The 55,725-nt window shown below is 62.6% G+C and carries 54 protein-coding genes and 1 pseudogene (2 of these 55 running past the window's edge); 34 read left to right on the forward strand and 21 right to left on the reverse strand.

From position 1 onward, the window contains the following. The 9 genes in view from AC3WLT_RS17760 to AC3WLT_RS17800 are tightly spaced (at most 51 nt apart) and all read left to right on the forward strand, a layout consistent with a single transcriptional unit that may run on beyond the window. Positions 1-409 carry the 3' portion of an aldehyde dehydrogenase family protein gene (locus AC3WLT_RS17760; RefSeq protein ID WP_492593005.1) on the forward strand. The gene continues 1,055 nt to the left of window position 1, outside the view, so the window shows 409 of its 1,464 coding nt (coding positions 1,056-1,464); its start codon lies off the left edge, out of view; the stop codon is at positions 407-409. A gap of 6 nt (positions 410-415) precedes the next feature. Continuing rightward, the gene (locus AC3WLT_RS17765; protein WP_492593006.1) at positions 416-1,480 is read left to right on the forward strand and encodes a maleylacetate reductase; all 1,065 of its coding nucleotides are present in this window, start codon (positions 416-418) and stop codon (positions 1,478-1,480) included. Positions 1,481-1,531: 51 nt separating this feature from the next. Then, positions 1,532-2,833: an ABC transporter substrate-binding protein gene (locus tag AC3WLT_RS17770; RefSeq protein WP_492593007.1), complete on the forward strand. Its 1,302-nt coding sequence runs from the start codon at positions 1,532-1,534 to the stop codon at positions 2,831-2,833. A gap of 20 nt (positions 2,834-2,853) precedes the next feature. Then, positions 2,854-3,576: an ABC transporter ATP-binding protein gene (locus AC3WLT_RS17775; protein ID WP_492593008.1), complete on the forward strand. Its 723-nt coding sequence runs from the start codon at positions 2,854-2,856 to the stop codon at positions 3,574-3,576. A gap of 2 nt (positions 3,577-3,578) precedes the next feature. Continuing rightward, positions 3,579-4,289 carry an ABC transporter ATP-binding protein gene (locus AC3WLT_RS17780; protein WP_492593009.1) on the forward strand — a complete coding sequence of 237 codons (711 nt, stop codon included), beginning with the start codon at positions 3,579-3,581 and terminating at the stop codon, positions 4,287-4,289. Beyond that, the gene (locus tag AC3WLT_RS17785; protein ID WP_492593010.1) at positions 4,286-5,152 is read left to right on the forward strand and encodes a branched-chain amino acid ABC transporter permease; all 867 of its coding nucleotides are present in this window, start codon (positions 4,286-4,288) and stop codon (positions 5,150-5,152) included. The genes AC3WLT_RS17780 and AC3WLT_RS17785 overlap by 4 nt, the downstream gene beginning before the upstream one ends. Before the next feature lie 9 nt (positions 5,153-5,161). Next, positions 5,162-6,256 carry a branched-chain amino acid ABC transporter permease gene (locus tag AC3WLT_RS17790; RefSeq protein ID WP_492593011.1) on the forward strand — a complete coding sequence of 365 codons (1,095 nt, stop codon included), beginning with the start codon at positions 5,162-5,164 and terminating at the stop codon, positions 6,254-6,256. Between the two features lie 17 nt (positions 6,257-6,273). Next, positions 6,274-7,137 (forward strand): intradiol ring-cleavage dioxygenase, encoded by an 864-nt coding sequence (locus AC3WLT_RS17795; RefSeq protein ID WP_492593012.1) that lies wholly within the window; start codon positions 6,274-6,276, stop codon positions 7,135-7,137. Between the two features lie 11 nt (positions 7,138-7,148). After that, complete coding sequence (locus tag AC3WLT_RS17800; RefSeq protein WP_492593013.1) at positions 7,149-7,559, forward strand: Rieske (2Fe-2S) protein; 411 nt, start codon at positions 7,149-7,151, stop codon at positions 7,557-7,559. A 74-nt stretch (positions 7,560-7,633) separates the two neighbouring features. On the opposite strand, the gene AC3WLT_RS17805 is transcribed toward AC3WLT_RS17800, so the two are convergent. The 4 genes from AC3WLT_RS17805 to AC3WLT_RS17820 form a co-directional block, all read right to left on the reverse strand. Continuing rightward, a complete protein-coding gene (locus AC3WLT_RS17805) occupies positions 7,634-8,119 on the reverse strand; it encodes a hypothetical protein (protein ID WP_492593014.1) in 486 nt (161 codons plus the stop codon). A 339-nt stretch (positions 8,120-8,458) separates the two neighbouring features. After that, positions 8,459-9,133: a response regulator gene (locus tag AC3WLT_RS17810; RefSeq protein ID WP_492593015.1), complete on the reverse strand. Its 675-nt coding sequence runs from the start codon at positions 9,131-9,133 to the stop codon at positions 8,459-8,461. 211 nt (positions 9,134-9,344) lie between these two features. Continuing rightward, positions 9,345-10,358 (reverse strand): ABC transporter substrate-binding protein, encoded by a 1,014-nt coding sequence (locus AC3WLT_RS17815; RefSeq protein ID WP_492593016.1) that lies wholly within the window; start codon positions 10,356-10,358, stop codon positions 9,345-9,347. Positions 10,359-10,641: 283 nt separating this feature from the next. Beyond that, complete coding sequence (locus AC3WLT_RS17820) at positions 10,642-11,802, reverse strand: alpha-hydroxy acid oxidase (protein ID WP_492593017.1); 1,161 nt, start codon at positions 11,800-11,802, stop codon at positions 10,642-10,644. A 108-nt stretch (positions 11,803-11,910) separates the two neighbouring features. Here AC3WLT_RS17820 and AC3WLT_RS17825 point away from each other — a divergent pair, with 108 nt between their 5' ends. After that, a complete protein-coding gene (locus AC3WLT_RS17825; RefSeq protein WP_492593018.1) occupies positions 11,911-12,738 on the forward strand; it encodes an IclR family transcriptional regulator in 828 nt (275 codons plus the stop codon). A 31-nt stretch (positions 12,739-12,769) separates the two neighbouring features. On the opposite strand, the gene dapA is transcribed toward AC3WLT_RS17825, so the two are convergent. From dapA to AC3WLT_RS17850, 5 genes are all read right to left on the reverse strand, one after another. Next, positions 12,770-13,678, reverse strand: a complete 909-nt coding sequence (gene dapA / locus AC3WLT_RS17830) for a 4-hydroxy-tetrahydrodipicolinate synthase (RefSeq protein WP_492593019.1) — start codon at positions 13,676-13,678, stop codon at positions 12,770-12,772. A gap of 26 nt (positions 13,679-13,704) precedes the next feature. Next, positions 13,705-15,390: an ABC transporter permease subunit gene (locus AC3WLT_RS17835; protein WP_492593061.1), complete on the reverse strand. Its 1,686-nt coding sequence runs from the start codon at positions 15,388-15,390 to the stop codon at positions 13,705-13,707. Positions 15,391-15,522: 132 nt separating this feature from the next. Further along, positions 15,523-16,620, reverse strand: a complete 1,098-nt coding sequence (locus AC3WLT_RS17840) for an ABC transporter ATP-binding protein (RefSeq protein ID WP_492593020.1) — start codon at positions 16,618-16,620, stop codon at positions 15,523-15,525. 85 nt (positions 16,621-16,705) lie between these two features. Beyond that, positions 16,706-17,803 (reverse strand): ABC transporter substrate-binding protein, encoded by a 1,098-nt coding sequence (locus tag AC3WLT_RS17845; RefSeq protein WP_492593021.1) that lies wholly within the window; start codon positions 17,801-17,803, stop codon positions 16,706-16,708. A gap of 74 nt (positions 17,804-17,877) precedes the next feature. Then, on the reverse strand, positions 17,878-19,305 hold the full coding sequence (locus AC3WLT_RS17850) for an FAD-binding oxidoreductase (RefSeq protein WP_492593022.1): 1,428 nt from the start codon (positions 19,303-19,305) through the stop codon (positions 17,878-17,880). A gap of 326 nt (positions 19,306-19,631) precedes the next feature. Between AC3WLT_RS17850 and AC3WLT_RS17855 the strand changes: the two genes are divergently transcribed. Next, a complete protein-coding gene (locus tag AC3WLT_RS17855; RefSeq protein WP_492593023.1) occupies positions 19,632-20,942 on the forward strand; it encodes an MFS transporter in 1,311 nt (436 codons plus the stop codon). A gap of 16 nt (positions 20,943-20,958) precedes the next feature. Here AC3WLT_RS17855 and AC3WLT_RS17860 read toward each other — a convergent pair whose 3' ends face one another. Next, a complete protein-coding gene (locus AC3WLT_RS17860) occupies positions 20,959-22,005 on the reverse strand; it encodes an AraC family transcriptional regulator (protein WP_492593024.1) in 1,047 nt (348 codons plus the stop codon). 297 nt (positions 22,006-22,302) lie between these two features. On the opposite strand from AC3WLT_RS17860, the gene AC3WLT_RS17865 reads away from it, so the two are divergent. Next, positions 22,303-22,551, forward strand: a complete 249-nt coding sequence (locus tag AC3WLT_RS17865) for a hypothetical protein (RefSeq protein ID WP_492593025.1) — start codon at positions 22,303-22,305, stop codon at positions 22,549-22,551. Positions 22,552-22,870: 319 nt separating this feature from the next. Here the strand turns inward: AC3WLT_RS17865 and AC3WLT_RS17870 are convergent, their stop codons facing one another. After that, a complete protein-coding gene (locus AC3WLT_RS17870; RefSeq protein ID WP_492593026.1) occupies positions 22,871-24,028 on the reverse strand; it encodes an acyltransferase family protein in 1,158 nt (385 codons plus the stop codon). 241 nt (positions 24,029-24,269) lie between these two features. Between AC3WLT_RS17870 and AC3WLT_RS17875 the strand changes: the two genes are divergently transcribed. From AC3WLT_RS17875 to AC3WLT_RS17895, 5 genes are all read left to right on the forward strand, one after another. Then, complete coding sequence (locus tag AC3WLT_RS17875; protein WP_492593027.1) at positions 24,270-24,530, forward strand: hypothetical protein; 261 nt, start codon at positions 24,270-24,272, stop codon at positions 24,528-24,530. A gap of 65 nt (positions 24,531-24,595) precedes the next feature. Continuing rightward, positions 24,596-25,702 carry an OpgC domain-containing protein gene (locus AC3WLT_RS17880; RefSeq protein WP_492593028.1) on the forward strand — a complete coding sequence of 369 codons (1,107 nt, stop codon included), beginning with the start codon at positions 24,596-24,598 and terminating at the stop codon, positions 25,700-25,702. A 17-nt stretch (positions 25,703-25,719) separates the two neighbouring features. Continuing rightward, positions 25,720-27,366, forward strand: a complete 1,647-nt coding sequence (locus AC3WLT_RS17885; RefSeq protein ID WP_492593029.1) for a tannase/feruloyl esterase family alpha/beta hydrolase — start codon at positions 25,720-25,722, stop codon at positions 27,364-27,366. Between the two features lie 146 nt (positions 27,367-27,512). Next, on the forward strand, positions 27,513-28,439 hold the full coding sequence (locus AC3WLT_RS17890) for an ABC transporter ATP-binding protein (protein WP_492593030.1): 927 nt from the start codon (positions 27,513-27,515) through the stop codon (positions 28,437-28,439). Continuing rightward, entirely contained in the window at positions 28,436-29,197 is a 762-nt protein-coding gene (locus tag AC3WLT_RS17895) for an ABC transporter permease (RefSeq protein ID WP_341316213.1), read from the forward strand. The genes AC3WLT_RS17890 and AC3WLT_RS17895 overlap by 4 nt, the downstream gene beginning before the upstream one ends. 77 nt (positions 29,198-29,274) lie before the next feature. Here AC3WLT_RS17895 and AC3WLT_RS17900 read toward each other — a convergent pair whose 3' ends face one another. Next, positions 29,275-30,279, reverse strand: a complete 1,005-nt coding sequence (locus AC3WLT_RS17900; RefSeq protein ID WP_492593031.1) for a helix-turn-helix transcriptional regulator — start codon at positions 30,277-30,279, stop codon at positions 29,275-29,277. A 180-nt stretch (positions 30,280-30,459) separates the two neighbouring features. Here AC3WLT_RS17900 and AC3WLT_RS17905 point away from each other — a divergent pair, with 180 nt between their 5' ends. Then, the gene (locus AC3WLT_RS17905) at positions 30,460-31,374 is read left to right on the forward strand and encodes a helix-turn-helix domain-containing protein (RefSeq protein ID WP_492593032.1); all 915 of its coding nucleotides are present in this window, start codon (positions 30,460-30,462) and stop codon (positions 31,372-31,374) included. A gap of 488 nt (positions 31,375-31,862) precedes the next feature. Then, positions 31,863-32,288, forward strand: a complete 426-nt coding sequence (locus AC3WLT_RS17910) for a DUF3830 family protein (RefSeq protein WP_325042798.1) — start codon at positions 31,863-31,865, stop codon at positions 32,286-32,288. 243 nt (positions 32,289-32,531) lie between these two features. Here AC3WLT_RS17910 and AC3WLT_RS17915 read toward each other — a convergent pair whose 3' ends face one another. The 3 genes from AC3WLT_RS17915 to shiA all read right to left on the reverse strand — a co-directional run bounded on the left by AC3WLT_RS17915 (position 32,532) and on the right by shiA (position 35,821). Further along, positions 32,532-32,660, reverse strand: coding sequence for an MFS transporter small subunit (locus AC3WLT_RS17915; protein ID WP_074288242.1), 129 nt, complete (start codon positions 32,658-32,660; stop codon positions 32,532-32,534). Positions 32,661-32,670: 10 nt separating this feature from the next. Next, positions 32,671-34,074, reverse strand: coding sequence for an L-lactate MFS transporter (locus tag AC3WLT_RS17920; protein WP_492593033.1), 1,404 nt, complete (start codon positions 34,072-34,074; stop codon positions 32,671-32,673). Between the two features lie 427 nt (positions 34,075-34,501). Beyond that, positions 34,502-35,821 carry a shikimate transporter gene (gene shiA, locus AC3WLT_RS17925; RefSeq protein WP_492593034.1) on the reverse strand — a complete coding sequence of 440 codons (1,320 nt, stop codon included), beginning with the start codon at positions 35,819-35,821 and terminating at the stop codon, positions 34,502-34,504. 365 nt (positions 35,822-36,186) lie between these two features. Between shiA and AC3WLT_RS17930 the strand changes: the two genes are divergently transcribed. Together AC3WLT_RS17930 and AC3WLT_RS17935 are read left to right on the forward strand one after the other, a co-directional pair. Further along, a complete protein-coding gene (locus tag AC3WLT_RS17930) occupies positions 36,187-36,411 on the forward strand; it encodes a hypothetical protein (protein WP_492593035.1) in 225 nt (74 codons plus the stop codon). Beyond that, positions 36,389-37,108: a GntR family transcriptional regulator gene (locus tag AC3WLT_RS17935; RefSeq protein WP_492593036.1), complete on the forward strand. Its 720-nt coding sequence runs from the start codon at positions 36,389-36,391 to the stop codon at positions 37,106-37,108. Before AC3WLT_RS17930 ends, AC3WLT_RS17935 begins: the two co-directional genes overlap by 23 nt. An 83-nt stretch (positions 37,109-37,191) precedes the next feature. Here the strand turns inward: AC3WLT_RS17935 and AC3WLT_RS17940 are convergent, their stop codons facing one another. Beyond that, positions 37,192-38,118 carry a LysR family transcriptional regulator gene (locus AC3WLT_RS17940; RefSeq protein ID WP_492593037.1) on the reverse strand — a complete coding sequence of 309 codons (927 nt, stop codon included), beginning with the start codon at positions 38,116-38,118 and terminating at the stop codon, positions 37,192-37,194. Positions 38,119-38,426: 308 nt separating this feature from the next. On the opposite strand from AC3WLT_RS17940, the gene AC3WLT_RS17945 reads away from it, so the two are divergent. The 6 genes from AC3WLT_RS17945 (at position 38,427) to AC3WLT_RS17970 (ending at position 43,949) form a co-directional block, all read left to right on the forward strand. Then, a complete protein-coding gene (locus tag AC3WLT_RS17945; protein WP_492593038.1) occupies positions 38,427-39,368 on the forward strand; it encodes an alpha/beta fold hydrolase in 942 nt (313 codons plus the stop codon). A gap of 281 nt (positions 39,369-39,649) precedes the next feature. Then, positions 39,650-40,174, forward strand: coding sequence for a DUF8737 domain-containing protein (locus AC3WLT_RS17950; protein WP_492593039.1), 525 nt, complete (start codon positions 39,650-39,652; stop codon positions 40,172-40,174). 443 nt (positions 40,175-40,617) lie between these two features. After that, the gene (locus AC3WLT_RS17955) at positions 40,618-40,758 is read left to right on the forward strand and encodes a hypothetical protein (RefSeq protein WP_492593064.1); all 141 of its coding nucleotides are present in this window, start codon (positions 40,618-40,620) and stop codon (positions 40,756-40,758) included. A 24-nt stretch (positions 40,759-40,782) separates the two neighbouring features. Next, positions 40,783-42,030: a formyl-CoA transferase gene (frc, locus tag AC3WLT_RS17960; protein ID WP_492593040.1), complete on the forward strand. Its 1,248-nt coding sequence runs from the start codon at positions 40,783-40,785 to the stop codon at positions 42,028-42,030. A 98-nt stretch (positions 42,031-42,128) separates the two neighbouring features. Then, positions 42,129-42,947: a fumarylacetoacetate hydrolase family protein gene (locus tag AC3WLT_RS17965; protein ID WP_492593041.1), complete on the forward strand. Its 819-nt coding sequence runs from the start codon at positions 42,129-42,131 to the stop codon at positions 42,945-42,947. A gap of 57 nt (positions 42,948-43,004) precedes the next feature. Continuing rightward, a complete protein-coding gene (locus AC3WLT_RS17970; protein ID WP_492593042.1) occupies positions 43,005-43,949 on the forward strand; it encodes an NAD(P)(+) transhydrogenase (Re/Si-specific) subunit beta in 945 nt (314 codons plus the stop codon). Between the two features lie 41 nt (positions 43,950-43,990). Here AC3WLT_RS17970 and AC3WLT_RS17975 read toward each other — a convergent pair whose 3' ends face one another. Beyond that, positions 43,991-44,305, reverse strand: coding sequence for an HAD family hydrolase (locus AC3WLT_RS17975; protein WP_492593043.1), 315 nt, complete (start codon positions 44,303-44,305; stop codon positions 43,991-43,993). A gap of 132 nt (positions 44,306-44,437) precedes the next feature. Beyond that, positions 44,438-45,385, reverse strand: a complete 948-nt coding sequence (locus AC3WLT_RS17980; RefSeq protein WP_492593044.1) for a LysR family transcriptional regulator — start codon at positions 45,383-45,385, stop codon at positions 44,438-44,440. Positions 45,386-45,755: 370 nt separating this feature from the next. Here AC3WLT_RS17980 and oxlT point away from each other — a divergent pair, with 370 nt between their 5' ends. From oxlT to AC3WLT_RS17995, 3 genes are all read left to right on the forward strand, one after another. Continuing rightward, positions 45,756-47,096, forward strand: a complete 1,341-nt coding sequence (gene oxlT / locus AC3WLT_RS17985; protein ID WP_492593045.1) for an oxalate/formate MFS antiporter — start codon at positions 45,756-45,758, stop codon at positions 47,094-47,096. Between the two features lie 30 nt (positions 47,097-47,126). Beyond that, positions 47,127-48,110, forward strand: coding sequence for a LysR family transcriptional regulator (locus AC3WLT_RS17990; RefSeq protein WP_492593046.1), 984 nt, complete (start codon positions 47,127-47,129; stop codon positions 48,108-48,110). A 71-nt stretch (positions 48,111-48,181) separates the two neighbouring features. Continuing rightward, complete coding sequence (locus tag AC3WLT_RS17995) at positions 48,182-49,633, forward strand: aldehyde dehydrogenase family protein (RefSeq protein ID WP_492593062.1); 1,452 nt, start codon at positions 48,182-48,184, stop codon at positions 49,631-49,633. Between the two features lie 125 nt (positions 49,634-49,758). Here AC3WLT_RS17995 and AC3WLT_RS18000 read toward each other — a convergent pair whose 3' ends face one another. Beyond that, entirely contained in the window at positions 49,759-50,736 is a 978-nt protein-coding gene (locus AC3WLT_RS18000) for a 2-dehydropantoate 2-reductase (protein WP_492593047.1), read from the reverse strand. Between the two features lie 418 nt (positions 50,737-51,154). On the opposite strand from AC3WLT_RS18000, the gene AC3WLT_RS18005 reads away from it, so the two are divergent. Then, on the forward strand, positions 51,155-51,889 hold the full coding sequence (locus AC3WLT_RS18005) for a hypothetical protein (protein ID WP_492593048.1): 735 nt from the start codon (positions 51,155-51,157) through the stop codon (positions 51,887-51,889). Here the strand turns inward: AC3WLT_RS18005 and AC3WLT_RS18010 are convergent. Together AC3WLT_RS18010 and AC3WLT_RS18015 are read right to left on the reverse strand one after the other, a co-directional pair. Beyond that, positions 51,876-52,496, reverse strand: a complete 621-nt coding sequence (locus AC3WLT_RS18010; protein WP_492593049.1) for a LysE family translocator — start codon at positions 52,494-52,496, stop codon at positions 51,876-51,878. The genes AC3WLT_RS18005 and AC3WLT_RS18010 overlap by 14 nt on opposite strands. Before the next feature lie 125 nt (positions 52,497-52,621). Further along, on the reverse strand, positions 52,622-53,125 hold the full coding sequence (locus AC3WLT_RS18015) for a hypothetical protein (RefSeq protein WP_492593063.1): 504 nt from the start codon (positions 53,123-53,125) through the stop codon (positions 52,622-52,624). A 619-nt stretch (positions 53,126-53,744) separates the two neighbouring features. Here AC3WLT_RS18015 and AC3WLT_RS18020 point away from each other — a divergent pair. From AC3WLT_RS18020 to AC3WLT_RS18030, 3 genes and pseudogenes are all read left to right on the forward strand, one after another. Beyond that, on the forward strand, positions 53,745-54,794 hold the full coding sequence (locus tag AC3WLT_RS18020; RefSeq protein WP_492593050.1) for a tyrosine-type recombinase/integrase: 1,050 nt from the start codon (positions 53,745-53,747) through the stop codon (positions 54,792-54,794). A gap of 168 nt (positions 54,795-54,962) precedes the next feature. Further along, positions 54,963-55,346: pseudogene (locus tag AC3WLT_RS18025) on the forward strand (preprotein translocase); the annotation flags it as partial. A 292-nt stretch (positions 55,347-55,638) separates the two neighbouring features. Beyond that, positions 55,639-55,725: the beginning of a DNA-binding protein gene (locus tag AC3WLT_RS18030; protein ID WP_492593051.1), read on the forward strand. The gene runs 120 nt beyond the window's last position; 87 of the gene's 207 nt are visible here — the first part of the coding sequence; its start codon is at positions 55,639-55,641; the stop codon falls past the right edge of the window.

The raw sequence follows: 55,725 nt of genomic DNA on the forward strand, positions 1-55,725 counted from the left end.
GCCGGACGACACTGCGCTCGCGAACGGCTGCTATGTCGAACCGACCATCGTCGACGCGAAGCCCGAGCATCGGGTGTCGCAGGAAGAAGTGTTCGGCCCGTTCATGACCGTCACCCGATTCCGCACCGACGAAGAAGCGCTCGCCATCGCGAACGGCACCGAATACGGTCTCGGCGCCGGTCTCTGGACACGCGATTTGCAACGCGCGCATCTGCTCGCTCGCGAGATTCGCGCCGGCATGGTGTGGATCAACTGCTACAAGCGCGTGAGCCCCGCGTCGCCGTTCGGCGGCGTCGGCGCGAGCGGCTATGGCCGCGAGATGGGTTTCGAAGCGATGCGCGAATACACGCAGCCCAAGTCGGTGTGGGTCAACGTGGATGCGCAGATTCCGCCTTACTACCCGCGCTGAACCGCCATGGAACCGTTCATCTACAACGGCTTGCCGTCGCGCGTGATCTTCGGCGCGGGCAGCCTCGACCAGCTCGGTCGCGAGATCGGTTTGCTCGGCGCGACGCGGGCGATCGTGCTGTCCACACCCCAACAGCGTGCACAGGCCGAAGCGCTGGCCGCAAGTCTCGGCGCGCGAGCGGCGGGGGTCTACGCAGAAGCCGTGATGCACGTGCCGGTCGAAACGGCTCGCGCGGCACGCGAGTTTGCCGCACAGGTCGGCGCCGATTGCGCGATCGCGATAGGCGGTGGTTCGACGACGGGTCTCGGCAAGGCGATCGCACTCGAAACCTCACTGCCGATCATCGCGATTCCGACCACCTACGCCGGTTCCGAGATGACGCCGATTTACGGTCTCACCGAGGGCGGCGTCAAGAAGACCGGTCGCGATCTGCGTGTGTTGCCGAAGACGGTGATCTACGACCCCGCGTTGACGACGTCGCTGCCGCCGGGGTTATCGCTCACGAGCGGTATCAACGCGATCGCCCACGCCGCGGAAGGGCTCTATGCGCAGGACGCGAATCCGATCATCAGTCTGATGGCGGAAGAGGGCATCCGCGCGCTCGGCCAGGGTTTGCCCCGCGTGATCGAGCAACCGGGCGATCTCGCCGCGCGTGGCGACTGCCTGTACGGCGCATGGTTGTGCGGCGCGGTGCTCGGCAGCGTCGGCATGGCCTTGCATCACAAGCTGTGTCATATGCTCGGCGGCACCTTCAATCTGCCGCACGCGGAGACGCACACCATCGTGTTGCCGCATGTGCTCGCCTACAACCGCGAGGCCGCGCCTGACGCGATGCAGCGTATCGCTTGCGCCTTGCACGCCGGCGATGCCGCGCAAGCCGTGTTCGACCTCGCTCGCGATCACGGCGCACCGACTGCGCTGAAAGACATCGGTCTCACCGCAACCGATCTCGACGTCGCGCTCGGTCTCGCGTTGAAGAACCCGAACCCTTACTGGAATCCGCGGCCGGTCGAGCATGCGCCGCTGCGGGCGTTACTCGAAGCGGCTTTCGACGGGCGGCGACCGATTTAGCGCGCTCGATCCCGCTCGATCCCATTCATATAAAAAATTCAGGAGACAACCATGGACGCATATTCCTTCGATGCGAGGCGCCGCCGCTTCGTCACACTCGCGGCAGGCGGCGCGTTCGCCGCCACGGCCTCGGCATTCTCGCCGCTGGTATTCGCCGCCGGTCCACGCACGCTGAAAATCGGCTACGTGTCGCCGCAAACCGGACCGCTCGCGCCGTTCGGCGAAGCGGACCGCTTCACGATCCAGCAGATGCAGACGGTGCTGAAAAACGGCATCGCGATCGGCGGCAAGACGTATCCGGTGTCGATCGTCGTCAAGGACAGCCAGTCGAATCCGAATCGTGCCGGCGAGGTCGCCAACGATCTGATCCTGAAGGACAAGGTCGACATCATGCTGGTGTCCGGCACGCCCGAGACCGCGAATCCGGTCAGCGACGCGTGCGAGCTGAACGAGATGCCGTGCGTGTCGACGGTGGTGCCGTGGCAGCCGTGGTTCTTCGGCAGAAAGGGCGATCCGAAGAAGGGTTTTCGCTTTACCTATCATTTCTTCTGGGGACTGGAGGACGTGATCGCCGTCTACACCGGCATGTGGCAATCGGTGCAGACCAACCACAGCGTCGGCGGCCTGTTCCCGAACGATGGCGACGGCAACGCATGGGGCGACGCAAAGCTCGGCTTTCCGCCGGTGCTCGCACAAAAGGGTTTCACGCTGAAGGACCCGGGCCGCTTCCAGAGCATGACGCAGGACTTCTCCGCGCAGATTTCGTCGTTCAAGCAGGCGAATGCGCAGATCGTCACGGGCGTCGTGATCCCGCCGGACGCGAAGAATTTTCTGGTGCAGGCGCGCCAGCAAGGTCTGAAACCCAAGGTCATTTCGATCGGCAAGGCGCTGCTGTTTCCGACCTCTATCGAAGCGCTGGGCGATCTCGGCGAGGGCCTTTCCACTGAGGTGTGGTGGTCGCCGTCGCATCCGTTCAAGTCGTCGTTGACGGGGCAAAGCGCGCGGCAGCTCGCCGACGACTACGAACGCGTCACGTCGAAGCAATGGACTCAACCGATCGGCTTCGCTCATGCGTTGTTCGAAATTGCCGTCGATTCGTTAAAGCGCGCGAAAGACGTCGATTCGAACGAAGCGATTCGCGACGCGGTGGCGTCGACGCAGCTCGATACGCTGGTCGGGCATGTCGCGTGGGGCAGCGGGCCGGTGAAGAATGTCGCGAAGACGCCGCTGGTGGGCGGGCAATGGCGCAGTGCACAAGGATCGGGACAGAAGCATCGCTTCGATCTCGCGATCGTCAACAACCAGCTCGCGCCGAGCGTGCCGCTGTCCGGCCCGCTCAAGCTGATCGCGTGACTCGATAGCGGAGAGGGACGATGAACCCAGTTCTCAGACTGACCGGCGTATCGAAGCGCTACGGCGCGCTACAGGTGACCGACGACATCAGCTTCGCCGTCAAACGCGGCGAAACCTACGGCATCCTCGGCCCGAACGGCGCCGGCAAGACCACGCTGTTCAATCTCGTCAGCGGCGACGTGCGGCCCGATCAGGGCAGCGTCGAATTCGACGGCGCGGATGTGAACCACTTGCCGCCGCATCGGCGTTGCGCCGCCGGAATCGGCCGCTCGTATCAGGTACCGCGGCCGTTCGGCGGCATGACGGTGTTCGAGAACCTGCTGGTCGGCGCGACCTTCGGCGGTGAACTGGCCGAGCACGCCGCCTACGGCGTTTGCATCGACGTGCTCGAACGCACGGGCCTCAAAGCCCGTGCCAACCAGTTGGCCGGCACGCTCGGGCTGCTGGACCGCAAGCGCCTCGAACTGGCCCGCGCGCTCGCGACCCAGCCGCAGCTGCTGCTGCTCGACGAGATCGCCGGCGGCCTGACTGAACCCGAAACGCACGAACTCGTCGACGAGATTCGCCGCGTCAAGGAGCGCGGCGTGACGATCGTGTGGATCGAGCACGTCGTGCATGCGCTGCTCGCGGTGGCCGACCGGCTGCTCGTCATCAACTTCGGCAAACGGTTGGCCGAAGGCGCGCCCGCCGCCGTGATGGACAACCCCGAAGTGCGGCGCGTGTATCTCGGACTGGAGGCATGACCATGTCGGCATTACTGGAGACTCGCGCGCTGAGCGCGTTTTACGGCGACTTCCAGGCGCTGTTCGGCATCGACGTGACGGTCGCGCCGGGCGAGGTGATCGCGCTGATCGGCTCGAACGGCGCGGGCAAATCGACCTTCCTGAAATCGGTGGCGGGTCTGCTGCGCCCGCGTGCCGCCGGGCAGATCCTGTATCGCGGCGAGCCGATCGGCGGCGCGGCTGCGGCGGGCATCGTCGGCAAGGGCATTGCGCTGGTGCCGGAAGGACGGCGCCTGTTCGCGAGCTTGAGTGTCGAAGAAAACCTCCTGCTCGGCGCGTTCTGCAAACGGCCGGGGCGCTGGAACCTGCAAAGCGTCTACGCGCTGTTCCCCGTGTTGCAGGAGCGCCGTCATCACGCAGCCTCCGCGTTGTCGGGCGGCCAGCAGCAGATGGTCGCGATTGGCCGCGCGCTGATGAGCAATCCCGATCTGCTGATGTGCGACGAACTCTCGCTCGGCCTCGCGCCGGTGATCGTGCGCGAGATCTATGCGGCGTTGCCCGCGATCGTCGCGGGTGGCATGAGCGCGATCGTCGTCGAGCAGGACGTGCAACTGGCGCGCCGCGTGTCGTCGCGTTTCTATTGCTTCCAGGAAGGACGTGTGTCGCTGGCGGGCATATCGGCCGAGGTGTCGGACGAGGCGATCACGCAAGCGTACTTTGGAGCGGTGGCATGACTACCTTCTTCAATATCGTCGTGCAAGGCGTGCTGCTCGGCGCGCTGTACGGGCTCTTCGCGATGGGGCAGTCGCTGGTGTTCGGTGTGATGCGGTTGACCAACACCGCGCACGGCGATTTCATCGTGCTGCTGGTGTTCGTGCTGTTCGCGTTGACGAGCTTCGCCCATCTGCCGCTTGCCGCGACACTCGTGCTGCTGCTCGTGATCGCGTTCGGCGCGGGTTATGCGGTGCAGTACGCGATCCTCAACCGGGTCAGCAGCCGCGATCCGCTGCCTTCGCTGATCGTCACGTTCGGTTTGTCGATCGTGATCCAGAACGTGCTGCAGCAGGTGTTCTCCGCCGATCCGCGTTCGGTCGCAACAGGCAGCTTCGAGTCGAAGAGCATCGCGCTCGCGGGGGGCATCACGCTCGGCTATCTGCCGCTCATCACGCTGGCGGCGACGGTTGCGCTCGCCTTCGCGATGCAGTGGCTGTTCGGCCGCACGCCGCTCGGCCGAGCGTTTCGCGCCACCTCGGACGACCGCGAGATCGTGCAACTGATGGGCGTTTCGTATCGCCGCACCTATGCGCTGGCGATGGGCATCGCCTTCGTGCTGATCGCGCTCGCCGCCGCGCTCTATTCGATGCGCACCGCAGTCTCGCCGACCGACGGCCCGGCGTTGCTGCTGTACGCGTTCGAAGCGGTGATCATCGGCGGGATGGGCTCGTTCTGGGGCACCTGCATCGGCGGCATCGCGCTCGGCATCGCGCAGCAGGTGGGCTTTTATTTCGATCCCGGCTGGGGCATCTGGCTCGGCCACGTGGTGTTTCTCGGCGTGCTGGTGGCGCGGCCGCAGGGCTTGCTGCCCAAAACCGCATAGAGGTTCGACATGACCATGCAATTGAACATGCCCGCAGCGGGTTTCGAAGTGCGGCGCGCGACCCGCGCGAGCCGGGTGGCGGCGATCGTGCTCGTGCTCGTCGCGCTGGCGGTGGCGAGCGCGCCGTGGTGGGCCGGGCGCGACGCGATGCGCGATTTCGTGCAGCTCGCGTCGTATCTGGTGTTCGCGCTGATGTGGAACCTGCTGGCGGGTTATGGCGGGATGGTGTCGATCGGGCAGCAGGCGTTCTTCGGAATCGGCGGCTACGGCATGCTAATCCTCGCGAACTATTGCGGCATCTCGCCGTTCGTCGCCGTACCGGTCGCGGCGCTGATTGCGACGATCGTGGCGATTCCCGTATCGCTGGTGGCGTTCCGGCTGGAAGGCGGCTACTTCGCGATCGGCACATGGGTGATCGCGGAGGTGTTCCGGCTGACGGTGGCGAACGTGTCGGTGCTCGGCGGCGGCTCCGGCACGAGCCTGACCGCGCTGCAGGGCGTGCCGCGCGCGCTGCGCGAATCGCTGACGCTTTGGCTCGCGCTGGCCATCGTCGCGGCGGCGCTCGGGTTGCTGTATCTGTTCCTGCGCTCGAAAGCCGGCCTCGCATTGACCGCGATGCGCGACAATGCAGTGGCAGCCAGCAGTCAGGGCGTCGACGTGAAGCGCGTGCGGCTGATCGTGTATCTGGTGTCCGCGTGCGGTACGGCACTAGCCGGCGGCCTGTATTTCGTCGGCAACCTGCGCATTTCGCCCGATGCCGCGTTTTCGGTGAACTGGACCGCGTTCGGTATTTTTATCGTGATGATCGGCGGTCTCGGTACGCTGGAAGGACCGATCGTCGGCGCGCTGATTTTCTTCGTGCTGAACCGGTTCCTGTCCGACTTCGGCACCGGGTATCTGATCGGACTCGGCGTGCTGGCGATCGTCGTGACCCTGTTTTTTCCGCAGGGCCTGTGGGGCTTCGTATCGCGCCGCTATGGCCTGCAATTGTTCCCGGCGCAACGGCGCGTCGTGTTTGTCGATGCCGGTTCATCGCAGCAGATTTCGCATCACGGCGCTTCGGCCGATTCCGTCGACGCGCAGCCGGCTCCCCACCGCGCATGAAGCACATGAGGTCGATCATGAATGACGAAACCATCCATCCGTTGACGCAGAACGTGCTCAAGACGTTTGCCGGTTGCACCGATCCGCGTCTGAAGCAGATCATGACCGCGCTGGTCGAACACCTGCACGCGTTTGCCCGCGAAGTAGAACTGACCGGCGACGAATGGCGCCGCGGCATCGAATTTCTCACCGCCACCGGCGACAAGTGCAGCGGCATCCGCCAGGAGTTCATCCTGCTGTCGGACACGCTCGGCCTGTCGATCATGGTCGATGCGATCAACCACGGGAGCGAGGGCGACACCACCGAGAGCAGCCTGCTCGGCCCGTTCTATCGCGAGGGCGCCAGGAATGAAGCATTCGGCGCCAACATCGCGCGCACCGAAGGCGAACCGGCGCTGTTCCACGGCCGCCTCGTCGACGAGCGCGGCGCGCCGGTGGCCGGCGCGCTGATCGAGGTATGGGAAACGGCGAACAACGGCATGTACGAAGGCCAGGACCCCGATCAGCCCGAGAGCAATCTGCGCGGTAAATTCCGCTCACGGCCGAACGGCGAATACGCGTTCAGAACCATCAAACCGACCAGCTATCCGATTCCGAGCGACGGTCCGGTCGGAAAAATGCTGATGGCGACCGGCCGTCATCCGATGCGGCCCGCGCACGTTCACTTCCTGATCGAGGCGACCGGCTACGAAACGCTGACCACTGCGCTGTATTCCGCCGGCGACCCGTATGTCGAATCCGATGCGGTGTTCGGCGCAAAGCCGTCGCTCGTGATCGACTATGTGCCGAACAGCAGCGCGGCGGCGGCAAAGGAGTGGGACTTGCCGAGCCCGTTCTTCGAAGTGAAGCGCGACTTTGTGCTGTCTTCACGGCGCGCTTGAGGAACCGGGTCATGAACGCGGCGAGTCCCGAACCTCGAGCGGATTTCCTGTGTTCGCTCGACGACATTCCTGACGGCGGCGCGCTCGAGATTGCCGCTGAGCAATCCGGCGCGCCAGGTGTCATCGTGTTGCGCCGCGGCGATCTGGCGTGGGCCTACCGCAACGTGTGCCCGCACTTTTCGATTCCGCTGAACTACGAGCCGAACACGTTCTGGGCCTATGACGCCGAATTGCTGATGTGCGCGCATCACAGCGCGATGTTTCGCTTCGAGGACGGCCTGTGCATCGACGGCCCTTGTCAGGGCGCGGCACTCACGGCCGTCGACATTCGCATCGAGCACGGGCAAGTATTCAGCGACGGCTGTGACGATTCTGCGCAAGCAAGCCGACGGACGCTGGCTGCTAGTGCGCGGCCAACCTGATGACGACGCAGGCATGATGGATGCGCACGCAGCGGTTGCGTTGCGTCGAGCACGCTCGTGCGGCGTCAGCGCGCCTAACGCGTCTCATGCGTCTCATGCGTCGATTGCCCGATCTGATGCTCGTTGCAGACGACTGCCGTGAGTAACATGGGAATGACCTGGTGCACAATCGCGTCGCTGCCGGCCTGGCGCACGCGTGTTTCTACTGTCTCGACCGGCCCCGACACCACGGCACCATAAAGGGGCGCTGCAATCGCAGCGCCGCTTCCTTTCTTGAAGATCGTGTCGTCCCGCTCGAAACCGATGACGGCATAGACTCGAAAGCCGAACACCGTCAGATCGCTGCCGTGAGCCGGCCGAAACGCATTGACCGAATTATTCTCGACACGCATCGGATTCGAATCGATGAATTGCCCGTTCTCCAGCGACATGATGAATGTGTGAGGATTCGATCTGCAGTCGAACTCGCTATCAAGCGGATGGGCGTGCGCCACCACCGACCAGAGGGTCGCGCGCAGTGCAGTGAGCATGACTAGAGCGATGCGAAGGTGCGTTTTCATGCCGGATGGGCGAGCACCTGGTCCGGTCGCTCGCCGACTCGTGTCGGAAATAGCAATTTCTCATATTCGCCGGATTTGTGCCTTCGCAAAGTGTGCGCTGACGCTCTTTGCGGGCCAGCTTGAGGGGGCGCGGCGCCGGGGCGCCGGGGCGCCGGGGCGCAATAGGCAGGCGCGCCGCAGCGATGAACGCCGAAATTCAGCATTGCACGAACCGCGAGAACACCCGCGCTGCGGCCTCGGTCATTGCCGCCTACCGAGAACGACTGGTTGGTAAAGCCATCGCGGTTCACCTGTACAACTAGGTGAAATCACTGATGTACGGGATTGGACATGTTTCTGCTAGAACGTATCCTTGCTGCGCAGGATGTAGCCAAGACCACGCAATGTCATGATCTGCGCGCTCGACGTGCTGAGGTGCTTGCGCAAACGGTGGATATAGAGGTCGATGGCGTCCGCGCTCAGCTCGTCGCCGAAACCGGACATGCTCTCCATCAAGGCCGCCTTCGAAACCGTCTTGCCCTGTCTTGCCATCAGGGCCTCGAGAATGGTGTGCTCGCGGCGTCGTAACACCAGTGGCGTGTTGTCGAGGAGGAATACGCGCGTGCCGGCCAGGTACTGCAGGTCGCCGCAAACGAGGACGTCCGGCATGCCGCCCGATTGCCGGCGAATCAGCGTCTCGATACGCGCGACCAGTTCACGTGCATCGAATGGCTTGACGACATAGTCGTCAGCACCCGCACTGAAGCAATCGAGCTTGTCGTCTGTCGAGCCATATGCCGTCAGCATCAATACGGGCACCTTGTCGCCGCGACGGCGTAACCGCGCCAGCACTTCCTTTCCGTCCATGCGGGGCAGTCGGATATCGAGCAGCACCGCGTCGTAGCGTTGAGCCGTGAGCACCACATCCGCGCGTTCACCGTCGGGGACGCAATCAATCGTGAAGTTCTGATTGCGCAGCAAGTTGACAATCCAGTGTGCGAGTTCAGCGTTGTCTTCCACGAGCAGCAGCTTCATCGCGTTTCCTCACTTGCGCTACGCACGGGCAAACCGTGGCGCCGAGGCTCATGGGCTCGACGTCCACATCCCGGGCGAACACGCGGACGGCTTCACGCACACACTGGAATGCATTGCCGACTACCACGAAGTTGCCGGTACGAAGGCGGTACCGGCATGGCATCGGGGTCAGGCGGCACGCGACACGCAACAACGGTCGGTAAGCGCCGGTTTATTTCGCGCTGACAAACTCGTTGGTATAGGTTTTCCCCAGCTCGACACGCTTGCCCTTGACCGACGGATTGAACGCCGACAAGACCTTGAGCACGGTGGCCGGGCCGTCGGCCGGCATCTTGCCGTCCGCGGTGTACATCGGCAGCGAAGCCTTCAGCGCGCTCACGTAGAGCGGCTTGTCCTTCTGATAGTCGTCGGGCATCTTCGCGGCGATTTCTTCCGCACTGTGCGTGTGGATGAACTGCATCGTGCGAACGAACGCGTGCGCGAGCTTCGCTGCTTCAGCCTTGTGCGAATCGGCCCATGCCGCCTGCACATAGAGGCTCGACGCCGGGTAGGTGCCGCCCAGCGCCGCCTTCGTGCCCTCGACCGAGCGCATGTCGACCAGCACCTTGGCGTCGCCGGACTTCTGCAACGCCGAAACCGTAGGTTCGGTCGTCATGCCCGCGTCAATGCGGCCCTGCTTGATTGCCGCGATGAAGCTGGCGTCGGCGCCCACCGGCAGCATCGTGTATTCCGTCGACTGGATGCCGTGTTGTCCGGCGAGGTATTGCGTGAGGAAGCTGGTCGACGAGCCGAGGCCCGTCACGCCAAGCGTCTTACCCTTCACGTCGGCCATCGATTTGATCGTATCGGCGGCTTTGGTCGATACCAGCTCCACCTCGCCCGGCACCTGCCCGAACACCACGATCGCCTTGACGTCCTTGCCTTTGGTTTGCAGATCGATCGTATGGTCGTAGAAGCCGACCACCGCCTGGACAGCACCCGCCAGCAGTTCGTTTTCCGCGTCGACACCGGCCGGCTGCGACAGCAGTTCGACGTCAAGCCCTTCGTCCTTGAAATAGCCGAGCTGTTCGGTCAGGCGTGCCGGCAGGTAGATCAGCTTCGTGATGCCGCCCACCATGATGGTGATCTTGCCGCTGTCCGCCGCCGTCGCCTGCTGCGAGGCAAGGCCGAACAGCAGGCTGGAAGCGATGGCGATATGGCGCAGCGTGCGAACGCTCGGGGTCATCGATAGTCTCCGTTATTGTTTCTGGCGGCGGGATGCCGCCTGTCGGTCTGCTTTGACGGAGCGATTCTAGGTGAGCGAATCCTTCTCCCGGCTTTCACTGAGGTCCATGCCCGATACGGGATTTCCACTAGCAGCCGCTTGAGTTGACCCACGGTCACGACTTCACCCGAACGATGAAATAGCGCGATCGCTTCGTTCGTTTAAGTTCTGCGCGAACCCGCTTTCAGCACCCGCGGCACGGGACTCTCACCGTGCCGATTCGTAGCGGCCGGCTTTTTCCCGCTCAACCGCGCGGAGCGTCCGCGGCCGGCGTGAGCCCGACGAATGCCGGGTTGAGGTCCGCGATCCTTTCGCATCCCAGCAACTGCATCGCAATCAGCATCTCGCTCATCATGAGCGTCAGCACCTCGCTGACGCCGTCGGCGCCTCGCGCGGCGAGTCCATACAAAGGGGCGCGCCCCAGCAGAACGCCGCGTGCGCCTAGCGCGGCCGCTTTCAACGCATCGCTGCCGCGCCGCACGCCGCCGTCGATAAAGACATCGAGCCGGCCGTCGACCGCCTCGGCGACCTGCGGCAGTATTTCGAGCGGCGCAAACGTGCTGCCCAATTGCCGCCCGCCGTGATTGGACAGGACGATGCCGTCGGCGCCGTGACGCAGCGCCAGCAACGCATCGTCGACGCCCTGGACGCCTTTGACGATCAGCTTGCCATCCCAATGCCGCCGCAGCCACGCAAGATCCGTCCACGACAGCGTCAAATCCATCTGGCGGCTCAGCATCGCGGCGTGACGGGCCAGGTCGTTGCGCTCGCCGACACTCTTCGCGATGTTTTTTAGCGCCGGCGAGCCGTGCCGCAGCATGTGCCAGCACCACGACGGATGCGTCAGGCAATCGACGATCAGCTTCGGCGAGAGCCGCAACGGCAAGCGGAAGCCGTTGCGTGTGTCGTGGTCGCGCTTGCCGTGCACGGGCACGTCGACGGTGAGAACGAGCGTCGAGTAACCGGCGGCGCGCGCGCGGCGCATCAGATCTTCCGCAATGCCGCGATCTTGCTGAACATACAACTGCATCCACAGGTCGCCCCGCGGCGCGGCCGCGCGCACATCCTCCAGCAAAGACGTCGACGCCGTCGACAACACAAACGGCAAGCCCGCCGCGCTCGCGGCCTGCGCGAGCAATTCATCGGCGCGCGGCCAGAACAGACCGTTCAGGCCGGTCGGCCCGACGATCAACGGCGCGGCCGCGGCGTGTCCGAAGAATTGCGTCGCGCTCGAACAGCGCGAGACGTCGGTCAACACGCGCGGCTTGAAGAGCCAATGCCGATACGCTTCGCCATTGCGCCGTAACGCGTCGCCGTCCTCGGCGCCGCCGTCGAGATAGTCGAAGGCGAGACGGGGCAGGCGCGTGCGGGCGGCTAACCGGTAATCGGCGACGCATGAATACATGAACACTCCCGGCGTCTCGCGCGCCTCGGTTAGTCCTTCAGTTGAGCAATTCGATTGCATTACAATCGAGATAACCGTCATGCAATCTCTTTGAGGCCATTCACCGCCATGTCAGAACGCGCCTCCGGCAGATCCCGTGAACCCCGCGAGCCGGCCAGTTCGCGCTCGTCGCTTTTCGTCGGCTCGACCGAGAAAGCCTTTCAGGTGCTGCATGCGTTCGACGGTCCGAACCGGCACATGACGCTCGTCGATATCGCCCGCGTGTCAGGTCTCGACCGCAGCGCCACTCAACGCGTGGTCCATACGCTCGAGGTGCTCGGCTATCTGTACCGCGTGCCCGATACGCGCAACTACGGACTGACCACCAAGGTGCTGCAGTTTTCGTACAACTACGTGCGCGCCAACGAACTCATCGACAAGGCGTCGCCGTATCTGCTCGACATCAGCCGGCGGCTCGGCGAAACCACCAATCTGCTGGAACTCGACGGCCATGAAATCGTGTTCGTCGCGCGCTTTCCCGGTCAGCATCTGGTGAACATCGACATCGTGGTCGGCGCCCGTTTGCCGGCCATGTTCACCGCCGCCGGCATCGCGATTCTGTCGCGTCTGTCCGACGAGCGCGTGCGCGAAATCCTTGCGCAAACCCGCCTCGATCCGCTCACGCACTACACCGAAACCAATCCCGACAAGCTGCTGGAGCGTGTGCGCAAAGTCGCGCGGCGCGGCTACGCGGTGATCGAAAACGAAACCGTGCTCGGCGACATTTCGGTTGCGGCGCCGGTCACGGATCACGGCGGCATGGGCGTGGCCGCGATCAACATCTCGGTGCCGACCTCGCGCTGGTCGCGCGAAAGGGTGGAAGCCGAACTGGCGCAGCACGTGCAGGTCGCCGCGACTTCGATCTCGAAGTCGCGGCTCACAGGCTATCAGCGCTGATCGCACGGATCGCGCCGGCCGCGCCGGCCGATCAAAGACGGCGCTCGAACACGTCGAGCTGCTTGTCGAGTTCGACGCGCAGGCTTGCCGACAATTCGGGCGCCGCCTGAACGAGCGGCGCGAGCATATCGGGCGCATGGACGCCGATCAGATCCATCACCGACTTCATCGGCCCCGGATTGGTTTCGGCGAAGGCCATGTTCATCAACGGAATCAGTGAACGGTGCAGCGCCAGCGCCTGCTGGGTCTTGCCCTCGGAGGCGAGCCGATAGATCTCGCGCCACGCGCTCGGCAACAGGCTGGCCGTGACGACAATGCCGCCGCGGGCGCCGGCCGCGACATGCAGCGGAAACAGCGTGTCTTCGCCGCTCAATACGGCAAACGATTCGTCGACGCCCGCCACCGTGCGCAGGAAGTGCCACATGTCGGTGTTGCACGCCTTCATGCCGACGATGCGCTCGTGCTTCGACAGGTCGTGCAGCACTTCGGGGGCGATCGCGATGCGCGTGCGATACGGGATCTCATAGACCAGAATCGGCAGCGGCGATTCATCGGCGTAGCGCATAAAGTAATCGCGAATGCCGGCCTGGGTCGGATTCGTGTAATAGGGCGTCAGAACCAGCAAGCCGTCCGCGCCCGCCGCGGCGAACTCCTTGCCGGCCTGCAACGCGTCGTGATAGCCGGGATCGAGCACGCCCGCGATGACCGGAATGCTTGCCGCCGCGGCTTCCTTGACCGTGATTTCGGCCATGCGGATGCGCTCGGCACGCGCCAGCGCGCCATATTCGCCGGTGCCGCCGAGCGGCACGACGCCGTCCACGCCCTGTTTGAGCAGGTAGCGCATCAGCGTGCGTGCGGCGTCGGCGTTGATGGTGTCGTCGGCGTTGACCGGGGTGGGAATGGCCGGCAGGACACCGCGCAGTTGTTGTGCTGAAAGCATAAGAAGTCCCGGTAGATGAGGTGAGTTCAGGAAGCGAGGCTGCGCCGGCGCAGGTGGTCCGCTACCCAGATAAGAACGGCGATGAAGGCGAACAGACAGGTCGATACGGCCGCGATGACCGGCGAGATCTGCATGGTGATTTCGTCCCAGAACTGCTTGGGCAAGGTCGTGCTCATGCCGCCCGAGCTGAACAGCGCGATAGTCAGCTCATCGAACGAAGTGGCGAAGGCGAACAGGAACGACGACATCAGGCCCGCGCCGAGAATCGGAAAGGTGACGCGGCGCAGTGTGGCCCACGGGCGTGCGCCCATGCTTTGCGCGGCGAGGTCGAGGCGCGTGTCGTAGTTGCGCAGCACGGCCATCATCGTGATCACCACGTAGGGCACGGCCACCGTGGTATGAGCGAGCACCAGGCCAAACGACGAACCCACCAGGCCGATCTTCGCGAAGAAGTAGAAGATGCCGACCGCGATGATCATGCGCGGCACCACGATCGGCGAGAGCACGAACGCGAGCATGGCCGCTTTGCCGCGCATGCCGCCGCGTACCAGCAGGAAGGCGGCAGGTGTGCCGATCAGCATCGACAGCACGCCGGTGCCGAAACCGACCAGCATCGAGCGCGTGATCGCCTGCATCCACAGCGGCGAGTCGGCGATCTGCCGGTACCACTGCAGCGAAAAGCCATGCGGCGGCCAGGCGAGCCCGGAGCCCGAGTCGAAGGAAAGCGGAATCATCAGGAAGGCCGGCGCGCTCAGGAACACCAGCAGCAGAAACACGATCACGCGTAAGCTCAGGCTTTCGCCGCTGCCGGACACGGCCCGCTTGCGGCGCCTCGGCAGCACGCCGATCAGTGCATCCGTCGCGTTGCCGAGCACGGTGAGGATCGCGTCGCCGAGCTTGCGGCTCCAGCCGCCGCCGGCTCGCGAGGCGCTTGCCGCGCTGCTGTCGCCGGCCATCGTCGAGAGTCCCACCATGCGGTCGTAGACCAGGAACACGATCAGCACGACAGCGAGCAACAGCACCGAGATCGCGCCCGCGAAACCCCAGTTCAGCGCCTGCATCACCTGATCGATGATCAGTTGCGTGATCATCGTTTGATGACGGCCGCCTAGCAGCGTGGGCGTGATGAAAAAGCCGATCGACGTGACGAACACCATCAACGCGCCGGCCGCGACGCCCGGCAAGGACAGCGGAAAGTACACCTTCCAGAACACCGTGCCGGGACGCGCGCCGAGCGTGGCGGCGGCGCTGGGCAAACGGCGGTCGATGTTCTCCATCACCGACAGCATGGTCAGCACCGCGAGCGGCATCAGTGCGTGCACCATCCCGACGATCACACTGGAGAAGTGATAGAGCAGGCTCAACGGTTCGTCGATGATGCCGAGCTTGAGCAGCATCTGATTGATGACGCCGTTGCGCCCGAGCAGCACGACCCACGCGAACGTGCGCACCAGAAAGCTGGTCCAGAACGACAGCAGCACCCAGAACAGCAGCCGGTTCTTGCGCTCGCGCGTCAGCGACGAAATCAGATACGCGATCGGATAGCCGGTCAGCACGGAGAAGAAGGTGGTCCACAGCGACACTTTCAGTGTGATCAGCAATACGTCCACATAAACGGAGGACGCGAACAGCCGCTTGTACTCGAGCAGCGTGAAGCCGCTGCCGTTGTGAATGCTCAGCAGCAGGAGCTGGCCCACTGGGTAGACCAGCATCACGAGCAGCAGCACGACGAGCGGCGCCCCTTTCGCGCCGGGGCTCAACCACGCGCGCCACGCCGCGCGCCGCGGGGCCGGCGACGGCGCGGGATGCGTGCGCTGCGCGCTCAGAACGGAATGATTCATGACTTACCCCGCGATCGCGACGGCATCGGCGGCAAGCCATGAGAGCCCGAGCGTCTGCCCGACCTCGTACTGGCTGCCGAGGCGGTGGGTGGGGAAGGCGGCGACCAGCGGCGCGGCATCGGCCGCCTGCGGCTGAAGGTAGAGCTTCGTCATGCTGCCGGTGACCATGATGTCGGTGAGTCGCGCCGACAAGGCGCCGCCGCTGGCCGGGTCCGCGCTCGCGCCGTCGTGAACCCGCAGATTTTGCGGACGCAGCATCAGCTTGACCGGCTTGCCGTGGCCGATCACGGGGTCGTACGCCATCGCCCGGCCTTTCGCGACGCCTTGCACGCTGATTTGCACCTGGTCGCCGGCGCGCTCGGTGACGACTGCGTCGAGCAGATTCGATTCGCCGAGAAAATCCGCGACGAACACGCTGTTCGGCCGGAAGTACAAATCAGCCGGCGTGCCGAGTTGCGCAATCGAACCGGCGTTCATCAGGCAGATGCGGTCCGACATGGTCATCGCCTCTTCCTGATCGTGCGTGACGTAGACGATGGTCGTGCCGAGTTCGCGATGGATCCGCTTGATTTCGAGCTGCATGTGATCGCGCAATTTCTTGTCGAGCGCGCCGAGCGGTTCGTCCATCAGAATGATCGAAGGGCGGTAGACCATGCAGCGGGCGAGCGCGATCCGCTGCTGCTGGCCACCGGACAACTCGCGCGGATAACGCCCCGCCACATGCGGCAGATGCACCATCTCCAGCGCCTGCATCACCTTGTCGTGCGCGGCTTTGGCGTCGGTCTTGCGCATCTGCAGCGGAAACGCGATGTTCTGCGCGACCGTCATGTGCGGAAACAGCGCGTAGTTCTGAAACACCATGCCGATGTCCCGCTCGTAGGGTGCGCCATCTGTGACGTCGACGCCATTGATGCGGATCTGGCCGTCGTCGGGCTGGGCGAGGCCGGCGATCAGGCTGAGCAGCGTCGTCTTGCCGGAGCCGCTCGGTCCAAGCAAGGTCAGGAATTCACCTTCGGCGACGTCGAGGCTGGTCGGCGCGAGCGCGACGAAGTCGCCGTAGCGCTTGCACAGTCCCGCGATTTGAAGATTCGAAGCAGACATGGCATCGGCATCCGTGAAAAGGGTGGGCAGGATCGGCAAGGCGTGCTGATGAAACGGGCTGATGAAACGGGCTGATGAAACGGGCTTACGTCAGGATCCAGCGGTTGAACCGCTCGAGCGCGACGCTCTGATTTTCCTGCCAGTACTTCGCGTCGATATGCAGGCCGTTTTTCATGTTCGCCGGGAACGTCGGGCAGTTTCTGGCGATTTCCGGCTTGATGAAGTTGAACGCTTCCGGCTGTGTGACACCGGCCGGAAAGTATTCGGCGAGCGCGGCCTGGCGTTTCGGATCGGCGGCAAACTTGATGAATTCGCGGCAGGCGTTCGCGTTCGGCGTGCCTTTGAGAATCGACCAGTTGTCGACGCCCCAGATGTTCTGGTCCCAGACGATGCCCACCGGTGCGCCAGTCGCGATCGCTGCTTGCGCGCGCGATATCCACGTGCTGATCATGTCCACTTCGCCCGAGCCCAGCATCTGTTCGACCTGCGCGCCAGTGGTCCACCACACGTCGACGTGCTTCGAAATCTTGTTCAGGCTCGCGAAGCCGCGGTCCAGGTTGCACGGATAGACCTGCGAAGCCGGCACGCCGTCGGCCATCAAGGCCTGCTCCATCGTGTCGAACGGATACTTGCGCAGGCCGCGGCGGCCCGGGAAATCTTTTACGTTCCACATGTCCGCCCACGAGGCCGGCGCTTTGCGGCCCTTGAACGCGTCGGTTCGATAGGCGAGCACCGTGGTGTAGATGTTGGTGCCCACGCCGTAGGGCGACATGTATTGCGCGGGAATCTTCGAGATCGACGGATCGGATTCGAGCCCGTGTTTCTCCAGGTACTCCTTGCCACCGCCGGTCAGCAGCAGAATGGCCGGCTGGCTGATCTTCGCCATGTCCCATGTGTAGCTGCCGGTCTCGACCATGCTCTTGATCATCGCGGTCGGCTCGGCGTTGGCCTGCACGCCGACCACTTCGATGCCGGTCTTCTCCGTGAACGGCCGGTAGAACACCGCGCCGTACGCCTTGGTATAAATGCCGCCGTCGTCGCGGATGACGATCCGTTTGCCGGCCGCGCGCGACGGCGTCCAGACGAACGGAAACGCCACCGCTGCGGCGCCTGCCAGCGCCGTCTTGATGGCCGTGCGGCGGCCGGGTTGTTGAATCTGATCGCGTGCGGGCTGCTTTTTCATGACGGCTCCAGGAGAAGAGGAAAGCGAAGCTTCAGACCGTGTGAACGGCGTGATCGGAGGCAACGTGTGGGGCGTCAGGGCAGCAAACGTCCCGGGTTGAACAGATGATGCGGATCGAGCGCCTGCTTCACGGCGCGCATCAATGAAAGTTCGGCGGCGGATTTGTAATGCGCCATTTCCGTCAGCCCGGTTTGCCCGACACCGTGCTCGGCGCTGAACGTGCCATGCAGTTCGTGCGCGACGTCGTTCACGCTACGGCGCAGCGCGGCTGCGATCGCGGCGGGGTCGGCGAGTTCGCGCCAGGCGTCGAACGTGAAGAAGGGGATGAAGTGCGCGTTGCCGTCGCCGAGATGGGCGACCACCAGAATGTCGAGCTCCGCCACGATTGCATGGACTGCGCGAGTCGACTGTTCGATGAAGGCGGGCACGGCCGATACCGGCACGGCGCAGTCGGTCGTCAAGCCGACGCCGGCCTTCTTGTTCGCCTCCGACACACTGTGGCGAACCTCCCAGAGGGCCGCGCGCTGCGTATCGTTGCTGGCCAGCACGGCGTCGAGGATGAGGCCGGCTTCAGCGGCCTGTTCGAGCGTGTGCTGCAGCAGTTCGGCCATCTCGTCGCCGTCGCGCGTGTCGGCGAGTTCGACCAGCACGTGCCATTCGTGCGGTTCGCCGAGCGGATTGCGTCGCTCGGGCACATGCTCGATGACGAGTTCGAGTTGCCGGCGGTTGATCATTTCGAAGGCGTTCAGCCGTGCGCCGCAGGAGGCCTGAAACATGCCGAGAATGCGCAATGCGGCGGCGGGGTCAGCCGGTGCGAACCAGGCGAGCGCGTGCTGTGTCGGCAGCGGATGCAGCTTCAGCGTGGCCGCCGTGATGATGCCGAGCGTGCCTTCCGTGCCGATGAACAGATGCTTCAGATCGAGCCCCGTGTTGTCCTTGCGCAGCGCGCGCAGACCGTTCCACACGGTGCCGTCGGCGAGCACGACTTCGAGGCCGAGCACGTTGTCGCGTGTATTGCCGTAGCGGAGCACGCCGGTGCCGCCCGCATTCGTCGACAGATTGCCGCCGATCTGACATGAGCCTTCGGCGCCGAGGCTCACCGGGAACAGGCGATGCTCAGCCGCGGCCGCGTCCTGCACGGTCTTCAACACGCAGCCTGCTTCGACTTCCATCGAGTCGTTGACCGCGTCGATATGGCGGATACGCCGCATCCGCGCCAGATTGACGATAACCGGCGCCACGCCCCGAGCAGCCGGCACGGCGCCGCCGCACAGGCTGGTGTTGCCGCCTTGCGGCAGCACCGGCACGCCATGTGCCGCGCACAGCCGCACCACCGCCGCCACCTGCGCCGTGTTCGACGGCAGCACCACGCAGGCGGCCGGGCCCTTGTAGCGGCCGCGCCAATCCTCGGTGAAGCCTTCCAGATCGGACTCGGCGGTCAACACCGCGTCCGCTGCGAGTTCGGCTTGCAGCGCTGCGACCAGGGGCAGGACAGGGTTCATGTGCGGTTCCTCGAGAGATGCGCAGGTCCGGTTCGAAACGGCGAAACCCGCGATGTCTGGAAAAAAGCATAGAAGTAAAAAAATCGCATTGAAATGCATTTAATCGCATTGCAATTGAAGTAAGCGTTTTTACCGAACTAACTGGTAGAGGATCCGCGCAGAGCCGCAGTCCAACGAGCGTTTGACGAAGTTCGTGGCGGCCAGACCCATGCAATGAACCGGCGCGTGACGTAAAGTCGTCCCTTTGCGGGCCGTTAGAGCGGGAAGAGCACCGTTCTTGCCGCCGACCCTTCCGGAACACCACGCCGACCCCGTCCACCGCGCCCATGCACAAAGCAGCCAAGCCAGCCAACCTGTCCCGCGCCGAACTCCGGCGCCTCATCGTGGCGATCGTGATCGGCAACGGCTTCGTTGCGTACGACTTCACGGTTTACAGCTTTTCGGCCGTGCTGATCGGCAATCTGTTCTTTCCGTCCGGCAACCCCGTGTCATCGCTGCTGCTGTCGCTGGCCACCTTCGGCTCGGGTTTCGTGATGCGCCCGCTCGGCGGGATCCTGATCGGCCACATTGCCGATAGCCGCGGCCGCAAGGCCGGGATGACCGTCTCGCTCGCGCTGATGACGCTCGGCACGTGGCTGATCGCGTGCCTGCCCACCTATGCGTCGATCGGTCCGGCGGCGGCGGTGCTGATGGTGCTCGCGCGGCTGATGCAGGGGCTCGCGACAGGCGGGGAGATCGGTCCGGCGGCGGCCTCGCTGATGGAGTCGGTCGCGTACCGGCACCGCTGTTTCATGGTGAGCTGGCGCGGCGCGAGCCAGGGCGCGGCCGCGTTCGCCGCCGCGCTGGTCGGCGCGAGCACCACCGCGCTGCTTTCTACCGAGGCCATGCAGAGCTGGGGATGGCGCATTCCGTTCGTGCTGGGTGGCCTGATCGGCCCGGTCGGCTGGTATCTGCGCCGCCATATGCCGGCGCCGGTGGCCCCGGGGCAGCCGATTGGGCGGCTGAATCCCGGGCGCCTGCTCGTCGAGCACACGCGGCCGCTTGTCTGCGGCATTCCGATGACGGCGGCGACTTCGGTGACCATCTATCTCACCGTGTTCTACATGCCGTCCTACCTGGTGCGAACGCTGCATCGGCCGCCGGCGATCAGTCTGCTGACCGCCAGTCTCTCGGGCCTCGCGATCTTCGTGATGACGCCGCTGATGGGGCGCGCAGCCGACCGGTTCGCGAGCCGCAAGACGCTCCAGTCCCTCCTTTTCGCGGCGTCGCTGGCGGCGGCATGGCCGGTTTTCTGGATGTTGACCCACGGCGTGGGCGATCTCGCCGCGCTCGTCATCATCACCGCGTACGTGGCGCTTGCGGTGAATAACGACGGTGCGATTTTGGTGCTGATGATGGAGGCCTTTCCCGCGCATCGGCGCGCGGCGGGCCTTGCCGTGATCTACGGTGTCGGCGTTGTCGTGTTCGGCGGGTTTTCGCCGTTCTTCGTCACATGGCTCATCAGCGTGACGGGCAACCCGATGATCCCGGCGTGGTACGTGATGGCCGCGACCGGGCTCACGCTCGTCGCGCTGAACCGGTTTCCCGAGCAGGCGCCGGCGGAGGGGCCCGCATACGCTGCGCAGCCGCCGGCGTAATGCGTCGGTTCAATCGCTACGCCGCATTGCGATGCTTCAGGTCCCATGCGCGCGCCCGCATGTCCTGCGGGCTCATGTCGAACGCGCGGCGAAACGCGCGCGTGAAATCCGACGCGCTTTGGAAGCCGAGCCCGTAAGCGATTTCGGTTACCTGCAGATGCGGGAAACGGACCAGTTCGTCCGCCGCTTCCCGCAGCCGGCGATTGCGAATGTAGGCGCCGAGCCCGCCGTCGTGCTCGAACCAGCGGTAGATCGTGGCGCGCTTCAGTTGCAGCGCCTCGACGATACGGGTTGGCGTGAGGTCGCTCTGGTGCAGATTGGCTTCGACGTAACGCCGGACCTGCCCCATCACCGCGGCCTGCAGCGCGGCGCGGCCCCTGCCTGTCAGACGCGATTCCTTGCGAAACGCCGTGATCAGAAGCTGGGCACCGGCATTCAATGCGCCGGCCGCGCTCTGCGGGTCGAGCGTCGGCATTTCCCGGGCGATGGCCGCCATGTGAGCCATGACGAGGTGGGTCAGCGGCGAGCCCAGCGGGAGGATGCGGCCATGCAGTGACGCGCCGTCACGAAGTTCCTCGTCCACGATCGCTGCCGGCAAGAACAGACTCAGCAGACGGCAGGCGGGCCGCTCGGCCCGAAACGGCTGGTTCAGATCGAACGCGACGATGCCCTGCACCGAGCCGGGATCGCTGCGCTTCTTGCGCATGCCTGTCACGTTGCCGATTTCGCCTTCCACGAACAGCTGAAAGGCGTAGTCGCGGCGCGTGTCGGTGGAAACGCGCGCCACCGATCGTTCGAGCACCAGTTTCTCGCTGCGGCAGTCGGTCAACGTCATTCCGCCAACCGCATATAAATCGATCTCTCCGCGGAACCCCTCGGCGATCTGCTGTTTCGACGGCCGTATGTCGACTACGTGGCCCACGCGCTTGCGCCATGCGAGCAGTTGCTCGTCGGCCGCCAGCGCGCGTGTGCTGAAGCTGCTCGTCGTGATGACTGAGCGCGGTTCGGCTGCGGCGGCGGTTGCGTCGGCCACCGGGCTACACGGCAGTGAGCGCTGGTTCATGAGCCAATTGCAGCGAGCGAGGGATACGGTTCGGGCAAAGCAGTCACGGCAAGCGAATTTTTGACACGCTGCCGTCGGAAACTGAGACGTATGGTAAAGCCACACAAAAAAACAGCGTTATCGTCCGACAATAAGATGCAGATCGTTTTCGCTAGTGGCGCGGCGAATCATTGTATCCGTAGCCTCGTTTGAAAGCGCAACTGCGCGATGGAAAGAGCGCCGCTTTGCCATGCGCGGCGCCATAAGGGCGAGCGCGTCAGGCATCGCCCGTCTGGCCAATATACGGGGTACGAGAAAATGAGCGGCACGATCAATCGGCCGACCGCGCGGCGCGGTGGGCTGCGTCCGGCCAGTTTGGCGGACAGCCAGTTGGAGCATCTCGAGAGCATGGTCCAGTACTTGACGCGTGGGGACGCGGATAGTGCTCTGGACCGGTTCGACCGTGAGTATTGGGAAAAGCGCGTTCGTGCGCTGGAAGAAACGCACGATCTGGTTGCCAGCCAGCAGCGCCGCGTCAGCAAGCTGCTCGACAGGCTTCAGAGGTAAGCGGGTATCACGGTGCGGCGTAGCACGGCAGTCGGAATCTGATGTTGGAGTGAATTGCGGTAATCGGGGTTAGCAGCGGGAGACCATATCGATGCCCCAGAGCATCGGCACGTCGGCGCCAATCGCGATCGGATCTGTGTACGGCGCCGATCGTGACATGATCGGCGTGTTTTGCGCACAATCCCGATCACATTTGGTTGGCCCACGTTTCTTATGAATTTTCGTCAGCTCGAAGCTGCGCAGATTACGCAATTGCTTTATTGATCCGCCGGGCGCTGATAAATCAAGATCAAATCAAGGAAAGGCGACGCCGTAGGCATCAAGGAGCATCGCCCCGAGCCACAAACCCGCGTCCGGCTCGCTGCGCAGTGGTCCCGGCTTGCGCAGCAGCACCGGCCCCCTTGGGGCCCTTAAACCTCAAGATAGGCTCTTCGACGAATCGCCAGGACAAAACGGCGATCGCTAACGAAATCAGAAACGAAGCCACCATCCCTGCAACATGCGCCCACCCCGGCACGGCACCGCCGAAAAAAACCGCCGCATGATGATTCCGCATCAAATCCGGAATGAGATTGTGATAAAGATAAAACCCGTAACTGATACGCCCAAAACTCACCAGCCAACGGGTCTCGAGCAGACCCATGATCACAGCGCTCCGGCAGCAGGCGATCGAACACACCAGCGCCGCGATGCAAGCACCATACGCCGCGGAAACAACAGTCAACCCAAGCGGACTCGTCAACTCACTCCACACGGGCTCGGTCGCGCAAAACCCGACAAGGCATGCCGCAAGCGCAATTAACGTCACGCCATGTCCCAGCACGGCCCGCAAGCGGTGCGCGTCTCCGGCGATCATCAAGCCGCCGATTCCCCCGAGCGCCAGCATCCAGAAATTGGTCAACGGATGCGTGTAGATAGTGATCTCCTGCCAGTGCGCCGCGCGCATCGCGAGCAATGAAGCGAGTCCGACCACCACGACCGCCGCACACACCGCCCAATGCCGCCGCGCGGCGATCAGCAACAACAACGGCGCAAACACCAGATAAAACTGCTCCTCGATCGCAAGGCTCCATAGATGCGAGTAACGCCCCGGCCAGTAATGCAACACCGAACCGATCCAGAAGTTCGTCAGATAAGCAAAATGAAACGGCATGCCGCTAGCCAGTTCAGGACTCGCCATGCCGAGCGTCATCAATACGCACATCACCACGAGCATCAGGTAGTAAATCGGAAATATGCGCAGCGTGCGGCGAAACAGGAAACGCTTCAGTTCGGCGGCAAAGCGACTGCCGTTGCGTTCAATGCGGGTGCGTTGCGCGGACAGAATGCCGATAATCAGAAAGCCGCTCAGCGCGAAGAAAATCCATACGCCCAGATGGCCGATCTCGCCGATGTCGCCAAACAGGCGGTGCTGAAAAAACACCATCAGGACCGCGATCGCGCGCAATCCGTCGAAGCCGGCAATCCTGTTGTTCATGTGGTCGTCTTCCAGGGGCAACGGCGGTGCGCGAAGCGTCGCCGTTCAGGGCAGTAGCGGAAGGACCGGAGCGCATCGCGACGGCAAAGTTAGCAATGGCAACTAGAGGACGCCGCAAGGACGCTCAGCGATCCAGCCGATCGAAGATCGGGCTGGCGGCGTATCCGGTCCACATGGGTGGCTGCCGTCGGGAGGTGGCACCGCTCGCAACGCGCGATCTCCGACAGGCGTGCATGAACCCATGCTACGACGAAAAAAAGCGAAAAAAATCGCGCAGGGCATTCATCTATTTTTTTTCCGCGGTCATTACCGGTATGAATCGCTCATTCGCCATTCAAAGCCGCAAAACTTTCCGGCAAGCGAATACGGAATGATTCAGCATTACTGCACGCCGACATCTAAATTTCAGATTGCTGCCAATGCATGCGCGATTAAAGGGCGGTTGTCAGTGCGCGCCGGGATAATGCACGGCATCGGCGGAAACGTTCTAATGTTCCTATGAGAAACAGCGGTATATGACCGCCTCTCACGGCGCATTGGACGGACGCGCCATCTGCGAGAACCTGAATGGAATCACGCCGCGGACGCTCGATCGAAGTGGATTTTTTCCGCGGTATCGTGCTGATTGTCATCGTGCTGGACCACATGCCCGGCAGCGTGCTGTCGCATCTGATGCTGCATGCCTATGCATTGTGCGATTCGGCTGAAGTGTTCGTGTTTATCGGTGGCTACGCGTCCGCAGCCGCCTATACCGGGGTGCTCGCGGGTCGCGGCGAGAGCGCGGCGAACCTGCGTTTCGTCAGGCGCTGCTGGGAAATCTACCGCGCCTATTTGCTGACCGCCGTATTGACGCTATTGTCCGGCGCCATTCTCGCGACGCTGCATCTGAACCCGCCAATGGTCGATCTGACCAGTTGGACGCCGTTCGCGGCGCAGCCGTTGCGCGAAGCACTCAATATCGCCGTGCTGCGGCGTCAGCCGTATCTGTCGAGTGTGCTGCCCATGTACGTGATCTTTGCGCTGTGCGTGCCGTTCGCGGTGCCGCTGGCGCGCCGTTCGCCGCTGCTGGCGCTTGGGCTCAGTCTGGCGATCTGGGCGCTCGCCCGGCCGCTGGCCGCGCTATTCAGCATTGACGACATGGCCGACTGGGCTTTTAATCCGTTTGCGTGGCAACTGATGTTCGTGCTCGGGATTCTGTGCCGGGTGCAATCCGTCAGCGAGCGCTTTCACGCAACCCGCACCGCGCGCTGGCTGACATGGGCCGCGGCGATAGCGGTACTGGCATTCGCTATAGTCAAACTCTTCGTGCTGGCGCAACCGCTGCCCGGCACGTTTAAACAGAACCTTTCCGTGGACCGTGTGATCAACTTCCTCGTCATTGCCTGGCTCGCGGCGCAGTTCGTGCGCATGGGCAGCATCGCGCGGCTCGCGAGGCGGCTGCCCGTGGTGGTGACCGTCGGCCGCACCGGGCTCGTGTGTTTCGTCGCCGGCACGCTGGTCTCCTTGATCGTCGATACGGCGACGCCGCATACGTTTCACGGTTTTCGCGGCACGCTGATCGGACTCGGCGGCGATCTGGTCGCGATCGGCGCCGTGCTGATGATCGCGCGCGGCTGGGACGGCTGGAAAGGGCAGCAGTCGCGCGCGGCGGCCAATGGGGCAGGTTACGGATGACGGCGCGTTCGCGCCGCATGCGCACACGAGTTTCACACGCGGTCGTCACGGCTGTCAGCGCGATGCTATGGCTGAGCGCCGTCGAGGCGCTCGGCGCGCCCAAGGACGCACCGCTCGCGATGCGTTGTGCGGAATTCGCCGGCGCCGTGTTGCCGCCGGAACTCATCGCCATGCCCACTGCCGGCGTGCAGATCGAAAGCGCGGCGATGGTGGGCGCGACCGCGCCCGGCAATCAGCAAGGCGGCGAATCTTGCCGTATCACCGGCCGCATCAAAGGGCTCAACGCGAGCACGCCCGATATCCGTTTCGACCTGAATCTGCCGCGCCGCTGGAATGGCCGCGCGCTGCAGATCGGCGGCGGCGGGTACAACGGCGTGGTGGTCAGCGGCACTGGCGTGATGCCGTTTTCGCCGGATCGCGCGCCGCTCGCGCAAGGCTATGCGACCTTCGGCGACGACTCGGGACACGTGGGCGATTCGTCGCTCGCGATCTTCGGGCTGGTCGATGAGGCCGTGACGAATTTCGGCTATGCGCATCTGAAGAAAACACATGACGCGGCGCTTGCACTCATCGCGCGCGCTTACGGACGGCCGCCCCAACGGATGTACTTCGCCGGCGGTTCGACCGGCGGGCGCGAAGGCTACACGGTGATGCAGCGCTTTCCGGACGACTACGACGGCGTGATCGCCAATTCGCCCGCGCTCAATTTTTCCGGCGTGCGCCTGCTCGGCGTGAAACTCGGCCAGGCCGAATACGCCACGCGCGGCGGCTATATCCCGCCGTTGTTGCTCGAACGCGTGTATCAACGCACGCTGGCGGTTTGTGACCGGCTCGACGGCGCGGCGGACGGCATCGTCAGCGACGTCGCCGCATGCCGCCAGCACGAAGCGGAAATCATCGCTTCATTGCGTTGCGCCGGGCATAGGCCGTCGCACGACGAATGCCTCACCGCTGCGCAGCTATCCACCTTGCTCGTGATGCGCGACGGTCTGTCGTTGCCATACCGGCTGGCGCGGGACGTCAGCGGTTATCAAGGCTACAACATCTTTCAGGGCACGCATCTGACCGGCACGCTCGGGCTCGGGCATCAACCCGAGCGGCAGCCGGTGCCGACCTTCTTCGCCGACGGCTACCTGTTCGCTCAGGGCGACGGCTACATCCGCTATTTCGTCGCGCGCGACGCGAGCTTCGACTCGCTCAGCTTCGACCCGCAACGTCCGGGCAAATATCGCGCCCAGCTGGTCGCGCTGTCGCAGACGATCGGCGCGATGAACACCGATCTGACGCGCTACATCGCACGCGGCGGCAAGCTCATCACGCTGCATGGCCTTGCCGATGAAGTCATCAGCCCGAACCAGACGATCGCCTACTACGAAGCGCTGATCGACCGCTTCGGCATCGACCAGGTCAACGCGTTCATGCGGCTTTATATGGTGCCGGGTTTCCAGCACGGCAGCGGCGTGTTCATTCCGTCGGTGGACCTGCTCGGCGCGCTCGACAACTGGGTGACGCGTGGCGTATCGCCCGAAACGCTGACCGCGACCGACATTGCGGCGGCCACCAATGGGCGCTCCCGGCCGTTGTGCCGCTACCCGCTGTTTCCACGTTATGGGGGCAAGGGCAATCTGAATCTCGCCAGCAGTTTCGTGTGCGCTGAACCGTGATGGCGGCGTAAGCGAAGCCCGCGCGTTCTTGACGTCAAAGAACGGCGCGCTGCACGCTTTCGTTCTTTCATTTACATTGCGGGTGCGGTCGCGCATTCGCACCGCCTCCTTCCAATCCAATACCGGTGTCTGCCATCGTCGAATCCATGCAGCCAATCGTCGCGGTTACGAATCTTTCAAAAACCTATGCTACGGGTTTTCATGCACTCAAAAACATCAATCTGGCTATCCGCCGCGGCGAAATCTTCGCCTTGCTCGGCCCGAACGGCGCGGGCAAAACCACGCTGATCAGCATTATCTGCGGCATCGTCAACGCAAGCGAAGGCAATGTGACGGTGGACGGCCACGACATCGCGGCCGACTACCGTCGCGCGCGGTCGCTGATCGGGCTGGTGCCGCAGGAACTCACTACCGACTCGTTCGAAACCGTCTGGGCGACCGTTTCATTCAGCCGTGGACTGTTCGGCAAACCGAAAAACCCCGCTTACATCGAAAAGGTCTTGCGGGATCTGTCGCTGTGGGAAAAGCGCAATAGCAAGATCATTACGCTGTCGGGCGGCATGAAGCGGCGCGTGCTGATTGCGAAGGCGCTCTCGCACGAACCGCGCGTGCTGTTTCTCGACGAACCCACCGCGGGCGTGGACGTCGAATTGCGGCGCGACATGTGGAAGCTGGTGCGCTCGCTCGCCGCGAGCGGCGTGACGATCATCCTCACCACGCACTATATCGACGAAGCCGAGGAAATGGCCGACCGCATCGGCGTGATCAACGCGGGCGAGATCATGCTGGTCGAAGAGAAGACGGAGCTGATGCGCAAGCTCGGCAAGAAGCAGTTGACATTGCAACTGGACAACCCGCTCGAGCAGGTGCCGCCGGCACTCGTTCAGTATGGACTGGATGTCGCGACGGGCGGCAACGAGCTGATCTACACCTATGAAGGCGACGGCGGCCGCACCGACATCATCGCGCTGCTCAAGGCGCTCGATGATGCCGGCATCCGTTTCAAGGACCTGCATACCACGCAAAGTTCGCTCGAAGACATTTTCGTCAGTCTGCTCCGAGGTGACCAATGAATCTCTACGCAATTCGCGCGATCTACAAGTTCGAAATGGCGCGCACGTGGCGCACGCTGATGCAGAGCATCATCGCGCCGGTGATTTCCACTTCGCTTTACTTCGTCGTGTTCGGCGCGGCGATCGGCTCGCGCATCAAGGAAGTGGACGGCATCAGTTACGGCGCGTTCATCGTGCCGGGTTTGATCATGTTGTCGCTGCTGTCGCAAAGCATTTCGAATGCTTCGTTCGGGATTTACTTTCCGCGCTTCACGGGGACGATCTACGAGCTGCTGTCGGCGCCGGTTTCGTATCTCGAGATCGTCGTGAGCTATGTGGGCGCGGCGGCGACCAAGTCGATTCTGCTCGGCCTGATCATTCTCGCGACCGCGGGACTGTTCGTGCCGTTGCAGGTGCAGCACCCGTTCTGGATGATTCTGTTTCTCGTGCTCACCGCGGTGACGTTCAGTCTGTTCGGTTTCATCATCGGCATCTGGGCCGATAGCTTCGAGAAGCTGCAACTCGTGCCGCTCCTGATCATCACGCCGCTGACCTTTCTCGGCGGCAGTTTCTATGCGGTCAACATGTTGCCGCCGTTCTGGAAGGTCGTGACGCTGTTCAATCCGATCGTCTATCTGGTCAGCGGGTTTCGCTGGAGCTTTTATGGGATCGCCGACGTGAACGTCGGCGTGAGCCTTGGAATGACCGCGGTGTTTCTTGCGGTGTTTCTCGCGATCGTCGCGTGGATCTTCAAGACGGGCTATCGTCTCAAGTCCTGACGCTTGCTACCTGCCGTGCGCAACACGTTCGCCGATCATCCGCTGATCGGCATCCAAACCACGGATGCCGATAGCCATTACGACACATACCCCTGCGCGACGTTGATCAACTGCACACGGTTGCGCACCTTGAACAATTGCCGCAGCCGACGCAGGTGGTAGTCGACGTTGTGCGGCGACAGCCCGAGGAAGTAGGCGATTTCCTTGTCGCGCTGTCCCTGCACGACCGCCTTCAGCACCGCATGCTGCAAGTCACTCAGCGCAACGCGCTGCTGCTGCGCGGGCGCAATGCCGATCACGCTTTTCGCATGCGTCCAGATGAATTCGTGGATCGTGTGCGCGAACATCAGCGTCTCGGCCGCGATCGATTCTGTCATCCAGCGCGGATTGGCGATCTCCGAATTGAAGCACAGGCTCGCGCTCAGTTCCGGCTCGGGCAGCGGCATCTGCGTGAGAATTCCGCTTTTGCGGCCGGTCGCCTCCAGCATGTCGATCAGGCCGCAGAGCCGCTCGCTGCGCATTTGCGCACGCGGCAAGTCGGCGCGCATGTCGGCTGTATTCCACAGGAACGGCAGCCCGGTCGGCGAGGCCAGCGCGACACGCGGATCGAGCTCGAAATAGCGCTCGCGGAAGTAACGCGTGAGCCACGCCTGCGACTCGTAGCTGGTCAGCACGAACATCGTCTTGTGATGCGCGGTGGTGCGCGTGGCCGTATAGCTGAACGAGTCGAAGCCGAGTTGTTTGATGCGCTGCCGTACGAATTCGATGCGGTCCTGCGCACTGCCAAAACGGACCAGCGGACTGATGACGGGCGTGGCCCGCCGCGTGGCAGGCGAGGGCGTGCCGATTTCCTCCTCGGTGAAGAGCGTGAGAAAGCCCGCTGGCGCCATGCCTGACGAAGCCGTGCGGACTGCCGCCCTGGTTGCTTCAGCCGCGTGGGCTGATTTCGCCGGTTGCCGCGCGTCGGCCTGGTAAGCCGATTGTGCGGAAACCGCTGAGTTGTAAGTTGCCGACGCCCGGCCGGCTTCGCCTTGCGGCGAGCCGGTCAGCCAATGCGGCAGCGTATCGCATTCGTGTTCCATGAAACGGTAGCTCCGGCGTTCGAAACGCGTGATGGACGACGACCTGAATGATTAACTATTTCCAAATATTACGGTAGCAGGTTCCTTGCTATCATTTTTGAGATCTTGCGCTGACCGCTTGTGGGCGGGCGCGAGCCCGCTGGGTTTCCCATCTGCATGCGGCATGTTCCAGGAGACGCGATGGCAAGAATTCCAAAGCTGACAACAACGCTCGCCTACGATCGCTATATGGCGGGCCAGAAACTTGTGTCGAGCGTCGACCGGCCGTGGCGGAACCTGGTGCTGCGCTCGTATCTCGAACCGACCGAGCAGGAACTGCTGGAGGCGCCCGGCTTACAGGACCTCACGCTGATGACTCTCGGCAGCGGCGCCGAACACCTCGAGCGCAACCTCGACGGCCGCTGGGAAAGTGCCGACCTGCGGGTGGGCGACGTCTGGTTCGTGCCGCCCGTGCCGATCTCCTGGCGCTGGCGTTCGATCAGCGACGAGCCGTTGTCGACCGTCCATCTGCACATGGAGCGAAGCCTGATCGACAGCGTCGCCGACCAGATGGAACTGGGCGGCTCACGCGAGCTGTCGCTGGGCGACGCGATGCAGTTTCACGATCCGCTGATCGCGGCGATGCTCGCTGCATTGCATCGCGCTGCCAGCGATCCGGCCGACTCACGTCTTTACGTCGACGCGTTGGCTCATGCGCTCGCCGCGCATCTGCTGCAACATTATTCGCGCGGCCGCAACAACGGTTCAGCAGGCCCCGCGGCGGGTCCGGAGCGGCTGGTGCCGCGTCGCATTCGCCGCGTGATCGACTACGTGCGGGCCAATCTTGCCGCCGATCTGGCGATCAGCGAACTGGCCGCGCATGCCGGGCTCAGCAGTTTTCACTTCGCGCGCGTGTTCCGCCGCGAGACCGGCGAAACGCCACATCAGTTCGTTACGCGCCTGCGGCTCGAGGAAGCTGCGAGGCTGCTGCGCGCTACCGATCAGACGGTGCTGCACATTGCGCTTGCGGTTGGTTTCGAGAATGCCAGTCATTTCTCCGTGCAGTTCAAGCGTGGCTATGGCGTGACGCCGCTTGCTTACCGGTTGCGCGGCTGATCCGAGGTTTGCGCGGCTCGCGGCTGGATGATGGTTCGTGACCGCAAGCCGGCCGCGCCGCGGCAGTCGCGGCCGGCACTGTGCGCGTGCCCGTTCGCGTGGACCTTGTGCGGTGCGGGAATAGATTACCGGCCGATTACCGGCCACCGCGATCGGCACGCTGCGCGCAACGTATCGCCAACGGTCGCGGCGGATCATCGAGTGGAAAGTCCGATGAGCCGCCATGGCGGCAAACACGCAACTTGCGCAGTGTGCTGCTCATTGCGCGGCTTGCAAACTACGAACTTTCGGGGCGCATGCGAAGAGAGAAATGGCGACGGCTGGCCTCGATGCTGCTTGGGTGCTCTTTTTCAACTGGCCTGACCGGATGCGCGGCAACTGTACCTGTCGAAGCCACGCAACGGCCGACAGAATATCGCGCCAGCGGCTTGACCTGACCGGCGTCTAACCGACCATTCCATTCAACCCGTCATACCGGATACCTAGCGATGACCCGACTTCGAATCACCTCATGCGGCCATGTATTTACCGCCGAAACCCATCCGGACGCGCCGCAAACCGTGGCCGCCTTCCTGAAGCTGCTGCCGTACCGCCAGAAGATCATCCATGTGCGCTGGAGCGGCGAGGGCTGCTGGGTGCCCCTCGGCGACTTCAAGCTCGAGAACGACGGCGCGGCGGTCGGTTTCGAGAATCACACGAGCCACCCGTCGGTCGGCGACATCCTGTTCTACCCGGGCGGCTACAGCGAAACGGAGATCATCCTCGCGTACGGCTCGTGCTGCTTCGCAAGCAAGCTGGGTCAGCTCGCGGGCAATCACTTCCTGACCATCGTCGAAGGGAAAGAGAAGCTGCGTGAACTCGGCACCAAGGTGCTATGGGAAGGCGCGCAGGAAGTGCTGTTCGAGAAGATCTAGGCGGGCTGGGCCACGTAGCCGCGTCGGGCTCGTGCGGCGGCGAGGCCTCGCCGGCCGCCGGGCGTCCGGCGCGGGCACGCAGTGGGTCCGCCGTGGGTCCGCTTGTGGTCCGTTGCAGAGCTCGGCGCCGGTGCGGCGTACCGGTGGCAGTCTGGCGGGGGAGGGTGCCGCGTCGGGAAAACGCAGCCGGATAACCACTTCGGCACCCCGCACATAGCATCGCGCGGGGTGTCGTTCAAACGCTTACTTGAACAGCTTCATCGCTTGCGAGAGGGTATTCACCACGCCCCACGCCAGCGGAAGCGTCACGTACAGCCAGAAGACGGCGAGTTTGACCTTGTTGGTCGGATGAACGGCTTGAATGGTCGACATGCGAGTCTCCTTAGGCGCCTTTGGCGAGTTGTGCATCGGTCATGTGGTGCTTGTCGTCCACGCGCCTGATCAGCAGATTGCAGACGAAGCCGACCACCAGCAGCACGGCCATGATGTGAACCGTCATCGTGTAGGCGTCCGCTTTGGCGACGCCGTGCGCGACTTCATAGGCGCGGATGTAATTCACCAGCACCGGACCTGCGACGCCCGCCGCGGCCCATGCGGTCAACAGGCGGCCGTGAATGCCGCCGACGAACGCCGTGCCGAACATGTCGGCGAGATACGCCGGCACTGTCGAGAAACCGCCGCCGTACATCGACAGGATCACGCAATAGGCGAGCACGAACAGTGCGATCTGGCCGGAAGCGGCGAAACCCGGCACGAGGTAATACAGCACGGCGCCAAGCACGAAGAAGATGAAGTAGGTGTTCTTGCGGCCGATCCAGTCCGAAGCCGAAGCCCACACAAAACGGCCGCCCATGTTGAACAGCGACAGCAGGCCGACGAAACCGGCCGCCGCGGCTGCCGTCACGGTGTCCTTGAAGCTCTCCTGAATCATCACCGAAGCCTGGCCGAGAATGCCGATGCCGGCCGTCACATTCAGGAACAGCACCAGCCAGATCAGATAGAACTGCGGCGTCTTCAGCGCCTGGTCGATATGCACGTGGTTGCGCGAAATCATCTTCTTCTGATTGGTCGCGCTCGGCGTCCAGCCGGCGGGTTTCCAATCGGCCGGTGGCACGCGGATGGCCAGCGCGCCGATCGACATCGAGATGAAATACGCGATGCCGAGCACGACAAAGGTCTCGGCCACGCCGACGCTGGTCGCGCTGCGGAAGTGGTTCATCAGCGCCACGGAGAGTGGCGCGGCAATCATCGCGCCGCCGCCGAAACCCATGATCGCCATGCCGGTCGCCATGCCGCGGCGGTCCGGGAACCAGCGGATCAGCGTCGACACCGGCGAGACATAGCCGAGGCCGAGCCCGATGCCGCCGATCACGCCGTAGCCGAGATACAGCAACGCGATCTGATGCAGATGCACGCCGAGCGCGGACACCAGAAAGCCGCCGCCGAAGCAGCATGCCGCGGTGAACATCGTGCGGCGCGGACCGACGTGTTCGAGCCACTTGCCGGCAAACGCCGCAGATAAACCGAGAAACACGATCGCCAGCGAAAAAATCCAGCCGAGCGAAGTCAGCGACCAATCGTCCGCCGCGGACTGCGTAATGCCGATCACTTTGGTCAGCGGACCATTGAACACTGAAAAGGCATACGCCTGGCCGATACAGAGGTGGACGGCGAGCGCCGCGGGCGGAACCATCCAGCGCGAGAAGCCCGGTTTCGCGACGGTGGCCTGCTTGGAAAAGAAGGGGGCAGAGCCTTGATTGCCGCTCGGCTCAGTGATGCTACTCATGGTCGGTCTCCGTAGACGAATTCTTTGTTATCGGCGCGTGGAACAAATGCTTGAGATGTCACGGTGTAAAAATCGCAGGTATCCGTCGCCGAATATATGCTCTCTAATTTCATATGAGGCGCACACATTTACAACAAACACTGCTCGGCGGAACGATAGATTGGGAAGTTTTGCTTTGCAATATGAGATGAAAATGCATAAGTATTAGGTCTGACGAAATGCGCCCGTCATCTCGGATTGCGGCAGTACGTGGCGAATTCGCCGGGGGAGCCGCCGAATGGAACGCAAAGGGAAGGCCGGAACCGGCAAGAAGGTAAGGCGGCGAAAGAAAAATCTCCGCCACAAGAAACCATGCGCCAAAAACAAAGCGGGCCGGCAGTGGCAACCTTGCCACGCCGGCCCGCGCAACAGCAGCCGTTGGCGAGAATCAGGCGAGCGTGCGCCCGGTCTTCATTTTTGCCGCCACCAGTACCGAGATCAGACAGCCGATCGCCAGATAAGCCGCCACCGGATGCCACGAGCCACCGGCAAAGCTGACCAGCGCCACCGCGATAAACGGCGTGAAGCCGCCGCCGACCACGCTCGCCACCTGGTAACCGACACCTGCGCCGCTGTAGCGGTACTCGGTGCCGAACAGTTCGGTGAACATCGGCTGCTGCACGCTGACCACCATGTCGTGCGCGACGTTGGCGAGCATCACGGCGAAAACCACGATCCATACCGTCGAGCGCGCGTCCAGCGCAAGGAAGAACGGCACCGCGCTGAACATGCCGACCAGCGCGCCGACGATATACACGCGCCGCCGGCCGAAGCGGTCTGCGAGCCACGCAAAGCACGGAATCGTCACGCAGCTCACTGCGCCGACCAGCAGACCGATCGACAGAAAGAACTCGCGCGGCATGTGCAGATTCGCCGTCGAGTAGTTCAGCGCGAACGCGGTCACGATATACATCGTGAACAACTCGGCGAGGCGCAGCGCGATGATCAGCAGAAACGCCTTCGGATGCCGCAGCAGGGCTTCGACGATCGGCAGCCGGACGCTGCGTTCACCGTGCTCGCCGACTTTCTCGACGAACTCCTGCGACTCCTCCATGCTCGAGCGGATCCACAGCGCGATCAGCACCAGCACGACGCTGAACAGAAACGGCAGACGCCAGCCCCAGCTCAGGAACGACGCGTTGTCCATCGAACGGCTGATGATCGCGACCAGTCCGGTCGAGAGCACGAGGCCCACGCCGTAGCCGACCTGCACGCCGCTGCTGTAGAACGCCTTCTTCTTCTCCGGTGCGCTCTCGACCGCCATCAGCGCCGCGCCGCCCCATTCGCCGCCGACCGCGAAGCCCTGGATCGCACGCAACGTCACGAGCAGCACCGGCGCCCACCAGCCGATGCTGGAGAAGCCGGGCAGCAGACCGATCGCCGCGGTGGACAGACCCATCATCATCACGGTGAGCACCAGCATCCGCTTGCGGCCGAGCCGGTCGCCGTAGTGGCCGAACACGAAGCCGCCGAGCGGGCGGAACAGGAAGCCGACGCCGAACGTGGCGAACGCGGCGAGCGTGCCCATTGCCGGGCTGACCTTCGGGAAGAACTCGGAATTGAAGACAAGCGCGGCAACAATGCCGTACAGAAGAAAGTCGTACCAGTCGACCACCGCGCCGACAAAGCTGCCGAGCGCCGCTTTGCGTGCCCGGCTACGCGCCGTGCGGTTGTCGGCCAATGCCGTGGTTGGGATTGCAATAGTCATGACGGTGTCTCCTTCGGACTCTCTGACTGCTGTCTGGGCGGTGCGGCTGACGCTGAGCGCCGGATTCTACGACCCGTTGCAGGATTTCCGAAGGTTAATGATGCGTTGCTGATCTCACAATCCTCATTCGATGCAATTTGCGCGATCAGCGATCGCGTCTGCGCGAATAGCGCGCGTTTTGCGCGTTTACACCAAGCCTCCACCCATCTTGATAAGCAGTGAACCGTCCGCGGCTCGCCCGTGCTACCGTAAGGATGCAATCCTGAAAACAACAGTGATTGATATACTACATACAGAATATTGATTTATGCGGCGTTGCAGCATATGATTGAGTCATCTCATCACTCAATCATCCGGAGTTACAAATGGAACTTGTTCCTCTCTCGCTGCTTGCCGTTGCTGTCGTTGGTCTTGGCTCCGCCGCCACGGTTCTGCTGACTCGTTGGATTCCGCAGCCGGTTGCGCAGCTTGCAGCGCAACATGGCCGGTTCATCGGCCTCGGCGAACAAGGTGGTGGGTTTGCAGCGGCGGCGCCGTACCGTGCGCATGTTCAACAAGAGGCGATGAATGTCGTCAGAACTTCAAACTGAAGCAGTGGCCATACCGTTGACGTTGTCACTGCAGCCGATCGGCGCAAGCGCGAGCTTGCGCGATCAGGCGTATGCGATGCTCCGCCAGGCCATTGCCGACGCGGATATCTACCAGACTCGCGAAGAGATTCGCCTTGACGAACGCGTGCTGAGCGAGTCGCTCGGCGTGAGCCGCACGCCGGTGCGCGAGGCGATGACGCTGCTCGAGCAGGAAGGTTTTTTGCGCATGGTGCCGCGCCGCGGTATCTATATCGTGCGCAAGAGCAAACGCGAAATCGTCGAGATGATCCAGATGTGGGCCGCGCTCGAAAGCATGGCGGCGCGTCTCGCTACGCTGCACGCTACGGACGAGGAAATCGCCCGGCTGCGCCACATGTTCGACAATTTCCGCGACGCGACGCCGGCCGAGCACATCGCCGAATATTCCGACGCCAACATTGCGTTTCACCAGGCGATCGTCGAGTTGTCGAAGTCGCAGATCATCCTCGACACGATCAAGAACATCTTTATCCACGTGCGGGCGATTCGCCGCATGACCATTTCGCAGAGCGACCGCGCGTCGCGTTCCATCGTCGATCACCTGCGCATCATCGAGGCGCTGGAGCAGCGCGATACCGAACTGGCCGAGCGGCTCGTGCGTCAGCACTCGCTCGATCTCGCTGCGTTTGTCGAGGCGAATTGCGATTTTCTGGATTGACGCCTGCCTGAGCGTTGCTGAAACCGACTCGACCAGTTCGGCCGATACCGGCTTCTCGCCCGTCAGATATCACCAATGTGAATTCAGGTTTTGTCCGCAGTGTCCGAGCGGCTCTTCATGTGATCGATGAAGGCTCGCAGCTTCGGCATCATTTGATGGCGGCCGGGATAGTAGAGAAATACACCTGGCGCCATTGGCGCGAACGGCTTCAGGACGTGTACGAGTTTTCCCGCTTTTGTCGGTCCAGCCGCGATCGGCTCAGGCACTTGCGCAAGACCGATGCCTTCGATGGCCGCACCAAGCACGGTGGGAAAGTCGTTGGCGATCAGCGGCCCCGAGACGATGGCCTCGACTGTCTTGTTGCCGTCGACAAAGGACCAGGGCGCGATCGACCCGTTCGAGCGGCGCATGCGTAGGCAGGCGTGCTGACGCAGATCGTCGATGCGCTCCGGCCGCTTCCGCCGGCGTAGATAATCTGGGCTGCTGACGACCACGAACGGGAACGGCGGCGTCAACCGTATCGCGACCATGTCGGCGGCGATGAACTGGCCCAGCCGGATGCCGGCGTCAAACCCGTCAGCCGCGAGGTCGATCAGCTCCTCGCTTGCGACGATCTCCACCTCGACCTCGGGATAGGCCTGGCAGAAGGATCCGACCAGCGGCTCCAGCAGGATCGGCACCACCGCGCGCGGCACCGATAAACGCAATAGTCCTGTCGGCCTCTGTCCAAGGTCATGCGCAACCGCGCCTGCGGCGACGAGCTCCTCGAAGGCGGGCTTTGCGCGTTCGAGGAAGCGTTGGCCGGCCTCGGTCAGGCCGACACTGCGCGTTGTGCGTATGAAGAGCGCTGCGCCGACGCGCGCCTCAAGTGCGCGTACCGTCTGGCTCATGGCCGATGGAGTCACGCCGAGTTCCGCGGCCGCTTTGCGAAAACTGCGGTGCTGGGCAACGCTCAGGAACGCCTCTACGCCGTCGAGCGCGCCTTGCCTGACTGTGAAGTTCTGCTTCATAACTCATCGATATTATCGCGAATAGTCGAGCGCGGGAAGCGGTTGTACATTTAGCTTGCAAAGCCGGAGTCACGTCGCAAATTCAGGAGTCACGCGTGATGTCGAGGCCCCAGATGCGCGACAGTCAAGGGAGCAACGCAATGCGAGACACAACGTTTTCCAGACGCGACTTGCTCAGGGCGGCGGGCGCGCTCACCGTCGCCGCTGCTTTCGCGGAGCCGCCCAAGGTCGCTGCCTCCGAGCCAGGTGGGGCTGGTCCTGAGCCGACATCCTGGGTGGATTCGGCGATGCCAGAGGTGACGCATCGCATGATCGTGACGAACGGCATCCGCTTGCACGTGGCCGAGCAGGGTCGAGGCCCGCTCATCATCCTCTGCCACGGCTTTCCCGAGTGCTGGTATTCGTGGCGGCATCAGCTCCGGGCGCTGGCGGAGGCTGGGTTCCGTGCGGTGGCACCCGACCTGCGTGGGTATGGGCGAAGTGACCGTCCGGAGGAGGTGGAGAACTATACGATTCTCCATGACATCGGCGACATCGTGGGTCTCGTCGACGCTTTGGGTGCCCAACAGGCAGTGATCGCCGGCCACGACGTCGGCGCCACGATAGCATGGCAAGCGGCGCTTCTGCGCCCCGACCGTTTCCGTGCTGTTATTGCGCTTAGCGTGCCGTTCCGGCCGCGGGCGTTTGGCGGCTCGGTGCCGCCGACGACGCTCATGCCGCGGAACGAGAATGCAGTGTTCTACCAGCTCTTCCTCCAGACCCCCGAGGCGGAGGCGGCGCTCGGGCGCGACTTGCATCGCACATTTCGCTCGCAGCTCTACTCGCTCTCGGGCGACAGGCCGCCGTCCGCGGGCGGCGGGTTTGCTGGCGGGATGGTGCCCCGGAAGGGTGATTCCTTAGCCGCTCCGGCGTCCTTGCCGGCTTGGGTCACGGAGTCCGACATCGATGTTTATGTCGCGGAATTCACGCGGAGCGGATTCCGCGGTCCCCTCGCCTGGTACCGCAACGTCGATCGCAGCTGGGAGCTGCTGGCTCCCTTTGCCGGCGCGGCGGTGACCATTCCGGCACTGTATATCGCGGGCGACCGGGATTTTGTCGTCGCCGCCAATTCCCAGTTTGTTGCCAGGCAGTCGGCAATGGTTCCCAAGCTCCGGCCGGCGGTGATGCTGGCGGGCTGTGGTCATTGGACCGAGCAAGAACGTGCGCCGGAGGTCAGCGCTGCCATGATCGACTTCCTTCGGCGCTTGTAGGCGAAGACGAGAACACAGACATCGGGGAACGACAAGGTGGTTGCCGTCCTGGGTGTCAACGGTTTCTTCGTTCGCTAAGGCGTCGTCACGCTGGCGATCCTCGGGCTTTGGGCCGCGTTGCAGCGACGGCGTCTCACCGCCAAAGCATGGCGGGCGGGGATCATCGCTACGGGACTATTGCCGCTCTGATGTGTGACGGTTGCCGCAAGCGCCACCCCGTCCTCCGGCATCCTGACCGCGGTGTTCGAGGCCGCGTGAACCAACTGCTGATAGGAGGCCAAATGTCCACGGAAATCCTGTTCCAAACACATCTTGTTCTAGGCTATGTCGCGTGGCTGCTTTGCTTCGGCGCGTACGGTCTGCCGTGGCTCAGGTCGATGGACCGCGTCGCAGCGCAGCGCGCCATCGCTACTCTGCACAGCTTCCGCTTCTTCGGGCTCGTCTTTATCCTTCCGGGTGTCGTAAGCCCCAATCTGCCCGCCGACTTCGCCGTGTTCGCCGCCTACGGCGACTTCGCAACCGGGGTGCTGGCCATGCTGGCGCTTCTCACGGTGAGGGTACGCCCGCTCTTCTGGCTGTTCGTCGTCGCCTTCAATCTCGTGGGGACGGTCGACCTCATCGTCGACTATTACCACGCCATCCAGGTCGAACTTCCTGCGCACGCTGAGGAGTTGGGCGCCACCTACGCGATCCCGATCATCTACGTACCGCTGCTGATGATCACGCACATCGTCGCATTCTATTTTCTGGTACGCCCTCAGTCCAAGGCGGCTCGGGCCTTCGTCGACGATGCGGCCGTATCTTAGATTTCTCTGTCATCGCAGACGTCCGTCGTCGCCACGCCGTAGTCCCGCAACAACGCCTTCGCCTGATATTCGTGAATGTTCACTGTCTCCTCGCTGGGTCGGGTGGCGCACCGTGCAGTGCGGGATAAACCGTACTTGACGGTCTATAAAATATGGTATGTGATATATCAAAATGATTCGAGGCAGAGTGTGAGTCGGTGTTTTCCCTCAGTTTAGAGGCAGAGGAAAGGCAGTTTTCAGCTGCGACGTAGGCGGGATAAGGCCTAAAGCAGGTTTAAAGCAGAAATCCAGACGCAAACGCATCTTGAAATCGACCTTGATTGAATATGATATATCACATACTGTATGTAAAAAAGTCGGTCAGACTCCCGCAGCGGCGGGTGCCATCGACACGGGCGCGTCCGTCGATAACCGTCGCACAACCGATTGACCAGGAGACGACCATGTCTGCAGTTGTTTCATCCCTGAGCGCCGACGCGGGCAGCACGACGGCCGAGGACACGGGCCGCCCGGCGGTGGTGAACATCTGGGTCGATCCGCGCGAACATGCGCCGGGCACGAAGAACCAGACCATGTACAGGTAACACGCACACTTCAGGAGACACGACATGGGCAAAGCACTCGACGGTGTGCGCATTCTCGATTTCACGCATGTGCAATCGGGGCCGACCTGCACGCAGTTGCTCGCGTGGTTCGGCGCGGACGTGATCAAGGTGGAGCGGGCCGGCGCGGGCGATATCACGCGTGAGCAACTGCGCGATATCCCCGACGTGGACAGCCTGTACTTCACGATGCTCAATCACAACAAGCGCTCGGTCACGATCGATACGAAAAACCCGGAAGGCAAACAGGTGCTCGAAGCGCTGATCCAGACATGCGACGTGCTGGTGGAGAATTTCGCACCGGGCGCGCTGGACCGGATGGGTTTCACGTGGGAGCGGATTCAGGAGTTGAATCCGCGGATGATCGTCGCATCGGTGAAGGGCTTCGGTCCAGGTCCCTACGAAGACTGCAAGGTCTATGAGAACGTCGCGCAATGCGCGGGTGGCGCGGCTTCGACCACCGGCTTCGACGACGGCCCGCCGGTGGTGAGCGGCGCGCAGATCGGCGACAGCGGCACCGGCTTGCATCTGGCGCTCGGCATCGTCACGGCGTTATATCAGCGTACAACCACCGGTCGCGGCCAGCGCGTACTTGCGGCCATGCAGGACGGCGTGCTCAACCTGTGCCGCGTGAAGCTGCGCGATCAGCAACGGCTCGAACGCACCGGCGTGATGAAGGAATACCCGCAATATCCGAACGGGAAGTTCGGTGAAGCCGTGCCGCGCGCGGGCAACGCATCGGGTGGCGGTCAGCCGGGCTGGATTCTGAAGTGCAAGGGCTGGGAAACGGACCCGAACGCGTATATCTACTTCATCACCCAGGCGCCGGTGTGGGCGAAAATCTGCAACGTGATCGGTAAGGAGGAGTGGGCCACCGATCCCGACTACGCGACGCCCGCCGCACGTTTGCCGCGTTTGAAGGATATCTTCGCGGAGATCGAGCGCTGGACCATGACCAAGACCAAGTTCGAGGCCATGGGCATCCTCAACAAGTACGACATTCCGTGCGGCCCGATTCTGTCGATGAAGGAGATCGCCGAAGAGCCGTCGCTGCGCAAGACCGGCACGATCGTCGAAGTCGATCATCCGTTGCGCGGCAAATATCTGACGGTTGGTAATCCTATCAAACTGTCCGATAGCCCAACCGAAGTCAAGCGTTCGCCTCTGCTTGGCGAACACACCGACGAGGTCATGGCCGAACTCGGCTATACGCCCGAACAGATCAGCGCATTGCGCACCGCCGGCGCGATTTAGTCGCGCCTGATTTGAAACATCAAGCAGGTGACGGCGCGATTTTCTGGGCAGCACTCGAACGCAAAGAAGATCGCGCCAAAGCGTTCAAGGAGCGAAGTATGGATACGTGGATGCGGTTCATGTCGAGCGACGGTGGCATTGTGTTCGGCCGGGTCGAGGGCGGTTATCTGCATGAGTACGAGAGCCTCGATCGGCCCGTGCCGACCGGCGCGGTGCTGTCGACCCGCGCGCTGACGCCGCTTGCGCCTTGCGCGCCTGGCAAGATCGTCGCGCTCTGGAACAACTTTCACGCGTTGGCCGCGAAGCTCGACAAACCGGTGCCGGCGCATCCGCTGTTCTTGCTGAAGCCGGCAGGTTCGGTGATCGGCTCGGGCGAACCGATCCGGCGCCCGCTCAGCTACGCGGGCAAGATCGCCTACGAGGGCGAACTCGGCATCGTAATCGGGCGGCGCTGCCGCGATGCGAGCGTCGAACAGGCCGCCGGAGCGATCTTCGGCTACACGCTCGTCAACGATGTAACCGCGGCCGATCTGCTGAACGAGAATCCACACTTTCCGCAATGGTGCCGCGCGAAGGGCTTCGATACGTTCTGTTGTATCGGACCCTCGATCGTCTCGGGTTTCGACTGGCGCAAAGCGCATCTCGTGACGATGCTCGACGGTGTGGAGCGGCAGAACTATCCGCTCGCCGATATGGTTTTTTCGCCGGCCGAGCAGGTCAGTCTGATTTCGCAGGACCTGACGCTCGAACCCGGCGATGTGATCGCATGCGGCACCTCGGTTGGCGTCGGCTCGATCAAGGATGGCTCGACGGTGACGATCACGATCGACGGGATCGGCACGCTCAGCAATACATTGACCGCCGCGCGCGAGGTGACGGCGTCGGCCGTGACGTTGGTCACTGCAACCCCGGTCTGAATAGAACCGAATCTGGTTCGGCCTGATGCGATTGCATCGCAACACGGAGGAGCACGCATGCTGCAAGCGTCCGACAGTACCGTGTGGATGGGAGCCGGTTTCTTGCTGGCTGCCGGCCTGGCGGCCGTGCTTGCCGCTATCGGGCAATTGCCGCTTGCACGGCGTACTCACCGTCGGCCGTATTGGCACGCAGGGGCATTGGCTGCCGCGCTTGCCGGGCAGCTCGCGGCAGGCGTCGGCGCGAGCAGCGGTGTGGTGACGGCTGGGCTGGCGGGCGCCGCGCTCGGCGCGTGGCTCGTGCGGCGGCGCGATCTGACGCGGCGGCCCCGGCTCGTTGCCCTGCTCGGCTGCAGCGCGGGGTTCGCCGCGATGGCAGGTGGGTTTGCGCGTTATGTGACGTCGGCGGTGACGTCGGTGCCGTCATCCTCGGCGCTGGCCAATGTCGAGCGCGTCGAACTGTATGCGGCGATATTCATCGGCGCACTGATATTCGCGACGTCGGCGATTGTCTTTTGCAAACTGGCCGGGCTACTGGAGACGAAGGACGCGGGCGCGCCATCGCGTCCAGGCCACAACCTCGTCAATCTGCTGGCGCTGCTGTTGTGCGGATGGCTCGGCTACGGCTTTGTCACTGAACAGGCGCAGCCGTTCGGACTCGCCTCGCTGCTCGCGATGAGCGTGCTGGCCGCAGCGTTAGGCGCGCATCTAATGCTGAGCCGGGAATATTCCAACGGTCATGGCGCCGACGCTCCTCATGTCGCTCATGTATTCGCGGGACGTTGCCACGGATTAGTACTGGCGCGTCCAGGCCTGCTCGCGCGCATCGAATGGCATGGTGGCGACGAGCAAATGTGGACGCTGCGCGAGACATCGCGGGGCATGGTGCGCACGGGCGCATACCGGCACGGCCGTAGCTGGCGTAACGGCAGTCATAAACACGGATATCCGCGCACCTGTGCACGCTACCGCTCGACTCAGCGCGTGACGCGTGGTCAAGCATGAATGTCCCGACGCGCCGAACGGCAAGCGGAGCGGATGGCGAGTCAGAGCAGTTCGCCGCCAGCCGGAACGAACTGGTTGTAGTACTGGACTTTCTTTTGCAGGATCAGTTGCGCGAGAAAGTCGGCATCGTATGCCCGGTGAAGATGTGCATGGAACCGCTCGATATACGCGGTGATGCGCGCAGCTTCACTGTTGAATTCCTTGAGGACGTCGAGCGTGTCGCGGTCCCAGCGGAACCGCAAACCAAGGTCGCTGAACGCGGCGTTGTAAGCGCTCAGATGCGCATCGTCGGGATTGTCCGCGGCAACGCGTGCAGTGCGCGTGCTGGCATGGGACACAACCGAAGCGTGATCCATGATCGGCCTCCTGGGCTAACAAGTGTGAGAGCTGAGGTGAGAGCTGGGGTGAGAACTGAGTGGCGAACTCACTTGCAGAATAGAAGTGCCGATCAATTTGCAATAGTCAAAATTTTATTGGATTTCCATAGCCTACTGCTTATAAACGCTCAATTCCCTTACGCGTGTGATCTGCTCGATCAGGTTCGCGCCTTCCTCCATCAGGAAGCGTTTGAAGGCGACTGCAACCGGCGGCAGGCGCTTGTTCTTCCGATGCACGACATACCAGTTGAGCATGACGGGAAAACCCTCGACGTCGAGCACGACGAGATGGCCGAGCTGCAATTCGAGGCTGATGGTATGCGCGGACAGGAACGCGATGCCCATGCCGGCGATCACGGCCTGCTTGATCGTCTCCGTGCTCTTGATCTCCATCGCGATGTTCAGATTGGTGAGCCGGCCGGCGAAGCCCTCTTCCATCGAATTCCACGTGTCCGAGCCGCGTTCGCGCACGATAAAGGCCTCGCTGGCCAACTGGCTCATCTTGATGTTGCGCTTGTTCGCGAGCGGATGCTTGGGCGCCGCCACGATCACATAAGGGTGCGGCGCGAACGGTTCGTTGGTCGCGTCGGTCTCGTGCGGCGGGCGCACCATCACCGCGAGGTCCGTCTGATTAGTGGCGAGTTGATGCAGCAATTCCTCGCGATTGTGCACCGCAAGATTCAGCACCACGCCCGAATAGCGTCGTGTGAATTCGGCCAGCAGGCGCGGAAAGAAGTAGTCGCCGGCGCTGATCACCGCGACGTTCAGCTTGCCGCCGGAGACGCCCTTGAGCTGACCCATCGCTTCGTCTACTTCGTGGAACTGCTGCATGATCGCGCGGCTGTAGTGGAGCATCTCAGTGCCGGCCGGCGTCAGATAGATTTTTTTGCCCAGCTGTTCGAACAGCGGCAGCCCCGCGTGTTCCTCGAGTTGCCGGACCTGGGTGGAGACGGCGGGCTGCGTCAGATGCAATTCTTCCGCCGCGCGCGAGAAGCTCAGATGGCGCGCCACCGTTTCGAAAACCTTCAGTTGCCGCAGGGTCGCATTGCGCATCGTCATGGTCGATGTATAAGCAAACGTGAATCGACATAATAACAAACTTTAATTATTAGTAATTCAGCATTGACCCTAGCATGAGTCTTATAAGAAAGCGGAATTAAGGGTTTCGGATTCGGGTTAACGCCTAGTTTAAAGGCGTGGCGGAGTGGGCGGCCGGTTGCGGATGTGACGCCGATTCGTAATTGATCAGATTAAATAAATGGCTGAGAAAATTGTGAATCTGGCAAGTCTTTTTTTAAAGAAAAAAATTAATTTCACGAATATTAAATATGCCCGGACGGCAAGGCTTTTCGGGTCATAACCATAAGGTGGAATGCATACAGCGTGGCGTTTTGGCTGGCTGCACTAAATAGATGCGGAGACAAGGCTCATGGACGATATCAATCAGCAGACCACGGCCCGCGTATTCTGGGCGAACCGTTGGTGGCAACTCGTCATCGGCATGATGTGCATGGCGTTGGTGGCCAATCTGCAATACGCATGGACGTTGTTCGTCACGCCGATGAACGCGCGGCATCACTGGGGCGAAGCATCGATTCAACTCGCCTTCGCTATCTTCATCCTGACTGAAACGTGGCTCGTGCCGGTCGAAGGCTGGCTGGTCGACAAGTTCGGGCCGCGTCCGGTCGTCGCCGGCGGGGCGGTATGTGCCGGTCTCGCATGGGTCATCAATTCGTATGCGACGACCTTGCCGATGCTGTATGTGTCCGCGGTCATCGCGGGGATCGGCGCGGGCGGTGTGTACGGCACGTGTGTCGGCAATGCGCTGAAGTGGTTTCCCGATCGCCGCGGTCTTGCCGCGGGTCTGACTGCCGCGGGCTTCGGCGCCGGTGCGGCAGTGACGGTCATTCCAATCGCCAACATGATCACGCGCTCGGGCTACGAGCACACGTTCTTCTTTTTCGGCATCCTGCAAGGCGTATGCATTCTCCTGCTTGCGCTGATGCTGAAGAAGCCGAATTTGCATCAGGCCGCTGCGCCCATGAGGAAATTCGCGGTGACCAAGGTCGATTACACGCCGGGCCAGATGATCAGGACGCCGGTGTTCTGGGTGATCTACGTGTCGTTCGTCGCGGTGGCGGCGGGCGGCTTGATGGCGACCGCGCAAATCGGCCCGATCGCGAAAGACTGGGGACTCGCGCGCATTCCGATGACGATCTTCGGCATGACCTTGCCGCTGCTCACCGCAACCCTCTCGATCGACAATGTCTGCAACGGCTTTACACGTCCGCTGTGCGGCTTCATCTCCGACAAGCTCGGCCGCGAAAACACGATGTTCGTGATCTTCATCGGCGAGGGCCTCGCATTGCTCGGACTGATGCGGTACGGCACCAACCCGTATGCGTTCATGACCTTCGCCGCGCTGATCTTCCTGTTCTGGGGGGAAATTTTCTCGATCTTTCCCGCGATCTGCGCCGATACGTTCGGCAGCAAATATGCGGCGGCCAATGCAGGCACCTTGTACACCGCGAAGGGCACGGCTTCGCTGCTGGTGCCGATCGCTTCGGTGCTGTCGGCCACCGGCGGCTGGAATCTCGTCTTTATCGTCGCCGCGGTCGTGACGATTGCCGCGGGCATCTCGGCGAAGTTCATTCTCGCGCCAATGCGCTCGCGCTGGATCGAATCGCACAACCAGCCTCAAGGCGTGCTGGCCGCTGCCGGCAGCAAGAGTTCGCAGCTCAGTCATTGGCCCGGGCAGACGGGTGAATAGGGCGAATAATCCGCACCCGCCAGCTACTTCATGAACGTTTCGTTGCAGCAGCTCAAGGTGTTCGTCGCCGTCGCGCGTGAGCGGAGCTTTACGCGCGCGGCCCGCGAATTCGATCTGACGCAATCGGCGGTGAGCCGCTGCGTGCGCGAACTCGAAGACGCTGTCGAGTTGAAACTGTTCGACCGCACCACGCGCCAGGTAGAACTGACTAGTGCGGGCGCGAGTCTGGAACGGCGCATCGGCTGCTTGCTGGACGAAATCGAGCTGACGCTGCGCGAGGAGCGCGCCGCGTACGACGGACACACGGGCGTAGTGGTGCTGGCGAGCAATCCGGTGTTGTCGTCGGGTTGGGTGGCGGATGGTCTTGCGCGTTGTGCAGCGGCTTTTCCCGAGCTGATCGTGTCCGTCAAGGATCAACCGCAAAGCGGCGTGCTCGTGAGCGTCGAGCAAGGCGAAGTCGACTTCGGCGTGGTGTCGGTGGCCGAACCGCTGGCCGGCGATCTGTTGCACGCGCAAGCGGTTTTCACGACCCCGCTGCATGCGGTCATGCCGCACACGCATCCGCTTGCGCGGCACGCCAGCGTGGCCTGGAGCGCATTGCAGGAGTGGGAGCTCGTCACCTTGAACGCCGACGCGGGCGTGCGCGCCGCGCTCGGTCTGGCGTTCGGCGTGCATGGCCTGAAACGGCGGCCGGTGCAGGAACTCGGCCATGTGGCGGCCGTGTCGCGCATGATCGAACTGGGTCTCGGCGTCGGCGTTTTGCCGATCGACGCCCATTGGCCCGCGCTTCACGCGCCGCTGGTTAGCCGGCCACTGGTTCCCGAAATGAATTTGACGACGATGCTGGTGCATCGTCGTCACCGCTCTCTCAGACCCAATGCCGCTGCGGTCTGGGCGCAGTTCGCGATGCCCGCGGGCGCTCCTTCGAACGCCGCCGGCGCCGCGCCGTCCGCTATGCACGGATCCGCGTGGCCGGTCGCGTCGGCTGACGGCACGGTACTGCACGAGCCTTAAGCTCCCAGCGCTTGCCCCAGCGGATCTGCTGCCAGTCAGTCCACGCTACCTCTCACGCAAGGAGCTTCATGATGGAAACTGAAATCGACCTCAGGCGCCACGATTTGCTGATCGACGGCAAGCGCTTGCCGCCCGGCACCGGCGAATATTCCGTCGACATCAACCCGGCCACCGAAGAGCCTATCGCATTGGTCGCGCAAGGCAGCGTTGCCGATGTCGATACCGCGGTGCATGCAGCGCGCGCCGCGCTGAAAGTATGGAACGCGCTACGCGCAGCCGAACGCGGCCGAATTCTCGGCCGCCTGGCCGGTCTGATGCGCGCGAATCTGGATGAACTCGCCGCGCTCGAAAGCCTCGACGCCGGCAAGCCGATCTCCGCGGTGATGCGCCAGGACATTCCGGCGGCGATCGATACGCTCGAATACTACGCAGGCTGGTGCGACAAGATCAACGGCCAGGTGGTGCCGGTGCGCTCCGATGCGCTGACCTACACGCTGCGCGAACCGGTCGGCGTGGTCGCGGCGATCGTGCCGTGGAATTTCCCGCTGATGATCGGCATGTGGAAGATCGCACCCGCGCTCGCGTGCGGCTGCACGCTGATCGTCAAACCCGCGGAGATCACGCCGCTCACCGCGCTGCGTATCGGCGAACTCGCGCTGGAAGCGGGCTTGCCGCCGGGAGTACTGAATATCGTCACAGGCAAGGGGCGCGTGGTCGGCGATGCGCTGGTCGCGCATCCGGGCGTCGACAAGGTGACGTTTACCGGTTCGCCGTCGGTGGGGCGCGGCATTCTGCAAGGTGCGGCCGGCAACTTCAAGCGCGTGACGCTGGAACTCGGCGGCAAGTCGGCCAACCTGATCTTTCCGGATGCGAATCTCGACAATGCGGTCCGGGCGGCGTCGTCGGGGATTTTCTTCAACACCGGGCAGGTGTGTTCGGCGGGCTCGCGCATTCTCGCGCATCGCGACGTCTACGACGAAGTTGTCGAGCGCCTGGCGGCACGCGCGAAGTCGATCAAGGTCGGCGATCCGGCAGCGCGCGAGACGGCGATGGGGCCGCTCATCTCCGCCGCGCAGATGAAGACCGTGCTCGGCTATGTCGAAACGGGCCGGGCCGAAGGGGCGTCGCTCGTGACCGGCGGCGCGCGGGTGGGCAAGCGCGGCTTCTTCGTCGAGCCGACTGTGTTCGCCAACGTCGAGCATGAAATGCGCATTTCGCAGGAGGAGATCTTCGGGCCGGTGGCAAGCGTGATCCGCTTCAACGACGAAGCCGATGCGGTGCGAATCGCCAACGGTACGCTGTACAGCCTCGCGGCGGGCGTATGGAGCGCGGATATCGGCCGTGTGCATCGTGTCGCGCGCGATTTGCGGGCGGGGACGGTGTGGATCAACACCTACGGCTATACCGACGTGCGCTTGCCGTGGGGCGGCTCCGGCGACTCGGGTTTCGGCCGCGAGCACGGCGACGTCGCAATTGAAAACTTCACCGAGCCGAAGGCGGTCTGGCTCGCGATCGATCAATAGAATCGATCAATAGCGACGTTAAAAAAGGATCGAACGCCTGGCGTTCGATCCTCGTTCCGTCGGCCCGGTTTGCCTCGGTTGACCTCGGTTGACTTATCCCGCGCGTCGAAAAGCAGCGCGGGCTCTCAATTGCCCTGCAATGCCATCCGCTCGCGCAGCTTCACCAAAGCGAGCACGACGTCGATGGTCGGCGTCGGTTCGGCGACAATGCGGCCCATTTCCTGCACCACCGTCAGCAACGGGTCGATCTCCATCGGACGGCGGTTCTCCAGATCGACCAGCGTCGAAGTCTTGTGCGCGCCGACCGCGCCCGCGCCGTCGATCCGTTTTTCCACATCGACGCGAAAGTGCACGCCGAATTGATCCGCGATGCGCTTTGCCTCCAGCATCATCGTGCGTGATACCGCGCGCGTGCCGGGGTCGCTGGTGAGCACGTCGAGCGTGGCGTGCGTCAACGCGCTGATCGGGTTGAAGCAGAGGTTGCCCCACAGCTTGAGCCAGATTTCGTCGCGGATATTGTCGCGGATCGGTGCATCGAAACCAGCCGCCTGCATGATCTCGTGCAACTGTTGAATGCGCGGCGTGCGCTCGCCGCCCGGTTCGCCGATCGGGAATTTCTTGCCGTACACATGCTTGATGACGCCGGGTTCGGCGATCTCCGCGGCGGGATAGAGCACGCAGCCGATCGCGCGTTCGGGGCCGAGCTTCGTCCATTGGCTGCCGTCCGGATCGATGCTGGCAAGGCGGGTGCCGGCGAATTTGCCGCCATGCTGATAGAAGTACCAGTAAGGAATGCCGTTGACGCCCGTGACGATAGCCGTATGTTTGCCGAGCAGCGGCTGCATTGCATCGACCACGCCGGGCAGCGAGTGCGCTTTCAGCGTGACGATCACGAAGTCCTGCACGCCGAGTTCACGCGGGTCGGACGTGCAGCGCACTGGCGCGCTGAACGTCTCGCCGTCCATTTGCAAGCGCGCGCCGTGTTCGCGCATCGCCGCGAGATGCGCGCCGCGCGCGATAAAACTCACGTCCGCACCCGCGCGTGCCAACTGCACACCCATCAAACCGCCAATCGCTCCCGCTCCGAAGATACAGATTTTCATGATGTCGCCCCTGTGACTATGAGAAGCCGTTTGCCCGTTGCCGCGCATGGCCGTGCGATGGCGGCGGGTCACTGTTCGAGCATACGGGCGCGGGTCGATTGCAGATAGTTAAAGTTTCTCGGACGATGCATTAGGGATTGGTTATGGAAAAAATGCCGCTGAACGTGGTTCGTGAGAAAGCGGATTCAATCGGAAAGCAGGGCGGTAGGTCGGACGAATCCGGCGATCGAATAGGAAACTTCTCAATCGAGAATGACGTGAGCAAGAGGCGAATGCGCCTTCGCTGAAGTAATGCATTTGAGAGGCATTGCGAACGGGTTCTTGGGAGTGATGCCATGAAGTCGAAGGTCGATTTGAACGATCGCGTCGTGTGTTTGCGGGTTGCGCGGGCGCGCGAGCAACGTGGCGTTGTGGGTGGATGTTCGACGCTTCGGCGTGGTTCGACACCAGGCTCAGCGCTATGCACACGGTGATGCGTCAAACCGTCGGCGCGAATTCCACGGATATCGAGAGCGTGCTCGCGCGCCTGCTCGACGTCATGCTGATCGCGCTCGGCGCGGCTCTGGCTTCGCTCCTGTTCATGGCAGACACGGGGTATTCGATTATCGAAGGCGCTTTCGTGGCGTTCGATATGTCGTTCGCGATTCTGCTGCTGCCATGGTTCGGCGTATACCGCTCGTGGCGAGGCCGCTCGAAGTGGCGTTTGAGCATCAACATCGTGATCGGCTGGATCGTTGTGCAGGGCTGCGGTCTTGCATTGATGTTCCTGCTCCACCGCACCGCGTCGGTGTCGCGGCTCTGGCGCGTGAGTTGGACCGCGCTCACCGCTCTGAGGCTCGTCGCGTCGCGCGTGCTGGTGCATGCGGCGCTCGGGCGGCTGAGGCGCGCGGGACGCAATTTGCGCCTAGTTGCCGTGGTGGGCGCGGGAGCGCATCGCGACAAGGTGATCGCCGACATTCTGGGTTCGCCAAGCGCGGGCTTTCGGGCGGTTGCCACGTTCAATACGCAACCGGGCGTCGAGTCCGATTTGCCGGGTTTGCTGTCGTTCGGACACCTGTGCGAATTTGCGAACTGGGTGCGCAGTGTATTGACCTTTTTCAGTCGTTCTTACTCTTCATCACCGCGGGCAAAGCACCGTCTCATCCTCTTTTGACCAGCAAAAAACTCACCCCAACCGCCGCCAGAAACGCCCCGCAGCAGCGGTTGAACCAGCGCCGGACTTTCGCGCGAACCAGCCACTTCCCAAGGTACATCCCAGCCCACGAGTAAAGCGCGATTGCCACCCATTCGAGCACCAGAAAGCTCGCGCCCAGCACCGCGAACTGCGGCAGTATCGGTTTGGCGATATCGACGAACTGCGGCAAAAATGCGGTGAAGACCAGAATCGCCTTGGGATTACCCGCGGCCACCAGACACTCCTGCCGCGCGATACGCCATAGCGACGCGTCGTCCTGCTGCATCGTATGGATGGCAGGGGCGTCGCTGCGCCACAACTGGATCGCCAGCCAGATCAGATACGCCGCGCCGGCCAGTTTGATCGCGAGAAAGAACCACTCGGATGCGTGCAGCACGACAGCGAGGCCGGTCGCGGCCAGCACCAGCATCAGCGCGAACGCGACGAGCCGGCCGGTGCCGCCGACAAATGCCGTCATGAACCCGTGTCGCGCAGCAACATTGATCGAGAGAAGATTGTTCGGGCCGGGCGCGAGATTGATCGCGAAGCAGGCCGGCAGAAAGAAAAGCCAGGCGGTGATTGACATGACGGCTCGCACAAAAGAGGGACGGTTGACACGACCGGACGTGCGTGGCAGCAGGTGCCCAGCGCACGTTTCTCCGATTGTAGCGAAACGCTGCCGCCGCAGCCGTACTGATCCGGCTTGTCCGCTCAATTCACCGATTTGATGAAACCTGGATCGCCGATCAGCGCTTCGACGCTCAGCTTGACCGTGTCCTCGATAGCGATGGTATTGCTGGTGAATTTGGGCGACTTTTGCCGGACGGTCCTGGTGGTTGAAAATACAACCTTCTGGGTAGCGGCATCGGTGACGACATAACGCATTTTCAGCGTCCAGAACGCCGGCGAACGTGCATCGTCCACCGTGAAATTCTCGATGCTGCCGCTCAGGATTCTCTTGCCTTCGTCGAGGTGGAAGCCGGCGATCTGCAAGCGGCTCACGATGCCGTTGCGCACCGCTTCGCTGATATCGCTTTTTAGCACGATGCCGGTCATTGCCGTGTTTTCGATCCGGTTCGGCGACACGCGCCCGCTGCGCGCCGGCATATAAACGAAGTCATGGGCCGGAGCGACGCTGAGCCAGCCCGTTGGCTGGGCCGCCGCGCGTGGCGAACTATTCAGGCCGAACCACGACCATGAACAAGCGGACAGCATCAACGGCAACGCGACGGCGCCGCAACCCTTGAGGACAGTGTATCTCAGGGCCGGACGAGGGCGGCTGAGCGATTGCAGCAGAGACAGACTCTGTTGCTGCGGCTCAGACGCTGTGCGGGAAAAAGCGGCGGTCGATGTCAGAGGAGGTGCCTTCTAAATTGAAACATATTCGAAAACGGCGGCCAGTCGTAAGACAAGATCATGCACGAGAACCGTTTGCCAGCCGGGTTCACGAAGCCTCCCCGGCGCGTTCGCGAATCCATACGGTCATGCGTCGTCCCGGTACAGAACAGCATGGTAACAGTGAGACGATCCCATGCATTTTCCTGGGGTGGTTTGCGGCCAACGATTTTCAACGTTTCCTGCTTGAGTTCGCCCATCATAACGAGCCCACTTTTCTTGGCGGCGGGCGCCCCGAAGGAAGTCCTCTTGGGGGACAAAGAAAAGTAGGTGCCGCCCCGCACAAGCGATACTTTATTCCGTGTCACAAGTGGAAACCTCTTTGGAATCAACACATTCCAGTGTGAAGCAGTGTGAGGGAGTGTACGCCGGTTATGTTCCCGTACGCTGTGGTTCGTGTAAATTGCCCTTGCAGTCTAACTAAACAAGGGGCACGAAAATGGCGACGATTCAGCTAACACGCAGCGGAACGCATCGCGCAATCGTGCGCAAACTGGGCGCTTCCCTGAGCGCGACATTCGACACTGAGGAAGAGGCGCAAATGTGGGCCGCGACGACCGAGGCCCGCCTCGTCGCAGGGCATGACGCTCGCGGCTCAGTCGTCACCTTGAGCACGCCCGTGCGCCAGATCATTAACAAGTACGCGCGCGAAATCTCCCCCACGAAAAAAGGCTCACGCACTGAACAGCAGTGTTTGGGCGCGCTCATTGAGCGTTACAGCGTGTTCGACAAGCCCGTGTGCCAGTTCACGTCGAAAGACATTGAAGCTGTCATGGCCTCGCGCGCGAAAGGCAACCCTGAGCGCAAGTGGAAGGTATGCAAGCCCGGCACGATCATTCGTGAGCTAGGCGCGCTGTCTGCCGTGTTTGCGTACGCGATCAAAAAATGGCACGCGCCGTGGGACGCAAACCCTGTGCATGCTGTCGCGCGCCCGAAAACGCCTGCCCCGCGCTTTGCGCGCATCAGCGAGCGCGAGATTGATATTGCATGCGCGTGGCTCGGCTATCAGCGCGGCACTACCCCCATGAACGCAAAGCAGCTTGTGGCGTGGGCTTTGTGCTTCGCAGTCGCCACGACGATGCGGCGCGGCGAAATCATCGGGCTCGACTGGGCGCACGTCGATTATGACGAGTGCGAGCTTGTGCTAGATGACTCGAAAAACGGCGACCGTCACCGTAAGCCGATGTTTGAGGATGCCGAGGAACTGTTGCGCCTTCTGCCGCAGGGCAAGCCCGGTGACAAGCTCATCTGGATGAGCACCAGCTACTTTTCGAACATCTGGCAGCAGTGCCGCACGGCGACGGGCATCCAGTTCAAGTTTCACGATTCACGCCATGAAGCCACGACGCGTATCGCGCGCAGCCTGTCTAACGCGCTCGAACTGCAACGCGTCACAGGGCACAAGGATTTACGTTCGCTCGCCATCTACTTCAACCCGACGAGCAAAGAACTGCGCGCGAAGGTGAGCCAGGCACGCGCAGCCGCCTAGCGTCCCCCGCCCCAACGAGAAACGCCCCTCGCGGGGCGTTTTCTTATGGCCTCGGCTCGAATACAGGCTGTGTGCGTCGTTCGTGCGACTCAGGCTATGCGAGCGTACAGGCGTGTTTCGCGGAATGCTCACAGGGCACCGCCTCGACGCATCTAAACGAGATGGGCTAGATCTCTGACGCCATTGAGAAGGCGCTGGCGCACGAACAGCGCGGTGTTCGTGCCGTCTACAACCGCGCGCAATACGAGAAGCGGCGACGGGAAAATTGCTGAGCTGCGCTTTGCTCACAACGGGGCGTTGACAGCTGCCAGACCGCCGCACGTCACGTTGCACGGCCCGTGCAGCTCGTTCGGTACATTGAGCGAATGGCGCGACGCGCCAGTCGGCGTTGTCGCGCAAATACAAGGTCACGAGCCCTCAGCTACTGCCGAGAAACATTACCGTCGCCGCCCGCTCATGTGGCACGTCAAGATCGAGGCGTGGATGCTCGAACAGACAGGCATTGCGTTCTTTCTGACGGAAGCGACCAAGGGCTTACGGGCTGTCAAATAGCAACCGGCAAATTCTGAAAGATTCCCGTCATATTTAATAACAGAGTTTCTATAAGAAAAAAATATATAAACTGGTATACACCGGAATACACGCCAATACATTCGTATACACGCCAGCACATAGATTCGCGCAATTTACGCAGCGTAATTTTCCACTAACCAATTGATTAATAAAGATGTTTTGTCCTAGATATGTATTCAGAAATGCTGCAACGAAGAGCCAACTAAAAATCGTTTAAAAAATCCGTCATCTGTATTAAATTCGATCCGTAGTTCAACGCAAAGGGCCCACTATGAATACGGATGATATTGATCAATACAACCTGACGACCGGCGAGCTGGCGAAGCTGCTCCGCGTCAAACCTCAAACTATTCGCAAG

The sequence above is a fragment of the Paraburkholderia sp. FW306-2-2C-D06C genome, assembly GCF_058781505.1.

Excerpts from the sequence above, each read along its gene's own strand:
- AC3WLT_RS17765 (WP_492593006.1), top strand. The coding sequence starts at position 416 with ATGGAACCGTTCATCTACAACGGCTTGCCGTCGCGCGTGATCTTCGGC.
- AC3WLT_RS17770 (WP_492593007.1), top strand. The coding sequence starts at position 1,532 with ATGGACGCATATTCCTTCGATGCGAGGCGCCGCCGCTTCGTCACACTC.
- AC3WLT_RS17775 (WP_492593008.1), top strand. The coding sequence starts at position 2,854 with ATGAACCCAGTTCTCAGACTGACCGGCGTATCGAAGCGCTACGGCGCG.
- AC3WLT_RS17780 (WP_492593009.1), top strand. The coding sequence starts at position 3,579 with ATGTCGGCATTACTGGAGACTCGCGCGCTGAGCGCGTTTTACGGCGAC.
- AC3WLT_RS17785 (WP_492593010.1), top strand. The coding sequence starts at position 4,286 with ATGACTACCTTCTTCAATATCGTCGTGCAAGGCGTGCTGCTCGGCGCG.
- AC3WLT_RS17790 (WP_492593011.1), top strand. The coding sequence starts at position 5,162 with ATGACCATGCAATTGAACATGCCCGCAGCGGGTTTCGAAGTGCGGCGC.
- AC3WLT_RS17795 (WP_492593012.1), top strand. The coding sequence starts at position 6,274 with ATGAATGACGAAACCATCCATCCGTTGACGCAGAACGTGCTCAAGACG.
- AC3WLT_RS17800 (WP_492593013.1), top strand. The coding sequence starts at position 7,149 with ATGAACGCGGCGAGTCCCGAACCTCGAGCGGATTTCCTGTGTTCGCTC.
- AC3WLT_RS17805 (WP_492593014.1), bottom strand. The coding sequence starts at position 8,119 with ATGAAAACGCACCTTCGCATCGCTCTAGTCATGCTCACTGCACTGCGC.
- AC3WLT_RS17810 (WP_492593015.1), bottom strand. The coding sequence starts at position 9,133 with ATGAAGCTGCTGCTCGTGGAAGACAACGCTGAACTCGCACACTGGATT.
- AC3WLT_RS17815 (WP_492593016.1), bottom strand. The coding sequence starts at position 10,358 with ATGACCCCGAGCGTTCGCACGCTGCGCCATATCGCCATCGCTTCCAGC.
- AC3WLT_RS17820 (WP_492593017.1), bottom strand. The coding sequence starts at position 11,802 with ATGTATTCATGCGTCGCCGATTACCGGTTAGCCGCCCGCACGCGCCTG.
- AC3WLT_RS17825 (WP_492593018.1), top strand. The coding sequence starts at position 11,911 with ATGTCAGAACGCGCCTCCGGCAGATCCCGTGAACCCCGCGAGCCGGCC.
- dapA (WP_492593019.1), bottom strand. The coding sequence starts at position 13,678 with ATGCTTTCAGCACAACAACTGCGCGGTGTCCTGCCGGCCATTCCCACC.
- AC3WLT_RS17835 (WP_492593061.1), bottom strand. The coding sequence starts at position 15,390 with ATGCTGGTCTACCCAGTGGGCCAGCTCCTGCTGCTGAGCATTCACAAC.
- AC3WLT_RS17840 (WP_492593020.1), bottom strand. The coding sequence starts at position 16,620 with ATGTCTGCTTCGAATCTTCAAATCGCGGGACTGTGCAAGCGCTACGGC.
- AC3WLT_RS17845 (WP_492593021.1), bottom strand. The coding sequence starts at position 17,803 with ATGAAAAAGCAGCCCGCACGCGATCAGATTCAACAACCCGGCCGCCGC.
- AC3WLT_RS17850 (WP_492593022.1), bottom strand. The coding sequence starts at position 19,305 with ATGAACCCTGTCCTGCCCCTGGTCGCAGCGCTGCAAGCCGAACTCGCA.
- AC3WLT_RS17855 (WP_492593023.1), top strand. The coding sequence starts at position 19,632 with ATGCACAAAGCAGCCAAGCCAGCCAACCTGTCCCGCGCCGAACTCCGG.
- AC3WLT_RS17860 (WP_492593024.1), bottom strand. The coding sequence starts at position 22,005 with ATGAACCAGCGCTCACTGCCGTGTAGCCCGGTGGCCGACGCAACCGCC.
- AC3WLT_RS17865 (WP_492593025.1), top strand. The coding sequence starts at position 22,303 with ATGAGCGGCACGATCAATCGGCCGACCGCGCGGCGCGGTGGGCTGCGT.
- AC3WLT_RS17870 (WP_492593026.1), bottom strand. The coding sequence starts at position 24,028 with ATGAACAACAGGATTGCCGGCTTCGACGGATTGCGCGCGATCGCGGTC.
- AC3WLT_RS17875 (WP_492593027.1), top strand. The coding sequence starts at position 24,270 with ATGCTACGACGAAAAAAAGCGAAAAAAATCGCGCAGGGCATTCATCTA.
- AC3WLT_RS17880 (WP_492593028.1), top strand. The coding sequence starts at position 24,596 with ATGGAATCACGCCGCGGACGCTCGATCGAAGTGGATTTTTTCCGCGGT.
- AC3WLT_RS17885 (WP_492593029.1), top strand. The coding sequence starts at position 25,720 with ATGCGCACACGAGTTTCACACGCGGTCGTCACGGCTGTCAGCGCGATG.
- AC3WLT_RS17890 (WP_492593030.1), top strand. The coding sequence starts at position 27,513 with ATGCAGCCAATCGTCGCGGTTACGAATCTTTCAAAAACCTATGCTACG.
- AC3WLT_RS17895 (WP_341316213.1), top strand. The coding sequence starts at position 28,436 with ATGAATCTCTACGCAATTCGCGCGATCTACAAGTTCGAAATGGCGCGC.
- AC3WLT_RS17900 (WP_492593031.1), bottom strand. The coding sequence starts at position 30,279 with ATGGAACACGAATGCGATACGCTGCCGCATTGGCTGACCGGCTCGCCG.
- AC3WLT_RS17905 (WP_492593032.1), top strand. The coding sequence starts at position 30,460 with ATGGCAAGAATTCCAAAGCTGACAACAACGCTCGCCTACGATCGCTAT.
- AC3WLT_RS17910 (WP_325042798.1), top strand. The coding sequence starts at position 31,863 with ATGACCCGACTTCGAATCACCTCATGCGGCCATGTATTTACCGCCGAA.
- AC3WLT_RS17915 (WP_074288242.1), bottom strand. The coding sequence starts at position 32,660 with ATGTCGACCATTCAAGCCGTTCATCCGACCAACAAGGTCAAACTCGCC.
- AC3WLT_RS17920 (WP_492593033.1), bottom strand. The coding sequence starts at position 34,074 with ATGAGTAGCATCACTGAGCCGAGCGGCAATCAAGGCTCTGCCCCCTTC.
- shiA (WP_492593034.1), bottom strand. The coding sequence starts at position 35,821 with ATGACTATTGCAATCCCAACCACGGCATTGGCCGACAACCGCACGGCG.
- AC3WLT_RS17930 (WP_492593035.1), top strand. The coding sequence starts at position 36,187 with ATGGAACTTGTTCCTCTCTCGCTGCTTGCCGTTGCTGTCGTTGGTCTT.
- AC3WLT_RS17935 (WP_492593036.1), top strand. The coding sequence starts at position 36,389 with ATGTCGTCAGAACTTCAAACTGAAGCAGTGGCCATACCGTTGACGTTG.
- AC3WLT_RS17940 (WP_492593037.1), bottom strand. The coding sequence starts at position 38,118 with ATGAAGCAGAACTTCACAGTCAGGCAAGGCGCGCTCGACGGCGTAGAG.
- AC3WLT_RS17945 (WP_492593038.1), top strand. The coding sequence starts at position 38,427 with ATGATCGTGACGAACGGCATCCGCTTGCACGTGGCCGAGCAGGGTCGA.
- AC3WLT_RS17950 (WP_492593039.1), top strand. The coding sequence starts at position 39,650 with ATGTCCACGGAAATCCTGTTCCAAACACATCTTGTTCTAGGCTATGTC.
- AC3WLT_RS17955 (WP_492593064.1), top strand. The coding sequence starts at position 40,618 with ATGTCTGCAGTTGTTTCATCCCTGAGCGCCGACGCGGGCAGCACGACG.
- frc (WP_492593040.1), top strand. The coding sequence starts at position 40,783 with ATGGGCAAAGCACTCGACGGTGTGCGCATTCTCGATTTCACGCATGTG.
- AC3WLT_RS17965 (WP_492593041.1), top strand. The coding sequence starts at position 42,129 with ATGGATACGTGGATGCGGTTCATGTCGAGCGACGGTGGCATTGTGTTC.
- AC3WLT_RS17970 (WP_492593042.1), top strand. The coding sequence starts at position 43,005 with ATGCTGCAAGCGTCCGACAGTACCGTGTGGATGGGAGCCGGTTTCTTG.
- AC3WLT_RS17975 (WP_492593043.1), bottom strand. The coding sequence starts at position 44,305 with ATGGATCACGCTTCGGTTGTGTCCCATGCCAGCACGCGCACTGCACGC.
- AC3WLT_RS17980 (WP_492593044.1), bottom strand. The coding sequence starts at position 45,385 with ATGACGATGCGCAATGCGACCCTGCGGCAACTGAAGGTTTTCGAAACG.
- oxlT (WP_492593045.1), top strand. The coding sequence starts at position 45,756 with ATGGACGATATCAATCAGCAGACCACGGCCCGCGTATTCTGGGCGAAC.
- AC3WLT_RS17990 (WP_492593046.1), top strand. The coding sequence starts at position 47,127 with ATGAACGTTTCGTTGCAGCAGCTCAAGGTGTTCGTCGCCGTCGCGCGT.
- AC3WLT_RS17995 (WP_492593062.1), top strand. The coding sequence starts at position 48,182 with ATGGAAACTGAAATCGACCTCAGGCGCCACGATTTGCTGATCGACGGC.
- AC3WLT_RS18000 (WP_492593047.1), bottom strand. The coding sequence starts at position 50,736 with ATGAAAATCTGTATCTTCGGAGCGGGAGCGATTGGCGGTTTGATGGGT.
- AC3WLT_RS18005 (WP_492593048.1), top strand. The coding sequence starts at position 51,155 with ATGTTCGACGCTTCGGCGTGGTTCGACACCAGGCTCAGCGCTATGCAC.
- AC3WLT_RS18010 (WP_492593049.1), bottom strand. The coding sequence starts at position 52,496 with ATGTCAATCACCGCCTGGCTTTTCTTTCTGCCGGCCTGCTTCGCGATC.
- AC3WLT_RS18015 (WP_492593063.1), bottom strand. The coding sequence starts at position 53,125 with ATGCTGTCCGCTTGTTCATGGTCGTGGTTCGGCCTGAATAGTTCGCCA.
- AC3WLT_RS18020 (WP_492593050.1), top strand. The coding sequence starts at position 53,745 with ATGGCGACGATTCAGCTAACACGCAGCGGAACGCATCGCGCAATCGTG.